Origin of the sequence: Pseudonocardia sp. D17 (assembly GCF_036984265.1) — a bacterium.
In the GTDB taxonomy this organism is placed as follows: domain Bacteria; phylum Actinomycetota; class Actinomycetes; order Mycobacteriales; family Pseudonocardiaceae; genus Pseudonocardia; species Pseudonocardia benzenivorans.
The window spans coordinates 1-54,816 of record NZ_BPRG01000038.1 but is presented as its reverse complement, the minus strand read 5'-3'; the positions used below and the strand labels follow the sequence as shown (position 1 = coordinate 54,816).

At 73.2% G+C, this 54,816-nt stretch carries 49 protein-coding genes and 1 pseudogene; 28 read left to right on the top strand and 22 right to left on the bottom strand.

The genetic code is table 11. From position 1 onward, the window contains the following. Nucleotides 1-523: 523 nt before the first annotated feature. Together PSD17_RS07190 and PSD17_RS07185 are read left to right on the top strand one after the other, a co-directional pair. Nucleotides 524-1,066: a hypothetical protein gene (locus tag PSD17_RS07190; protein ID WP_339122205.1), complete on the top strand. Its 543-nt coding sequence runs from the start codon at nucleotides 524-526 to the stop codon at nucleotides 1,064-1,066. Nucleotides 1,067-1,173: 107 nt separating this feature from the next. After that, complete coding sequence (locus PSD17_RS07185) at nucleotides 1,174-4,002, top strand: FtsW/RodA/SpoVE family cell cycle protein (protein WP_339122204.1); 2,829 nt, start codon at nucleotides 1,174-1,176, stop codon at nucleotides 4,000-4,002. A gap of 80 nt (nucleotides 4,003-4,082) precedes the next feature. On the opposite strand, the gene PSD17_RS35320 is transcribed toward PSD17_RS07185, so the two are convergent. Then, nucleotides 4,083-4,571, bottom strand: coding sequence for a M48 family metalloprotease (locus PSD17_RS35320; protein WP_379653114.1), 489 nt, complete (start codon nucleotides 4,569-4,571; stop codon nucleotides 4,083-4,085). Here PSD17_RS35320 and PSD17_RS35315 point away from each other — a divergent pair. Then, a complete protein-coding gene (locus tag PSD17_RS35315) occupies nucleotides 4,555-5,010 on the top strand; it encodes a hypothetical protein (RefSeq protein ID WP_379653113.1) in 456 nt (151 codons plus the stop codon). The genes PSD17_RS35320 and PSD17_RS35315 overlap by 17 nt on opposite strands. Before the next feature lie 211 nt (nucleotides 5,011-5,221). Here PSD17_RS35315 and PSD17_RS07175 read toward each other — a convergent pair whose 3' ends face one another. After that, the gene (locus tag PSD17_RS07175; RefSeq protein WP_013676920.1) at nucleotides 5,222-5,752 is read right to left on the bottom strand and encodes a BlaI/MecI/CopY family transcriptional regulator; all 531 of its coding nucleotides are present in this window, start codon (nucleotides 5,750-5,752) and stop codon (nucleotides 5,222-5,224) included. Between the two features lie 80 nt (nucleotides 5,753-5,832). Between PSD17_RS07175 and PSD17_RS07170 the strand changes: the two genes are divergently transcribed. The 3 genes from PSD17_RS07170 to PSD17_RS07160 are packed head-to-tail and all read left to right on the top strand — an operon-like array spanning nucleotide 5,833 to nucleotide 9,496. Beyond that, nucleotides 5,833-6,708 carry a phosphatase PAP2 family protein gene (locus tag PSD17_RS07170; protein WP_339122202.1) on the top strand — a complete coding sequence of 292 codons (876 nt, stop codon included), beginning with the start codon at nucleotides 5,833-5,835 and terminating at the stop codon, nucleotides 6,706-6,708. Between the two features lie 10 nt (nucleotides 6,709-6,718). Next, nucleotides 6,719-8,194, top strand: coding sequence for a bifunctional DedA family/phosphatase PAP2 family protein (locus PSD17_RS07165; protein WP_339122201.1), 1,476 nt, complete (start codon nucleotides 6,719-6,721; stop codon nucleotides 8,192-8,194). A gap of 15 nt (nucleotides 8,195-8,209) precedes the next feature. Continuing rightward, nucleotides 8,210-9,496, top strand: a complete 1,287-nt coding sequence (locus PSD17_RS07160; protein ID WP_339122200.1) for an MGDG synthase family glycosyltransferase — start codon at nucleotides 8,210-8,212, stop codon at nucleotides 9,494-9,496. 90 nt (nucleotides 9,497-9,586) lie between these two features. On the opposite strand, the pseudogene PSD17_RS07155 reads toward PSD17_RS07160, so the two are convergent. After that, nucleotides 9,587-9,991: pseudogene (locus PSD17_RS07155) on the bottom strand (polysaccharide deacetylase family protein); the annotation flags it as partial. A 124-nt stretch (nucleotides 9,992-10,115) separates the two neighbouring features. On the opposite strand from PSD17_RS07155, the gene PSD17_RS07150 reads away from it, so the two are divergent. Then, nucleotides 10,116-10,970: a DMT family transporter gene (locus PSD17_RS07150; protein ID WP_339122199.1), complete on the top strand. Its 855-nt coding sequence runs from the start codon at nucleotides 10,116-10,118 to the stop codon at nucleotides 10,968-10,970. A gap of 36 nt (nucleotides 10,971-11,006) precedes the next feature. Here the strand turns inward: PSD17_RS07150 and PSD17_RS07145 are convergent, their stop codons facing one another. Together PSD17_RS07145 and PSD17_RS07140 are read right to left on the bottom strand one after the other, a co-directional pair. Further along, nucleotides 11,007-12,653, bottom strand: coding sequence for a N,N-dimethylformamidase beta subunit family domain-containing protein (locus PSD17_RS07145; protein ID WP_339122198.1), 1,647 nt, complete (start codon nucleotides 12,651-12,653; stop codon nucleotides 11,007-11,009). 47 nt (nucleotides 12,654-12,700) lie between these two features. Next, a complete protein-coding gene (locus PSD17_RS07140; protein ID WP_339122197.1) occupies nucleotides 12,701-13,699 on the bottom strand; it encodes a rod shape-determining protein in 999 nt (332 codons plus the stop codon). Between the two features lie 561 nt (nucleotides 13,700-14,260). Between PSD17_RS07140 and PSD17_RS07135 the strand changes: the two genes are divergently transcribed. Further along, on the top strand, nucleotides 14,261-14,920 hold the full coding sequence (locus tag PSD17_RS07135; RefSeq protein ID WP_339122196.1) for a hypothetical protein: 660 nt from the start codon (nucleotides 14,261-14,263) through the stop codon (nucleotides 14,918-14,920). A 124-nt stretch (nucleotides 14,921-15,044) separates the two neighbouring features. Here the strand turns inward: PSD17_RS07135 and PSD17_RS07130 are convergent, their stop codons facing one another. Next, on the bottom strand, nucleotides 15,045-15,305 hold the full coding sequence (locus PSD17_RS07130) for an acyl carrier protein (RefSeq protein WP_199796729.1): 261 nt from the start codon (nucleotides 15,303-15,305) through the stop codon (nucleotides 15,045-15,047). Between the two features lie 348 nt (nucleotides 15,306-15,653). Here PSD17_RS07130 and PSD17_RS07125 point away from each other — a divergent pair, with 348 nt between their 5' ends. The 4 genes from PSD17_RS07125 (at nucleotide 15,654) to PSD17_RS07110 (ending at nucleotide 20,971) form a co-directional block, all read left to right on the top strand. After that, nucleotides 15,654-16,595: an alpha/beta fold hydrolase gene (locus PSD17_RS07125; protein ID WP_199796728.1), complete on the top strand. Its 942-nt coding sequence runs from the start codon at nucleotides 15,654-15,656 to the stop codon at nucleotides 16,593-16,595. A 118-nt stretch (nucleotides 16,596-16,713) separates the two neighbouring features. Continuing rightward, nucleotides 16,714-18,060 (top strand): WS/DGAT domain-containing protein, encoded by a 1,347-nt coding sequence (locus PSD17_RS07120; RefSeq protein WP_158703498.1) that lies wholly within the window; start codon nucleotides 16,714-16,716, stop codon nucleotides 18,058-18,060. Further along, on the top strand, nucleotides 18,057-19,571 hold the full coding sequence (locus tag PSD17_RS07115) for a long-chain-fatty-acid--CoA ligase (protein WP_339122195.1): 1,515 nt from the start codon (nucleotides 18,057-18,059) through the stop codon (nucleotides 19,569-19,571). Before PSD17_RS07120 ends, PSD17_RS07115 begins: the two co-directional genes overlap by 4 nt. Nucleotides 19,572-19,582: 11 nt before the next feature. Next, nucleotides 19,583-20,971, top strand: coding sequence for a wax ester/triacylglycerol synthase family O-acyltransferase (locus PSD17_RS07110; RefSeq protein ID WP_339122194.1), 1,389 nt, complete (start codon nucleotides 19,583-19,585; stop codon nucleotides 20,969-20,971). 16 nt (nucleotides 20,972-20,987) lie between these two features. Here PSD17_RS07110 and PSD17_RS07105 read toward each other — a convergent pair whose 3' ends face one another. After that, the gene (locus PSD17_RS07105) at nucleotides 20,988-22,718 is read right to left on the bottom strand and encodes a SulP family inorganic anion transporter (protein ID WP_339122193.1); all 1,731 of its coding nucleotides are present in this window, start codon (nucleotides 22,716-22,718) and stop codon (nucleotides 20,988-20,990) included. A gap of 164 nt (nucleotides 22,719-22,882) precedes the next feature. Here PSD17_RS07105 and PSD17_RS07100 point away from each other — a divergent pair, with 164 nt between their 5' ends. From PSD17_RS07100 to PSD17_RS07090, 3 genes are all read left to right on the top strand, one after another. Further along, nucleotides 22,883-23,083, top strand: coding sequence for a hypothetical protein (locus tag PSD17_RS07100; RefSeq protein ID WP_339122192.1), 201 nt, complete (start codon nucleotides 22,883-22,885; stop codon nucleotides 23,081-23,083). Between the two features lie 116 nt (nucleotides 23,084-23,199). Next, nucleotides 23,200-25,593, top strand: a complete 2,394-nt coding sequence (gene ppsA, locus PSD17_RS07095; protein WP_339122191.1) for a phosphoenolpyruvate synthase — start codon at nucleotides 23,200-23,202, stop codon at nucleotides 25,591-25,593. A 158-nt stretch (nucleotides 25,594-25,751) separates the two neighbouring features. Further along, a complete protein-coding gene (locus PSD17_RS07090) occupies nucleotides 25,752-26,240 on the top strand; it encodes a DUF7144 family membrane protein (protein ID WP_339122190.1) in 489 nt (162 codons plus the stop codon). A gap of 38 nt (nucleotides 26,241-26,278) precedes the next feature. Here the strand turns inward: PSD17_RS07090 and PSD17_RS07085 are convergent, their stop codons facing one another. From PSD17_RS07085 to PSD17_RS07045, 9 genes are all read right to left on the bottom strand, one after another. After that, nucleotides 26,279-27,589, bottom strand: coding sequence for a dihydrolipoamide acetyltransferase family protein (locus PSD17_RS07085; protein WP_339122189.1), 1,311 nt, complete (start codon nucleotides 27,587-27,589; stop codon nucleotides 26,279-26,281). Between the two features lie 2 nt (nucleotides 27,590-27,591). Continuing rightward, nucleotides 27,592-28,584 carry an alpha-ketoacid dehydrogenase subunit beta gene (locus PSD17_RS07080; RefSeq protein WP_339122188.1) on the bottom strand — a complete coding sequence of 331 codons (993 nt, stop codon included), beginning with the start codon at nucleotides 28,582-28,584 and terminating at the stop codon, nucleotides 27,592-27,594. Next, complete coding sequence (gene pdhA / locus PSD17_RS07075; protein WP_339122187.1) at nucleotides 28,581-29,552, bottom strand: pyruvate dehydrogenase (acetyl-transferring) E1 component subunit alpha; 972 nt, start codon at nucleotides 29,550-29,552, stop codon at nucleotides 28,581-28,583. Before pdhA ends, PSD17_RS07080 begins: the two co-directional genes overlap by 4 nt. Continuing rightward, nucleotides 29,549-31,336, bottom strand: a complete 1,788-nt coding sequence (acsA, locus tag PSD17_RS07070; RefSeq protein ID WP_339122186.1) for an acetate--CoA ligase — start codon at nucleotides 31,334-31,336, stop codon at nucleotides 29,549-29,551. Before acsA ends, pdhA begins: the two co-directional genes overlap by 4 nt. A gap of 104 nt (nucleotides 31,337-31,440) precedes the next feature. Then, nucleotides 31,441-32,211, bottom strand: coding sequence for a DUF2267 domain-containing protein (locus PSD17_RS07065; RefSeq protein WP_339122185.1), 771 nt, complete (start codon nucleotides 32,209-32,211; stop codon nucleotides 31,441-31,443). A gap of 97 nt (nucleotides 32,212-32,308) precedes the next feature. Continuing rightward, complete coding sequence (locus PSD17_RS07060; RefSeq protein WP_199796727.1) at nucleotides 32,309-32,626, bottom strand: hypothetical protein; 318 nt, start codon at nucleotides 32,624-32,626, stop codon at nucleotides 32,309-32,311. Nucleotides 32,627-32,685: 59 nt separating this feature from the next. Next, complete coding sequence (locus PSD17_RS07055; RefSeq protein WP_132975708.1) at nucleotides 32,686-33,048, bottom strand: hypothetical protein; 363 nt, start codon at nucleotides 33,046-33,048, stop codon at nucleotides 32,686-32,688. Between the two features lie 117 nt (nucleotides 33,049-33,165). Then, nucleotides 33,166-33,519: a proteasome activator gene (locus PSD17_RS07050; protein WP_103381603.1), complete on the bottom strand. Its 354-nt coding sequence runs from the start codon at nucleotides 33,517-33,519 to the stop codon at nucleotides 33,166-33,168. A gap of 789 nt (nucleotides 33,520-34,308) precedes the next feature. Further along, complete coding sequence (locus PSD17_RS07045) at nucleotides 34,309-36,753, bottom strand: heavy metal translocating P-type ATPase (protein WP_445260996.1); 2,445 nt, start codon at nucleotides 36,751-36,753, stop codon at nucleotides 34,309-34,311. A gap of 332 nt (nucleotides 36,754-37,085) precedes the next feature. Between PSD17_RS07045 and PSD17_RS07040 the strand changes: the two genes are divergently transcribed. The 6 genes from PSD17_RS07040 to PSD17_RS07015 all read left to right on the top strand — a co-directional run bounded on the left by PSD17_RS07040 (nucleotide 37,086) and on the right by PSD17_RS07015 (nucleotide 45,059). Continuing rightward, nucleotides 37,086-37,628, top strand: coding sequence for a GAF domain-containing protein (locus PSD17_RS07040; RefSeq protein WP_339122183.1), 543 nt, complete (start codon nucleotides 37,086-37,088; stop codon nucleotides 37,626-37,628). A 105-nt stretch (nucleotides 37,629-37,733) separates the two neighbouring features. Then, the gene (locus PSD17_RS07035; RefSeq protein WP_339122182.1) at nucleotides 37,734-38,675 is read left to right on the top strand and encodes a universal stress protein; all 942 of its coding nucleotides are present in this window, start codon (nucleotides 37,734-37,736) and stop codon (nucleotides 38,673-38,675) included. A gap of 172 nt (nucleotides 38,676-38,847) precedes the next feature. Beyond that, nucleotides 38,848-40,356 (top strand): universal stress protein, encoded by a 1,509-nt coding sequence (locus PSD17_RS07030; protein WP_339122181.1) that lies wholly within the window; start codon nucleotides 38,848-38,850, stop codon nucleotides 40,354-40,356. Nucleotides 40,357-40,560: 204 nt separating this feature from the next. After that, nucleotides 40,561-41,463: a universal stress protein gene (locus PSD17_RS07025; RefSeq protein ID WP_339122180.1), complete on the top strand. Its 903-nt coding sequence runs from the start codon at nucleotides 40,561-40,563 to the stop codon at nucleotides 41,461-41,463. Continuing rightward, nucleotides 41,460-44,054: a glycoside hydrolase family 65 protein gene (locus PSD17_RS07020; RefSeq protein WP_339122179.1), complete on the top strand. Its 2,595-nt coding sequence runs from the start codon at nucleotides 41,460-41,462 to the stop codon at nucleotides 44,052-44,054. Before PSD17_RS07025 ends, PSD17_RS07020 begins: the two co-directional genes overlap by 4 nt. A 132-nt stretch (nucleotides 44,055-44,186) precedes the next feature. Further along, entirely contained in the window at nucleotides 44,187-45,059 is an 873-nt protein-coding gene (locus PSD17_RS07015; RefSeq protein WP_339122178.1) for a universal stress protein, read from the top strand. 58 nt (nucleotides 45,060-45,117) lie between these two features. Here the strand turns inward: PSD17_RS07015 and PSD17_RS07010 are convergent, their stop codons facing one another. Next, nucleotides 45,118-45,564, bottom strand: a complete 447-nt coding sequence (locus PSD17_RS07010) for a universal stress protein (RefSeq protein ID WP_103384272.1) — start codon at nucleotides 45,562-45,564, stop codon at nucleotides 45,118-45,120. Between the two features lie 322 nt (nucleotides 45,565-45,886). Here PSD17_RS07010 and PSD17_RS07005 point away from each other — a divergent pair, with 322 nt between their 5' ends. From PSD17_RS07005 to PSD17_RS06990, 4 genes are all read left to right on the top strand, one after another. Further along, the gene (locus tag PSD17_RS07005; RefSeq protein WP_339122177.1) at nucleotides 45,887-47,080 is read left to right on the top strand and encodes a lysylphosphatidylglycerol synthase transmembrane domain-containing protein; all 1,194 of its coding nucleotides are present in this window, start codon (nucleotides 45,887-45,889) and stop codon (nucleotides 47,078-47,080) included. Further along, nucleotides 47,077-47,808 carry a CPBP family intramembrane glutamic endopeptidase gene (locus PSD17_RS07000; protein ID WP_339122176.1) on the top strand — a complete coding sequence of 244 codons (732 nt, stop codon included), beginning with the start codon at nucleotides 47,077-47,079 and terminating at the stop codon, nucleotides 47,806-47,808. Before PSD17_RS07005 ends, PSD17_RS07000 begins: the two co-directional genes overlap by 4 nt. 140 nt (nucleotides 47,809-47,948) lie before the next feature. Then, entirely contained in the window at nucleotides 47,949-48,722 is a 774-nt protein-coding gene (locus PSD17_RS06995; protein WP_339122175.1) for a hypothetical protein, read from the top strand. 42 nt (nucleotides 48,723-48,764) lie between these two features. Continuing rightward, a complete protein-coding gene (locus tag PSD17_RS06990; protein WP_103384275.1) occupies nucleotides 48,765-49,067 on the top strand; it encodes a 2TM domain-containing protein in 303 nt (100 codons plus the stop codon). A 50-nt stretch (nucleotides 49,068-49,117) separates the two neighbouring features. Here the strand turns inward: PSD17_RS06990 and PSD17_RS06985 are convergent, their stop codons facing one another. From PSD17_RS06985 to PSD17_RS06970, 4 genes are all read right to left on the bottom strand, one after another. Beyond that, entirely contained in the window at nucleotides 49,118-49,519 is a 402-nt protein-coding gene (locus PSD17_RS06985) for a nitroreductase/quinone reductase family protein (protein WP_103384276.1), read from the bottom strand. Beyond that, a complete protein-coding gene (locus PSD17_RS06980) occupies nucleotides 49,516-49,677 on the bottom strand; it encodes a hypothetical protein (RefSeq protein ID WP_339122174.1) in 162 nt (53 codons plus the stop codon). Before PSD17_RS06980 ends, PSD17_RS06985 begins: the two co-directional genes overlap by 4 nt. Before the next feature lie 101 nt (nucleotides 49,678-49,778). Next, nucleotides 49,779-50,570 (bottom strand): universal stress protein, encoded by a 792-nt coding sequence (locus PSD17_RS06975; protein WP_339122173.1) that lies wholly within the window; start codon nucleotides 50,568-50,570, stop codon nucleotides 49,779-49,781. Nucleotides 50,571-51,052: 482 nt separating this feature from the next. Next, nucleotides 51,053-51,670 (bottom strand): universal stress protein, encoded by a 618-nt coding sequence (locus PSD17_RS06970; protein ID WP_103384279.1) that lies wholly within the window; start codon nucleotides 51,668-51,670, stop codon nucleotides 51,053-51,055. Nucleotides 51,671-51,983: 313 nt separating this feature from the next. On the opposite strand from PSD17_RS06970, the gene PSD17_RS06965 reads away from it, so the two are divergent. Together PSD17_RS06965 and PSD17_RS06960 are read left to right on the top strand one after the other, a co-directional pair. Beyond that, complete coding sequence (locus PSD17_RS06965; protein WP_103384280.1) at nucleotides 51,984-52,418, top strand: STAS domain-containing protein; 435 nt, start codon at nucleotides 51,984-51,986, stop codon at nucleotides 52,416-52,418. Nucleotides 52,419-52,425: 7 nt separating this feature from the next. Continuing rightward, nucleotides 52,426-53,079: a heme-binding protein gene (locus PSD17_RS06960; RefSeq protein ID WP_103384281.1), complete on the top strand. Its 654-nt coding sequence runs from the start codon at nucleotides 52,426-52,428 to the stop codon at nucleotides 53,077-53,079. Nucleotides 53,080-53,086: 7 nt separating this feature from the next. Here PSD17_RS06960 and PSD17_RS06955 read toward each other — a convergent pair whose 3' ends face one another. Then, nucleotides 53,087-54,040, bottom strand: a complete 954-nt coding sequence (locus PSD17_RS06955; RefSeq protein ID WP_103384282.1) for an SPFH domain-containing protein — start codon at nucleotides 54,038-54,040, stop codon at nucleotides 53,087-53,089. Between the two features lie 284 nt (nucleotides 54,041-54,324). Here PSD17_RS06955 and PSD17_RS06950 point away from each other — a divergent pair, with 284 nt between their 5' ends. Beyond that, nucleotides 54,325-54,579 carry an SHOCT domain-containing protein gene (locus PSD17_RS06950; protein ID WP_339122172.1) on the top strand — a complete coding sequence of 85 codons (255 nt, stop codon included), beginning with the start codon at nucleotides 54,325-54,327 and terminating at the stop codon, nucleotides 54,577-54,579. Nucleotides 54,580-54,816: the final 237 nt, after the last annotated feature.

Below are 54,816 nucleotides of genomic sequence, written 5' to 3'. Positions count from 1 at the left end.
GGGGGGGGGGGACCACGGGGGTCGGGGCCGGTCGCGCGGCCGGGCCGTACGCCGCGACGCGAGCGCACACCTTCGGCTGCCGGGGCACCGCGCGGGGCGAGATGTCCGGAGGTTCGGTGATGAAGACGACCGGTAGGCCACGATTGCACGAGATCGGCATGTCGCCGGGCACGCAGACGCGGCTGAAGCACGTCCTGCACGAGCACGGCCTGCGCAACGGAAACACACTGTCCCTGCACCATGACCGAGGTTCGGAGCACGGACCGCGGGACTTCGCCGCCAACCCGGCTACCTCCGATCCGCCGTACGTCCTGCGCCTGGCGGTCGAGTGGGGTGTCACCGGGATCGTGATGCGGGTCGGTCTCGCGCAGAAGTCGTGGGAGGACGCGGGGGCAGGACCGGTCCCTGCGATTCGTCGAGCGGCTCCGCGCGATCCTCGCCACGTACTCCGACGGCACGACCTGATGCGTCCGACGCCGAAGCCGGCCCGGCCCGGTTGTGGGGCGTCGCTCCCCACAGCGACATGACCAGGGCGCGACCCAGGCGTCGGTGGGGGCCGTGGCTCGCGTGGCCGTTGGTGGTGGCCGCGCTCGTGGCGCTCGAGTTCCTGCTGCTCGGCGACCGGATCACGGCGGACGTCGCGCTCGTGCTGGCCGCGCCCGGGGATCCGGCACGGGTGGAGGCTCCCGTCGCCGCGCCGCTGCCGAGCCTTCCCGAGGTCCCGGTGCCGGCCGTCGGCGGGCCGGTGCGCGCGGTCGATCTGCGCAGTCTTCCGGGGTGCACGAGTGGTGGGCGGTGTCTGGTCCGGGTCCAGGTCCTCGTCGACGCCGGGAGCACGGGGACGGTGTCGTGGGTCGTGCAGGCGCACGATCTCTGCACCGGACAGGTGCAGACGGTCGGCACGGGCACCGCGGCTCTGCCCACGGGTGCGGACCGCATCGACGCCGTGATCGCGGTGTCGGTGCCCGCAGCCGCCGCGACGGCGTTGACGGCGTCGACGACAGCGCCCGCGCCTGCGGCGGGGCCCCCGCTGCGGGTGTCAGCCGCCGAGCGTTGTGGTTCCTGATCGAGCACTCGGGGGGTGTGGCCTTGCAGGGGTTGCGGGGGAGCCGTACGCGGTCGTGGGGCAACCGGCGGGTGTCGGCGTGGGCGTCCGAGCGACGGCGGCGCCGGGTGCCGCGGTGGCGGCTGCCGGGGGAACCGACGTTCGACGTGCTGGCGATCCTCGCCGCCGGTGTGCTGGTCGTCATCGGCCTCGCGAACCTGGCGGCCGTCGGGGGCGTCGGGACCGCCGTGAGGCAGGGTGGCATCGCCGCGGCCGGGTTCGCGCTCCTGCTCGCGTCCCGCCGGGTGCGCGTCCGCGTGCTCGGGGTGCTCGCGGTGCTCAGCTACACCGTCGCCGTGGTGATGCTCGCCGCTGTCCCGCTGCTCGGGAACCGGACGAAGGGCGCGACCCGGTGGCTCGACGCGGGCGCGTTCACCTTCCAGCCGTCGGAGCTGGCGAAGCTGGGCCTGCTCCTGCTGGTCGCGGCCCTGCTGGCCTCCGCCCGGCCCGCCTGGCAACGGTTCGCAGGGTCTCTCGTCGTGGCGGCGGTCCCGATCGTGCTGACGGTCCTGCAGCCGGATCTGAGCACGACCGCACTGCTCGTGGTCGTCGTCGTCGCGCTCATGGTGATCGGGCGGGTGCCCGCCCGGTTCCTCCTGCCGGTCGCGGCCGCTGCCGCAGTGGCGGCCCCGCTCGCCGTCGGGCTGTTGCGGCCGTACCAGGTCCAGCGTCTCGGCAGCTTCCTGGCCGGCTCGTCCCAGGCGGCCGGGGGCGCCGGCTGGGCCGCGTCGCAGGCCCGCATCGCGGTGGCCTCCGGCGGGTGGTTCGGGCGTGCGGGTCATCCCCTCACCGATGTTCTCGAGCGCTACCTGCCCGAGCGTTCCTCGGACCTCGCGCCGGCGAGCCTGGTCGAGCAGTTCGGGTGGGTTGCGGGCCTCGCGGTCCTCGTCGCGGCGCTCGTCCTGGTCTGGCGGCTCGCGACGGCGGCGCGCGGAGCCCGCACGAGCCACGGTGCGCTCGTCGCGGGCGGGCTCGCGGTCCTGATCGGTGCCGAGGTCGTGGTGTCCGTCGGGGGCAACCTCGGCCTGCTGCCGCTCGCCGGTGTTCCGTTTCCCCTGGTCAGCAACGGCGGAACGGCGATGGTGGTGCATCTCGCCGCCATCGGCACCGTCCTGGGGGTGCGCCGGGACGGGGCGCGGCGCGCGTTGTGGGCCGCGCCCGGGCGGCTGCGCCCCCGACTCGTGCAGAGCTCCGCGCTGGTGCTCACCGGGGTCCTCGTGACCTTCGCCGTTGCGGGTGGGCAGGTCCAGGCGCAGCAGCGGCCGTCACTGGTGGCCGCGGGCCAGGAGCAGATGGTGCGCTGCCTGCGGGTCGCCGCGCCCCGCGGCGAGATCACGGCTCGCGACGGCACGGTCCTGGCGCAGGATTCCGCGGCGACCGATACGGGCTCCGCAGCCGTCGGTGTGGTCCCCGCGCTCGTGACGCCCGCGGAGCTCGAACTGGTCGCCGACGTCACGGGCCGTCCGCTCGACCAGCTGCGCGCGGCGGTCGCCGCGGCACCGGGGACGACGCTCGACCTCGAGGTCGGCACGGCTCCCGCCGGTCGAGCAGGGGTGCTGCGCGGGTCGCCGGACGTGATCGTGACGGACGAGGCGCGCCGCAGCTACCCGACGGGAGAACTCCTCGCGCCGGTGCTCGGCTTCGTCGGCGTCGCCACGGCCGAGCAGACGGCCCGGGATCCGTCTCTGGCACCAGGGACGGTGGTGGGCCGTCTCGGTCTGGAGGCGACCTACGACGCCGTGCTGCGGGGTGTCGACGGCCGGCGTTGCTGGTACGTGACCCCGGCCGGCGTGCCGGTGGCCCCGGGCCCGCAACTGCCTGCGGTCCCCGGCGCCGACCTGCGAACCGCCCTGGATATGCCGCTGCAGCGGCGGCTCACCGACTCGCTGCAGGTGTCGCTCGCGGGCCAGCCGGACCCCCGCGCCGTCGGGGCGGCCGTGGCGATGGATCCGCGGGACGGCCAGGTCCTCGCCATGGCGAGCCTCCCGTCGTACGACGACAACATCTACGGCCCGCCGGTGGACGCGTCCGCGCTCGCCGCCCTCGACGCACGCCCCGGCAGCCCCGGCCTGAACCACGTCACCCAGGTCGCCGTGCCACCGGGCTCCACGTTCAAACTCGTGGTGGGCGCGGCCGACATGGTGACGGGCACCATCCCACCCATGCAGGTCGTCCCGACCGGGGCGAGCTACACCCTGGGCGGCCACACCTTCGCCAACTGGCGTCCGATGGGCCCGATGAACCTGCCACAGGCCATCGGCTGGTCGAACGACGTGTACTTCTACCAGCTGGCGGCCCGGATGGGTCCGGGTCCGATCATCGACACCGCCCGCGCCCTGGGCGTCGGCGAGCCGACCGGGATCGACCTCCCCGGCGAGGCGGCGGGCTACCTCGGCAGTCCGGACACCGGGGAGCCGTGGTACGGCGGTACCACCGTCATCCTCGGTATCGGCCAGGGCCCGTTGCAGGTCACGCCCCTGCAGAACGCCCGCTGGACGGCGGCGGTCAGCACCGGTCTGCTGGTCACGCCGCACCTCGGACTGACCGTCGTCACCCCGGGCGGTGCGACGACGGCGGTGCCGGTGTCGCCGGCACGGCCGCTACCGTTCGCCGCCACGCTCGGGCCGGTGCGCGACGGCATGCGTGCCGCCGTGCGGTCCGGCACCGCCGGATGGCTCGCCCCGCTGCCGGTGGACTCGGGGGCCAAGACCGGCACGGCCCAGGACGGAAGCCTGCGGGCCGGCAGCTACGACAACTGGACGACCGTGGCCGCGCCGCTGGACGCCCCGACGGTGGTGGTGACGAGCCTGGTCCAGGGTCCGGGGCAGGGTGCCAACAGTGCGGGCCGGATCGTGGTGGACGGTCTGAGCGGGTACCTGGCGGCGCCGCCACCCTGACGCGAACCGCGTCGCCGGCAGCTGCCGGGCCTGCGGTGGCGGGCCAGATACAGCTGCGCGCGGCGCGGCCCGTCGGAGCGTCAGCGCGGGCCGAGCATCGCGAGTTCGAACAGGCGCTCGACGTCCTGTCCGGCATCGATGGCGCAGCCGAGCACGACGGCCGCGGCGACGGCCAGGAGGACCACCGCGGACCGGCGGAACCGGGGCGGGGGGTCGAGCAGCGCGGCCACGCGTGCACTGACGGCGGAGGTCCCGTAGCCGAGTGCGAGACCGCGGCTGAGCCCGATCTCGGTCGGTGACTGCCGGAGGACTGCGAGCCCCGCCTTCGCCAAGGCTCGCGCGGCGAGGCGGCGCTCGCCGACGACCTCGGCGGCGTGCTCGTCGGCGGCGCGTTCGAGGAGGTAGTCGACGGTCGCCGGGAGGCGTGACAACAGCGGGTTGACCGCCGCGGAGAACTGAGCGGTGAGCAGCCACCAGTGGTCGTGGCCGAGCAGGTGAGCGCGTTCGTGGGCGAACAGGGCGCGCCGCTCGTCGGGGTCCAAGGCCCTCAGCATGCCGCTGGTGACCACGACGTGGCCCGCACCGACGCTGCCGCCCCCGCGGGACCGCCGCTGGACGAGGCGCCGGCGTCCGGGGTCGGTGGTCCGTGGACCGGTGGGCCGTGGCCGACTCGACGACGTGAGCAGGCGTCGGAAGAAGACCGGGACGGTGAACGCCGGCAGTGCGAATGCCGGCAGTGCGAACGCCGGCAGTGCGAACGCCGGCAGTGCGAATGCCGGCAGTGCGAAGGCCTCGACGGCGTCGTCGGGCAGGACGATCAGGTCGCCGCGAGCGGCCGGAGCGAGACTCCGAGCGAGTGCGCAGCTGCGCAGCAACGCACGCGTGCGGCGCACCGTGGTGATCGCGACGAGTACGGTCAGTGACAGCAGGATTGCGATCGCGGCAAAGGCCACGGCCGGGTCGACGGGATCGACGCTGTGCAACACGCTGACCGACCACTCCCCGTAGCGGGCGACGGTCGGGATCTGCCCCAGGAGGGTCCAGCCCAGCAGGCCGAGGGCCCAGACCCAGCAGCTCGCGCTGACCAGTCCGGCGCAGACCAGCAGGCGCGCACCCGCGCGGGGCGTCCACAGCCGTGACAGCGGCCGGATCGCGACGCCGAACAGCAGCGCAGCGAGGACCGGCACGTACACGTCGAGTCGCATGAGGCGCTCCTGGATCAGGGCGAGGAGCTCCGGCGCCGCCGGGGGCGCGCGGTCTCAGGGGCCGGGTCGTGCGAGACCGATGAGGGCTGTGCCGAGCCGCCGGACTCACGCGGTGTCGACTCGGTCCGGCGCAGCAACTCCCCGAGTACGGCCTCGTCCTCGCCGCCGAGCTCGGCGACGAACCGGCGCAGTACTGCGGTCCGGTCGCTTCCGCGGTCGAGCAGGCCTCGCATCTGTCGTGCGGTCAGACCGTTCTGGTCGAGCACCGGACGGTAGGCGTGCGCACGACCGGCACGCTCACGCTCGACGGCCCCCTTCGCATGCAGCCGGGTGAGGATCGTCTGCACGGTGTTGTAGGCGAGCCCCGGACCCAGTGCGTCCTGCACCTGGGCCGGCACCAGCGCGGTGTCGGCGGCCCAGAGCACCGCCAGCACCTCGTTCTCCAGCTCGCCGGCCGGCCGGCGCGGCCCCGCCACCCGAGCGGACCGGGCGCGCCCCTCGGTGTCGTCGTCGATGACGTCTCCGTCCGGTTCGCGTCGTCCCACAGAACTACAGTAACGTAGGAGATGGCTCCTACAGTCACGTAGGAGAAGCTGTGGGATTGGGGGGTCTCGGTGGTGCGGGAATGACGTGGACGGACGCACTGTCCGCCACCGAGGTGGGACAGGCCGCGGGGGCTGCCGTCGGGGCGGCAGTCGTTCCCCTCCCGGTGCCTCAGGTACCCGCCGGCGCGTTCGGGTTGCCGGGCTCGGTGAACATCGAGTGGTTCGAGGAGATCAACCGCTGGGCGGCACACACCGGATGGGCGGCGCCGGCGGTGTCCGGGGTCGCCTCCTACGGCGTCGCCGTGTTCGTCGCGTTGCTCCTGGCGAACCTGTGGCTGGCGAGGCGCACCGCCCGGATCGACGGACTGGTGGCGGCCCTCTGGGCTCCGCTCGGTGTGCTGCTGGCGGTCGGGGTCAACCAGTTGCTCGTCGCGGCCGCACACGAGCCGCGCCCGTACACCGTGCTGTCGCAGCTCACCGTGCTCACGGCACGCTCGACGGACTACTCCTTCCCGTCCGACCACGCGGTCATGGCCGGAGCCACCGCCACGGGCATCTGGCTGCGGGCGGACCGCACGGTCGGTGCGCGGTGGCTGCGCTGGGTGAGCGTCGTGGCGGCGTTGAGCATGGCGTTCGCGCGCGTGTTCGTCGGGGCGCACTGGCCCGGGGACGTCGCCGCAGGGCTGGTCGTCGGAGCCGCCGTCAGCGTGCTCGGCTACCTTTGCGTGCGCCGCCTGCTGTTCGCCATGGTGTCGCTGGCCGCCGGCACGCCCGCCCGGCGCCTGCTCGGGGTGGTCCCGCCGGTCTCGCACCCCTCGGCGGCAGGAGCCGGGCCCGCACCTGACGGCGCGCCCGGACCGGTGCCGGATCAGAACCGCAGCTCCGCCGAACCCGAGGCGCGGCGCGGGGATGTCGGGGGGTCGCCCTGGACTTCTCACCACGGCCCCGGCTCGTGACGGTCCGATCATGAGCGATCCGATGCTGCCCGGCGTGTTCGGCGATCTCGCCCCGTTCCTGGACTCCTACGGCTACCTCGCGGTGGCGGCGCTGCTGTTCGTGGAGGACTTCGGCGTCCCCGCCCCGGGCGAGACGATCCTGATCGCGGCGGCCGTGTACGCCGGTGCCGGCCGGCTCAACCTGGCCGCGGTCGTCGCGGTCGGCGTGGTCGCGGCAACGGCCGGCGACAACGTCGGCTTCGCGATCGGGCACTTCGGGGGCCGCGCCCTGGTGCTCAGGTTCGGACGCCACGTCGGCATCACCGATGCGCGCCTCGACCGCGCCGAGCGGTTCTTCAGCCGCCACGGCGGAAAGGTCGTCGTCGCGGCCCGCTTCGTGGAAGGGCTTCGCCAGATCAACGGCGTCGTCGCGGGCCTGGCCAACATGCCGTGGCGGCGGTTCCTGGTGTTCAACCTCCTCGGAGCCGCCCTCTGGGTGGGAACCTGGGCGAGCATCGGCTACCTCGCCGGCGACCATCTCGGCACCATCTACGCGCAGTTCCACCGCTACGAGCGCTACGTGCTCGCCGCACTCGCCCTGGTGGTCGCCGTGCTCGTGACCCGCCGCATCCGCGCCACGGCTCGGACGTCGGCGCGCCGCGCGATGGTGCTCACCGCGACGTTGCTGGCCGCGTTCTTCGCCGCCCTGGCCGTCGCGGTAGGGACGCACTGGGCGCCGCTGATCGCGATCGATACGTCGATGGTGACAGCCGGGCATGCTGCGCTGCTCGCTCATCCCGGCGTGGCCGCGGCGGCGCGTGTGGTGACCGACCTCGGCAGCCCCGTCGCGGTCGATGTCGTGACCGTTGTCGTCTGTGTGGTGCTCGCCGTCCGCGGCCGGTGGGTCCCCGTGGTGGCCCTCGCCGTTGCCAGGCTCGGTGAGCTGGGTAGCGAGACCCTCGTCAAGCACCTGCTGGCGCGTGCCCGGCCCAGCCTCGAGCCCGCCCTGACCACCGCGAGCGGGTTCAGCTTCCCGTCCGGCCACGCCGGTGGCACAGCAGCGGTCTACGGCGCGATCGCCCTCCTCGCCCTCGGTCGGCCGCACTCTCCCCCGAGGGGAGCCCGAGGACGCGGCTCGCCCGGGAAGCGGATCGGAACGTGGGCCGTGGTGATCGCGGTCGTCGCGACGACCGCGGTGGCGTCGTCACGAGTACTCCTGGGCGTGCACTACCCGAGCGACGTCGTCGCGGGCGTCATCCTCGGGCTCGCCTGGGCCCTCCTGGCCTGCGCGGTCGCAGCGCCACTGACCGCTGCGCTCACGGAAGGTGGCCGCAGGCTCCGCAGAGCTCGAGCCGGCACGAACGACAGCGGTCCCACACTCTCGCGGTCCTCGTTCGTGGTCGGGCCCTGGTGGGCCGATGAGACGGAACATCGGCAGCGGGTGCGCGGGGCGATCAGGTCGGACCAGCGTGCGGCGGCGCATCCGTGCCCCGCTGCGGTCGGGTGACGGGGATCGAACGCGATGTCGGTGGTGCGGTCGCAGGTCCCGTCCGGAGACGACGCGCGTCGCGGTGACACCGGTCGTGAACGGGTGCTCGTCATCTCCGCGAGTGTGGGCGCCGGGCATGACGGCGCCGCGGCGGAGCTGACCGCTCGGCTGCAGCGTGCCGGGGTGGGCGTCGACCGGCGCGACTTCCTCGACGCACTTCCCCGGTGGGTCGGGTTCGTGTTGCGGCAGGGCTACCCGATCAGCGTCGGTAGGGCGCCCGGGTTCTTCGAGTGGTTGTTCAGGCGGCTGGAGCGTCCCGGATGGGTGCAGGCAGTGGCACTGGCCGTGTGCGGCTGGGCCGGGTTCCGGGTTCGGCGCTGGACGGCCCACGGCTACGGCGTCGTCGTCTCCACGTACCCGATGGCCAGCCAGACCCTGGGCCGGCTCAAGGCGGCCGGCCGACTCGACGCGGCTGTGGTCACCTTTCTGACCGACCCGGCGGTGCACCGACTGTGGGTGCATCCGGCGGTGGACCATCACCTCACGGTGACCGAGGCGACGGCTAACCTCGGCCTGCGGCTCTACGGCACCCCCATGCGCCACGTCGGCGCCCTGGTGGGACGGGCGTTCTCCGGCCCCTGTCCTTCGGTGCGCCGACGTCAGGTCCGAGCCGAGCTCGGGCTGTCCGCCGACGGGCCGGTCGCTCTGGTCTCGGCCGGGTCACTGGGCATCGGTGACGTGCCGGAGATCGTCAGGGCACTGCGCAGCCCCGGCAGCGACGTCGAGGTCGTCGTGTTGTGCGGACGGAACGCCCGACTCCGCCGATCACTGCGCGGCCGGCCGGGCGTCGTGGCGCTGGGCTGGCGGACGGACGTCGCCGAGATCATGGGCTCGGCCGACGTACTGGTTCACAACGCCGGCGGCCTCGCGGTGACCGAGGCGCTCACGATGGGGTTGCCCACGGTGACGTTCCGCCCGATCCCCGGCCACGGCCGGGCCAACGCCGGGGTGCTCGAGGCCGCCGGTCTTGCGGCGTGGCCACGCGACGGCGCGAGCCTGCTCGCCGAGGTCCGGACCCGGATCGGCCGGTCCGGGGATCGACGCGCCGTCCACGCCGGCTTCGACGCCGCCGCCGTGATCATCGATCTGCTGGCACTACGTGTCCGGGCGGAAGTGCCGACCGAGTGTGCCGAGCCGGCAGCCCAGCGCCTCGACCTCGGATGCGATCAGGTCCAGGGCGCCGACCGTGCCGCGCCACGTCCCGCTCGCTTCGGCGGTGACGTCGGAGTCGTGAAGCAGGATCGTGCCGCCGGGTCGTAACTGGCGAGCGACCGTGTCGGCCACCCGGCGCGCACTGATGCCGCTCGTCCAGTCCCTACCCCACGCGGTCCAGAGCACCGGTGTCAGGCCGACGTCATGAGCGCCCGACAGCGAACTCGTCGTCAGCACGCCGTACGGGGGACGGAACCAGCGCGGCGGCTCGCCGCCCACCGCGCCGATGATCTCCACGGCCGAGCGGATGTCGCGCCGCACCGCGGCCGGCGAACGGAACAGGTGGTTGCGATGGAGGTCGCCGTGGACGGCGAGCTCATGACCCGCGTCGCGCACCGCCGCGGCGACCTCGGGAAAACGTCGTACCTGCGCCGACAGGAAGAAGAACGTCGCCGTCACATCGAGCCGCGCCAGAGCCTCCAACACCGCGGGGGTCCCCTTCGGATGCGGCCCGTCGTCGAAGGTCAACGCGACGTGCCCGCGGTCGCCGCGGCCCGCCAGTCGCGGGAAACCGACCGTGCGGAGCAGCCGTGACCTCGTCATCGCGGGCGACGCCCAGGCGGCGGTCGCGGCCAGCGGCGCCGCGGCCAGCCCGATGGCTGCGGTTCGATGTGACACACGGCAAGCCTGCCGCACCCGGCACGAGCTCATCCATGCGGAGGACCTGATGGTGGCGTCCGCGCTCATCGCGCTGCTCGCCGCCGCCGCTTTCGGCGTCGGAGCGGTACTGCAGCACCACGGCGCGAACCTCGTGGCGCGCCGGTTCCCGTTGCACCCTGCGCTGGTCCGGGACCTGCTCCGGCAGCCGTGGTGGCTGCTGGGCGCCGTCGTCGACCTGGTCGGCGTCGGCCTGCATCTGCTCGCCCTGTCGGTCGGTCCGCTCACGGTGGTCCAACCCGTGCTGGTCCTGAGCCTCGTCGTGGGCCTGCTGCTGCAGCCGCTGTTCGGTCGGCCCGTTCGTCGTGGTCAACTTGTGTCGGCCTCGGTCACCGTCGTCGGCCTGGCCGCGTTCCTCGTGACGTTGCCGCGCGATCCGACGTCACCGACGGGCACGCACTGGGCGTCCGGGGTGGTCGCAACGCTCGTGCTCGTCGCCCTCGCGTACGGCCTGACGCGGTGGCCACCGGCCCGCGCGGCGGGCCTCGGCACGATCGCGGGCGCGGTTCTCTCGCTGTCGGCCGCGCTGGCCAAGGCGTGGCTGCCCCTGCTCGCCGCGGGCGCTCTCGGGGTACTGGGGAGAACGTGGCAGCTGTGGGCGGGCTGCGCGCTGGGTCTGGCGGGTGTGTTGATCACCCAGGTCGCCTTCCAGGCCGGCGCGCTCGGGCCCTCCCTCGCCGCCTTGACCGTCTCCCAGCCCGCGGTCGGGGTCCTGCTCGGCGCTCTCGTCCTCGACGAGGCGGTGCTCTCCGGACCGACCGGGGTGGTCCAGGCGGTGGGCCTCGCCGGAGCCCTGACGGGGGTCGCCCTGCTCGTCATGCAGACGAGCAGCGAGGCAGGCCCGTCGGACGGCCCCGGACCGTGACCGACGCCAGGGGGTGATCGGCCGGGTCCGGCAGTGTCACCGGATCGACGACGCTGCGCTAGTGCTCGGCCGGGCCGTCCGGGGAAGCCGCGGGTCGGGAGCGCGGGCCGCGCCGTCGATGCCCAGGCGGGCCAGGTTGTCGTGGGCGGGGTGCGCGAGGCCCGCGGGGCCGGCCGCGAACTGCTGCAGCAACCGAGTGCTGATCGCGGCGAGCACCTGCGCGACGCGGCCGCCCTCCCCACCGCCCTTGCAGTCGGGGTCCATCCCGCACACCCAGTCCTGCGTGCCGGTGGAGAACACGCCCGCGCCGCTCGCGGTGGTGTAGTACGTGGCGTCGGAGAACTCGCTGCGACGGGTGGTGCCGCACGTGACGGGGGAGTGGAACAGCACCTCCAACGGCCGCGGCGTGGGGACCGACAGGTTCACCCTGGCGTACTCGACACCGACGACGCCCGGCAGCCGTTCCCCGTCCCGGACGATGCCGTCGAGCAGCCAGTTCCCGGGCTCGGCCACGACCAGATCGGCCCGCCCCGGGAAGCAGCTGTAGTAGCCGCCCACGAGCACGCTCTCCGGGCGCGGGTCGGGAGGCTGGCGCCAGTCCTGGGTGGACTCGGCCGGATCCGTGTGGCTGACCGGGTCCTCACCGGCCGACTTGTAGTTGATCTCGAGCCTGTCGGCACCCAGTGTCGTCGGCGCCAACCGGATGTGCCGATACACCTCGTTGCCGCCGAGGAAGGCCAGGTTCACCCCGCGGTCGCGGGCCTGCGTCGCAGCCGTCCGCATCGCCGTCGACCAGTACTCGTCGTGCCCCGGCGTCACCACTGCCCGGGCGCCGTCGAGCAGGTGCGGGTCGGCGTGCAGGTCGATGTCGGTGGCGTAGCCGAGCGGCGCACCCGACCGTTCCGCGACCCGCACGAAGGCCAGCTCGAACTGCAGGAACTGCCCGGCGCCGGACATCCCGGACTCGTACGGGCGGTCGAACGTGACCGCCCGCGAGCGGCTCTCGCGCCGACCGTCGGGACCCTTGTAGAGGTTGTAGCCGCCCCACCGGTTGTAGGCCTGCCAGGTGGTCACGGCGTTGACCAGGACCACCCGCCCCTGGTTCGACGGGGTGCGCACGGTGAGCGGGACGTACTGCTGGGCGCCGCTGTCCCCGTCGAGCCGCAGCAGGTAGTCGCCGGGCGGCCAGCCGTCGGTGCCCACCGTCAACGAGGGGTTCCATGGTGCGACGACGGTGTCGGTCGACGGCTGCACCACCGCGGGCGCCTGCACACCGCCGGCCACGCGGGACGAGGTCCAGACCGCCAGCGCGTCGGAGGCCGCGTAGTCGCCGATCCGGAACGCCGTGACCTGGTAGCTCGACGCAGTGGTCGAGACGAACAGCCGCACCCGCTCGCCGGGCGTGACGCTCGTCCTGTCGGCGAAGCCCTCGATCGCGTGCTCCGGACCCGGGTGCGCCAGCTGCCAGCCGGGCGTGCCCGCGACCGGACCGACCGCCGGTGGCGCCGACGTGCCGGGGCCGGGAACCGCGCGCGTGCCACCACCGCCTGCCGGCGAGCAACCGGCCACGACTGCCACCAGCCCGAGGACGACCGCGAGGCGAATCAGCCTGCGCAGCGGCGACGGACCGTACGCGACCGTCGCGTCAGCCGGCCACTCCCGCGGTCGACTCCCGTCAGCCACCGCCGGACCCTACCGCCGAGCAGCCGACCTCAGGGCACGCCATCACCTCAGCGACGGCCGAAGACGGACCGGACGTCGGGAAGCAGCAGCGACCGCGCCGCACCCTCGGCGATGCAGGTGACGGGATTCTCGGCCTGTTTGACCGGGAGGCCGAGACCGGACTCGAGCGCCGCCTTGAGCCCGCGGGCGGGTGACGCGCCGCCGACGAGCAGGACGCCGTCGGCGGCGATGTCGTCGACCGCCTGTGCAGGCAGGTCGTCCAGGCAGCCGGAGAGCACCCCCGCGATCGCCGCGACATGCGGGGCGATCAGGTCCTGGAGCTCGGCGGCCGCTATCTGCACCGACCGGGGGCGAGCGTGTTCGATGTCGCGTCCGGTGACGGCGAGCTGCGCGTCGGCCTGGGCGAGGCTCACGCGTCGGGTCAGCGCCTCGGCCATGGCGGGACTCGTCAGCAGCCGATGTTCGACCCGCAGATGGCGGCGGACGACGGCACTCAGCGCCTCACCCGCCTGGTGCGTGGATCGCACGGCGAGTACCTCTCCGCAGCACACGGCCATGATCTCCGCGGTGCCGGCACCCACGTCGGCCACAATGTGAGCCCGCCGGTCGAGCGGGTCCAGCCCGCAGCCGACGGCGGCCGCGACCGGCGCGGCGAGTGCCACCACCCGGGTGATTCCTGCTTCCTCGGCCGCTTCGACGAGAGCACGCCGTTCCAGGGCGCTCGCCGCACCGGGTACGACGACGGCGACCGAGAGGCGGGTGCGCTGCCAGGGGCGGGGAAGGACGCGGCGCACCACGGCGCGGATGTAGCGGCGTGCGGTGTCCAGATCGGTCACCACACCGGCGCGCACAGGTCGGACCGCGCCTGCCGCGGACGGCAGTCGCTCCATCAGGTCGGCCGCGTCGCGACCGATGCCGGTTCCCCCACCGTGGGGCATCTCGAGCATCACCGACGGCTCGTCGAGCAGGAGGCCGCTGCCCGTGTCACAGACGACGGTGCTGCCGCTGCCGACGTCGAGACCCCACTGTGCCGCACTCCATCCCACGTCCGCACCCCCACATCCCCGGTCCGCGCCGGATCTCCGCGTCCTCTCCACGTTCAGAAGCGCGCCCGGGGCCGGGCCGGGACGGCGTTCCCCCTGAACGCCGTCCCGGCGGGGGCCACCCGTCCGCTCCCCAGGGCCGGGTGGTGGCCGGTGCAGCTCGTCATCGTTCTGCTCGATGGTGCGTCGTCCGCAGGCCTGGAGAGGAGGGTCTTACGGCCCGGGTCGTATGGACCGGTCGCCAGGAGTGCGGCTGCACCTGCGGGCTTCGCGTCCGAGAAATCCGCATGACGCCGCCTGCCCGATCTGCGCACCGATCGGATCGCGACAGACGGCAGCACCGCGACGGTGGGCGTGAGGTCGGCGTGGCCATCCGGACGGGCTACCGAGCTCGCGTATTCCCCCGGTCGGGTACCCGGATGCCTACCCAACCGCGTTGTTCGTCCGCTACGGCGTGATGCGACGCACGTTGTCGCTTCGGGTCGGCGTCCTGATGGCCGCGTTGACTTCGTTCAGTGGCGGCGGAACTCTGACGAGTCACAGAGATGTCGCGTGAGGGGTGCGATGGGGAGCGAAGCCGAGGGCGTGGTGCAGCGAGTTCAGGACGCACAGGACCGAGCGGTCGAGCTCGGCAGCCGGCTGAGCGACCTCGCGCACCAGTTCGGGCACACTTGCGAAGAACTGGCTCGCCAGAACGACCTCCTCGCCGAGAACCGGCGGCCGCCGATTCAGTTCGACCATCGGATGGCTGCAAAATCCTGGCGCGTCCTCGCTGACACGGCGACGAACCTCGCGGAGGCGGGTGCGGACGCCCGGCCGTGGTGCGACCGCCCCCCGAGGTGTCCACACTGTACCGAGCCGGTCGCGCCCCAGATGCTGCTCGAGGTGGCTCTCGGAGTCGCAGCGACGGCGCGCTGCGGTCGCTGCGGGAGCGAAGCGCACATGGCGCTGATGCCTGTCCCGCCGCGTGGCGGCAGGAAGGCTTCTGATCCCGTCGGCGATGCCATCGCCGCTGAGGATCTGCGTATCGCCACAGCTCTCAACGACGAGGTGGTCCAGAAGCTCTTCGCGGTCGGGCTTCGACTGGGCGCTGCACTGGACTCGACGAACGGGGTCGTCCGCCGGCGGCTCGAGGAGGCGATCGGCGAGATGGACGCGAGCATCGCGCTGGTACGTGCGATCGCGTTCGGCCTGGAGCGCGATCGCGCGGACCGCGAACCGTAAGGGCCGCCCCTTGCGTCGGCGCTGCTCGACCGCAGATATCAGTCATCGAGGGCGGTCGATGCGATCCATCGAGTCCAGTGCGGACCTGCTGCATGTCGGTCCTGCTCCCCGGACAGGCGGCGGCTCAGTTCTCGGTCAGCAGGCTGATCCACCCGTTCAAATCCGTCAGCCGCTCGTAGTCGTCTTCCTCGATCCGGCGACCGCTCCGCTCCGAAACCCCGGCGACGAGACTGCGGAAGTCCAACGAGTCCAGCCCGAGCGTCTCCCGCAGGTCGTCGTCGGGTGACAGCGCATCGAGCTGGGGCCCGGGGGCGATACTTCCGAGCACATCGATCACCATCCTGCGGGCGACGTCCGGGCTCAGGTCCTGGCCGGTCTCGCGCATCGTTGTGCCTCCTCAGCATCCGTGCTCCTGTCGCGGCCACGGCGCGGATGAAATGCGGCGGCTGCCCGGCCCGAGCGCTCGGCTGCGGTTGGGTCGTCGGGCCCCGAGAACCACCTCCACAGCGACGGTATTCAGCCGCGCGGACGCGCTCATGGGCCGAAGGTCCGTCGAACCGCGGGAAGGACGGCACGTGAGCTCGTTGGCGACGACCGGGACACCGCCCGTGGCCAACCCCGGACGAGCGGGCGAGGACGGGCGGGTCGGGCGCATCCGCGAAGGTCCGTCGGGCTGTCCGGTGGGGCCGTCCGGCCCCTGACCGACGGTTCGCCGCTTCCTACCGTCGAACGTGTGAGCGACGCCTCGAACGACGGACCGACGACACCGTCTCCCGGCCGCAGCCTGACCGTGGACCTCGGCGGGCCCGTGCACTACGTCGACTACGGGGGAAGGGATGGTGCCGCGCTCGTCCTGGTGCACGGACTCGGGGGGTCACACCTCAACTGGGACCTGGTAGCGCCGACCCTCGCCCTGAGCCATCGCGTGGTCGCGGTCGACCTGCCCGGGTTCGGGCTGTCCGCGCCGGGCGGGCGCCTCGCCACCGTCGCCGCCAACGTCCGGCTGCTCGAGAGGTTCGTCGACGCCGTCGTCGGCGGACCGGTGGTGGTGATCGGCAACTCGATGGGCGGAATGATCGGCATCCTGATGACCGAGCGGTCGCCGCAGTGGGTGGCCGCGCTGGCGCTCGTGGACCCCGCGCTGCCGTCGCGCCGCCGCCTTCCCGCTCCGGTCGACGCGGTCTTCGCCGTCTCACTGCTGCCGGGGGTGGGGGAGTTCCTGACCGCCGCCCGGCGCCGGCGGATCGGGCCTCGATCCATGGTGTACGGAATGCTCCGACTGTGCGGCGTCGATCCGCGGCAGGTGCCGACCGACCTGATCGACCGTTCGGTGGCCATGATCACCCGCCGGCAGGACGTCGCCGGTGTCGACCGGGCCTTCCTCACCGCTGCGCGGTCCCTCGCGTGGGTGCTGATCCGGGCGGGCGAGTACCGCGCGGCGATGGCGACGATCGAGGTGCCGGTGCTGCTCCTGCACGGAGACAGGGACGCGCTCGTACCGGTCGGCGCCGCCCGGGCCGCAGCAGGTGACAACCCGGGCTGGACGTACGTCGAGCTCGCGGGTGTCGGTCATGTACCGCAGCTGCAGGTGCCCGACCGCTTCGTCGACGAGGTGCTGACGTGGCTCGCCGAGTTCGTCACCGCGGAGGACGTCACGCGGGACGCGGGGCGCTGACGTCGGGCTGGGCCGGCGGCCACCTGGTCGACGCCGTCGTCGAGGCAGGACCATGGCGTCGCCGCACGGTGTCCTTCGACCCTGGGAGGGCCGCGTCGGTCCGACGACCGTGGGGACGATGACACCGACACGAATCCCGATGACGGCCGACGACGCGGTCTGGCTGCGGCTCGACCGCCCGGAGAACGTCATGTCGGTGGTCTCCGTGCTGTGGACCGCAGCCCCGGTGGACCGTGCCGATCTCCGAGCCGTCCTGGTCGAGCGGATGCTTGAGCGGCACCCGGTGTTCCGGTGCAGGCCCGTGCTGAGGGCGTGGCCGTTGCGGTCGGAGTGGGAGCAGGACCCGCACTTCGACCTGGCGCACCATCTCGACTGCAGTGGCCCGTCGTGCACCGAGGCGGGCCTGCAGGCGCTGGTCGGCGGCCTGCGGTCGGAGGGCTTCGACCGGCGCCACCCACCATGGCGCGTCCGGATGGTCCCGTACGGCGACGGCAGTGCCGTCGTACTGCAGGTCCACCACTCGGTCGCCGACGGAATCCGGTTGACCCAGCTGATGGTGGACCTGCTCGATCCGGCCGAGCCGGACGAGGACCTCACCCCGGCCGGGACCCACCTAGCCGACACCACGTGGAGCGTTCACGATCTGCTCGACCCACGACGGGCATTGCAGGCGTCGGTCGACCTGACACGTACGGCTCTCCGGACCGCGTCGTGTGTCGCGACGCTGCTGTCGTGGACCAACCCGCACACGGCCTGGACGGGACGCGCGGGTACGGCGAAGTACGCCGCTTGGGGCGCGCCGATCCCGCTCGCGGCACTCGCAGAACTCGCCCGACGCCACGACGCGACCGTCAACGAGGTACTGCTCGCGATCCTGGGTGGTGCCGTCGGTCGGGTGCTCGACCGGCGAGGTGGCAGCCCCGACGATCTCGCCTGGATGGTCCCGGTCAACCTCGACCCGTTCGATCCTGCGCTGCCGACCCGGCTGGGGAACCGGTTCTCGCTCGTCCTCGCGGTGCTCCCGCTGCACGGGGACCTGGCGGAACGGGTCGGCGTCGTCCACGAGCGGGTCAGCCGGATCCGGGCTTCGTGGGAAGCGCGGCTGACCGCGGGCACTCAACGCGTCGTCGGGACGGCGCCGGCTCTCATCGGTGATCCGATCGCCCGCTTCTTCGCCGACAAGGCGATCGGTGTGCTGACGAACGTTCCCGGCCCTCCTTGCCCGATGGACCTGCGCGGTACCCGTGTGCTGGGCAGCGTCGGCTGGGCACCGTGCAGCGGCGACCAGGCGGTGACGGCCTGCGTGTTCAGCTACGCAAGGCAGGTGTTCGTCGGCTTCGGCACCGACGGTCGGCTGGTCGGTGACGCCGACGTACTGGTGCATGCGTTCACCGCGGAGGCGGCGAGAGCGGCCGGAATGCCCGCGTCGGGGTCCACGCCCGACGTCGAGAGGAGCGGGAGATGACTCTGAACCTGGCGATGATGCTGCGCGAGTCCGCGCAGGCCCACCCGCACAGGACGGCGATCGTGCTCGACGACGAGCGGCTGAGTTACGCCGATCTCGACGCCGCGACGGACAGGTTTGCCGCCGGGTTGGTGCGGCACGGAGTCCGCCCGGGTGATGTCGTCGCGATCCAGCTGCCGAACGTGCCGCAGTTCGCGATCGCCCACTTCGGCATCCTCAAGGCCGGCGCCGTCGTCGTGCCGGTGAACGTGCTGCTCAAGGCGCGCGAAGTCGCCTACGTCCTCGGCGACTCCGCAGCCCGCACGTTGATCACGTGGGGTCCGGTCGCGGCGGAGGCCGCCAAGGGAGCTGCGGACGCGGGCGTGAGCGACGTGGTGGTGCTCGGCGACACCGGCGACGGGGCGGGCGTCGGTTCGGCGTTGCCGTTCGGGGCCTTCCTCGTCCACGACGACGGCCCCGTGCTCGAGCAGCGCGAGCCCGGCGACGTCGCCGTGATCATGTACACCGCGGGCACCACGGGCGCGCCCAAAGGCGCGGAGCTGACGCACTTCCAGCTGTTCATGAACGCCGACACACCCGGGCGGCTGTTCGGTATCCGCGACGACGACGTCGTCCTCGTCGCACTCCCGCTCTTCCACGTCTACGCGTTGTCGAGCCAGCTGCACGTGTGTGTCCGCTTCGCTGCGACGATGACGTTGCTCCCGCGCTTCGACGCCGGACGGGCGCTGGAGGTGGTGGAGCGCGACGGCGTAACGGTGTTCGAGGGCGTTCCGGCGATGTACATCGCGCTTCTCGCCCATCCGGACCGGGACGCCCGCGACACGTCGTCGCTGCGGGTGGGGATCTCGGGCGGCGCCCCCATCCCGGCAGAGGTCCTCGACGAGTTCGAGCACGAGTTCGGGGTCGTCGTCCTGGAGGGCTACGGGCTGACCGAGACGGCGTCCACCACCACCTTCAACGTCAGCGCCGAGGAAAGGCGGGTCTACAGCGTGGGCAAGCCGGTCTACGGCGTGGAGGTCCGCATCTGCGACGACGCGGGCCGGAGGCTGCCTCCCGGACACGCGCACGTGGGGGAGATCCTCGTGCGCGGCGTCAACGTGATGCGCGGGTACCGCGGCCGACCGCACGCGACGGCAGAGGCGTTCGCCGGCGGCTGGTTCCACACCGGGGATCTCGGCTTCGTCGACCCGGACGGCTTCCTGTTCGTCGTCGACCGCAAGAGCGACCTGATCATCCGCGGTGGCTACAACGTCTACCCGCGCGAGGTCGAGGACGTGCTCCACACCCATCCGGCCGTCCGGGAGGCCGCCGTGGTCGGGATCGCGGACCCGCGCCTCGGCCAGGAGGCCAAGGCGGTCGTCTCGCTCCGCGAAGGGATGAGCGCCACCGAGGACGAGATCATCGAGTTCGTCCGGGAGCGGATGGCGACCTACAAGTACCCGCGCTCGGTCGAGTTCCGCGACTCCCTGCCCAAGGGGGTCGGGGACAAGATTCTCAAGCGTGCGCTGTGAGCCTCGACCGGATGACGCCCCTGGACGCGGCGTTCCTACAGGCCGAGGACGCCGAGCCGACGGCGTCACTGGCCATCTCGTCGACCGCGGTGTTCGCCGGACCGGCACCCTCGTTCGCGGAGTTCCGGGACCATCTCGCCGGCCGGCTCCCGCGCATTCCGAGGTACAGGCAGCGGGTCGTCCCGGTGCCGTTGGATCTCGGGCCGCCGGTGTGGGCCGACGACCCGGACTTCGAGCTGGATCGGCACCTGGTGCGGGTCGCCCTTCCCGCTCCGGGAGGCGACGCCGAGCTGGCGGCATTGGTCGGCCGGGTGATGGGCACCCGGCTCGACCGTGACCGCCCCCTGTGGCGGTACTGGTTCGTCGAGGGGCTCGCCGACCGGCGGTGGGCGCTTCTCTCGACGGTGCACCACAGCATGGTCGACGGGGTGTCCGGCACCGATCTCTACCGCGTGGTCCTCGATCGGGAGCCGACCCGGGCGTCGACGGCTCCGGACGACTGGCAACCTGCACCGTGGCCCTCGGCCCCTGCGCTCACGGTCGCAGCGCTGCGCGACCTCGCGATGCTGCCGGTCACCGGAGCGCAGGCGGCCGCCGGAGCCCTGCGTGATCCGCGCCGGCTGGTGGCGGCGGGCCGGGGAATGCTCGCGCTGCTGGCGAGCCTGCCACCCGCGCCGCGGACGTCGTTGTCGGGGCCGTTGTCCAGGCCACGGCACGTGACCTGGTTGCGCTGCCGGATCGCCGACGTCCGCACGGTGCGCCGGGCGTTCGGGGGCACGTTCAACGACGTCGTCCTCGCGGCCGTCACCGGAGGGCTGCGGGAGCTGCTCCTCATGCGCGGAGAGCGAGTGCCGCCGGGTGGCGTGCGCAGCCTGGTACCGGTGTCGGTCCGCGCACCCGGACAGGAGGACGTGCGCGACAACAGGGTCTCGCTGCTGCTGGCGGACCTGCCCGTCCATGTGGTCGACCCGGTCGCCAGGTTCCTCGCCGTGCGCGACGAACTCGGTCGATGCAAGGCCGTCGGTGAGGCCGAGGCCGGGGCCGCCGTGGTCGGGATCGCCGGGCACGAGCCGTTCCCGCTCGTCGCGGCCGTGGTCCGCAGCGGCTGGCGGATCCCGCAGCGCACGATCATCACAGTGACCACGAACGTCCCCGGGCCGCGGCACACGCTCTACGGCCTGGGCCGCGAGCTCCTGGAGATCATCCCCTACGTCCCGATCGCCAGCACGCTCCGGATCGGGATCGCGATCATGAGTTACCGCGACGTCGTCACGGTCGGTCTCACCGGCGACGACACCGTGGCCGATCTCGATCTGCTCGCCTCCGGTATCGAGGGCGATCTGAAGCGCCTCGTCGCGCTCGCGGAGGCAGATCGGCAGGAGCCGGGCGGGCTCCGTTGACATCGACACCGTGGCCTCACGTTGCTGCTCCTCCTGCGCTCGGCGGATCGGTCTCGGCGTGGAACGCGGCGACCGCGGTCGGGATCGTCGGATAGAGCCGAGCCGCGTCGACGGCCTTCAGCACCGCGCCGGCTTCGAGGTCGGCCACGAGCTCCCGTTTCGCCCGGGCCGCCGCGAGCACGATCCCGTCCTCGGCGAGCTCGCGGGCGACCGCGATCAGCGCGTCGGCCGCGGTGACGTCGAGCTCGGTGACCGCCTCCAGGTCGAGCACGACCCAGCGGACCGGGGCGGTCTCGGCTGCCTCGGCGACGGCCCGGTGCACGCTGCGACGGAAGTCCTCGGCGTTGGCGAAGAACAGCGGTGCGTCGTAGCGGTGGACGACGAGGCCCGGCACCGGCTGTGTCCCGGGCAGGTCGGACAGGTCGTGCATGCCGGCGACGCCGGGGGCGAAACCGAGCGCAGCCACGTGCGGCCGAGCAATGCGCCGGACCAGGTCCAGCACCGACAACCCGACAGCGACGAGCACCCCGTAGAGGACCCCGAGGCCGAGGACCGCGGCGACCGTGGCCAGGCTGAGCAACAGCTCCGACCGTCGGAACGCGGCGATCCTGCGGAACTCGGCCACGTAGACGAGCTGAACCGCGGCATAGACCACCAGCGCGCCGAGCGCGGCCCGTGGCAGAGCCTGCAGGACGTCGCCACCGACCAGCAGCACGGCGACGACGACGACCAGTGCGACGAGCGAGTGCAGCTGGGTGCGGGCTCCGGTCGCCTTGGCCAGCGCCGTTCGGCTGCCGCTGCTGCTCACCGGGAAGCCGGCGAGCATGCCGGACGCCATGTTCGTGCCGGCGAGGGCCAGCAGCTCCTGGTCGGGGTCCGGGGCGTCGTGCGAGCGGCCCGCGAACGCGCGACCGGTGAGGACGACGTCGGTGAACGCGACGACCGAGACCCCGAGGGCCGGCCCGATGAGCGAGGTGTAGTCCGCGAGGCCGAGCCGGGGTGGTCCGGGAACGGGCAGACCGGCCGGGACGGGACCGACCGTCGCGATCCCGGTCGCGGTCGGACCCAGGAGGGCGATCGCCGCGGCGGCAAGGAGAACCGCGATGAGCGGGATCGGGAGGCGTGGAGCCACTCGGGCGCCGACGAACAGCAGCGTGAGCGTCGCGAGGGACAGGAGGAGCGTGGGGAGGTGAGCGCCGCCGAGGCCCGTGACGACGCTCCGGATTTCGCCGAGCGGCCCGTCACCCTCGACCTGGACGCCCGTCAGCGGGCTGAGCTGGCCGACGATCATGATCACCGCGATGCCCGCCATGTACCCGACGAGCACCGGTCGGGAGAGCAGGTCGGCGAGGAACCCGAGTCGGGCCAGCCTGCCGAGCGCGCAGACGGCGGCGACGACCAGTGCCAGGCCGGCGGCCATCGCTGCGTACCGGGCGGGCTCACCGGCCGCCAGCGGGCCGATGGCGACGGCGGTGAGGATCGCGGTCGTCGACTCCGGGCCCACAGACAGCAGTCGCGAGGTGCCGAGGAACGGGTACAGGACGAGTGCACCGACGGCTGCCCACAGGCCGGTGACAGGCGGTAACCCGGCCAGTACCGCGTAGGCCATGACCTGGGGTACCAGGTACGCGGCCACCGTCAGTCCACCGACCAGGTCGCCACGCAGCACGTCGGCGTCCTTGCGGCGTAGGGCCTGCAGCCCGGGTCGCAGCCCCGCGGCGGGGGTGCGGCCGGCCGGCTCCGCCATGGCCTCTCCTCCGGGTCCCGGTGCCGATCCTGGCGGCACATCCGCGTCGCGAGCAGGGTCGGTGGACCTGTGGCCGGGTCCTCGGGACCCGGTCTGGCCGGGCCGGACGCCCCTTCTCGGCACGGCGGGTCGGCGGCTACACCGTGAGGTGACAGGAGGATGCGATGCGTCGGCAGGATCAGAAGTACGAGTCGGGGCTGGTGGAGCGGATGTGGCTGGGTGAGTGCACACGGTGCGGAGCACGGGTCCATGTGCACCGTCGCGAGCAGGCGAAGGCGTGGGAGGTCGCGCACGCCCAGTGCGGCTGCGGGCGCACGCTGGTGCCCGACGAGTCCGGCCGCGGTTGGGTGCCGAGCCACTGGTGACGGCGCCGAACCGGTCCGCTCGCCGCAGGGTGCCTCGTCGAGCTCGGGACATTCGGTCCGGATGGCCGGGTCGGACAGCCGCAGCGGCGCAGCCGGTGTGGCGCGATGGTGGCGACATGGCAGCAGAACCTGTTCAGCAGTCGCCACGCGCGTCCGGCCTCGTCGCAGAGGACGGCTGCCTCCGACCGCTCGCGCTCGTCCGCGCCGGGGACGCGGCCCAGGTGGGGGGCAAGGCCGCACAGCTCGGAGAGCTGCTCGGCGCCGGCTTCCCGGTGCCGGACGGTTTCGTGGTCCCGGCGACCGCCTACCTGGCCGCGATGGATGCCGGCGGGGTCCGCGCCGAGATCGCCGCGCTGCACGAGGAGGCTCTGCGACACGCGGGGGCCGAGGACGGGAACGAGGAGCGGTGTGCACGGATGGCATATCTCGTCCGCGAGGCGGGTCCCGGAACGGTCCTGGCAGGACGGGTGGCGCGGGCGTACGCGGCGTTGGCCGGGGACGCTCCAGGCCCCGTGACGGTCGCTGTGCGGTCGTCCGCGATCGGCGAGGACGGCGACCGGATCTCGTTCGCCGGCGTCCACGAGTCCTTCACCAACGTCCGGGGAGACGCCGAGCTCGCCGCCGCCGTCGTCGAGTGCTGGGCCTCCGCCGTGGCACCCCGAGCGGTCGCCTACCGCACCGAGCGCGGGGTCTCCGGCGAGCCCGCGATCGCCGTCGTCGTCCAGACCATGGTGAACGCGCAGCGGTCCGGGGTCGCCTTCACCGCGGACCCGACGACCGGACGCCGCGACCGGGTGGTCGTGGAGGCCGCCCTCGGGCAGGGCGAGACGGTCGTCAGCGGGGCCGTCGAACCCGACACCTACGTCTTCTCCGCCCCCGACCTGCACCTGGTCTCACTGCGGGTGGGCCACCAGACCCACGAGGTCGTCCGCGGCCCCGAGGGCCACGACATCTCACTGAGCCTGGACTCCGAGCACGCCGCGGCACGAGTGCTCGACGACGCCGAGGCCGAGGCCGTCGCCAGGTTGGCGCTGCAGGTGCAGGAGCACTACGGCCGTCCGCAGGACGTCGAATGGGCGATGGTCGCGCGGCAGACATGGCTGGTGCAGACCCGGCCGATCACGACGCTCCCCGACCACGACGCGACGACGGCGCCCGGCAGCGCACCGACGACGGCAGCCGCGGCGGGCCCGGCCACGGGCGTCGTGCTGGCCTCGGGACTGCCCGCTGCTCCGGGCCGCGCGAGCGGACCGGTCCGGCTGCTCGACGACCCGCGCGACGGGAGACTCCTCCGGGAGGGGGACGTGCTGGTCGCGCCGAGAACCGACCCGGACTGGCTCCCGACGCTGCGGCACGCCGCTGCCGTCGTGACCGACCAGGGCGGCGTGACGTGCCACGCGGCGGTCGTCGCCCGTGAGCTGGGGATTCCCTGCGTCGTCGGCACCCGGTCGGCGACGACCGATCTCTCCGCCGGCGAGCCGGTGACGGTGGACGGCACGCTCGGGGAGGTCCGCCGGGGTGCCGAGAACGCGATCGTGGGTGCATCCCCGTCGCGAGGCGAGGTGGTCGGGGCCCCGGCGTCACGGCTCACGACAGGGACGCAGCTGCACGTCAATCTCGCGCTTCCCGACGCGGCGGAGCGTGTCGCGGCGCTCGACGTCGACGGTGTCGGGCTGCTGCGCGCCGAGGTGGCGCTGACCGCGGCGTTGAACGGGCGCCATCCGCGCGCGATGCTCGCCGCGGGGGAGGTCGACGGCTTCGTCTCCGCGATGGCGGCCGCCGTCGGCCGGATCGGGGCGGCGTTCGCGCCACGGCCGGTCCTCTACAGGACGACCGACCTGCGCAGCAACGAGTTCCGCGGTCTCGCCGGTGGCGAGGAGTTCGAGCAGGTGGAACGCAACCCGATGATCGGCTTCCGCGGCGCGTTCCGGTACCTGCGCGAGCCCGAGGTGTTCGCCGTGGAGCTGCGCATGCTCGCCGCGGTTCGTGAGCGGACGCCGAACGTGCACCTGATGATCCCGTTCGTCCGCACCCGGTGGGAGCTGGCCGCGGTGCTCGAGCTCGTGGACGCGAGCCCGCTCGGCCGCCAGCGGGGCCTGCAGCGCTGGTTGACCGCCGAGGTGCCGTCGGTCGCGCACTGGCTGCCCGAGTACGTCGGGCTCGGCATCGACGGTGTGTCGATCGGCAGCAACGACCTGACGCAGTTGATGCTCGGGGTCGACCGCGACGCCGAACGGCTCGCCGAGCTCTACGACGAGTCCGACCCGGCGGTACTCGACGCGATCTCGACGATCATCGAGCGCGCCACCCGGCTCGGCGTCCCCACGTCGCTGTGCGGCCAGGCCCCCAGCCGGATCCCGGGCTTCGCGGAGTTCCTGGTGCGCGCGGGGATCACGGCCGTGTCGGTGAACCCCGACGCGGTCGAGCGGACGCGAGCCGCGATCGACGGCGCCGAACGCCGCCTGCTCCTCGAGGCGGCACGCCGACCGACGCCCGCCCGGACCGGCTGAGCCCTGGGCGCACACCGGGCAGGCGGAGCGACGACCAACGGCCCGGGGAGCAGTGACCTCCGCCCCTGACGCGACGGGACGGCGGCGCTGATCGTGGGCGTCCCGATGACACCGACCGGGCCGGCCCCGGTGTCCGGGCCGACGAAGGAGAGCACATCATGAGCGAGACGACGAGCCGCCCGCAAGCGCAGTCGGGCGAGCGCTCACAAGGCCAGGGGGCCGACCGGTCGTTCCGGGTCCCCGTCACGACCGAGGGAGGAACCGGCGCCGCCTCGGGGCCGGTCGTCTTCGCGGGCGTGACCCTGTTCCTCGTGGGAGCGTTCCAGATCATCGAGGGTCTGATGGCGCTGCTGCGGAGCAGCTACTACGCGGTCACGAGCGACCAGCTCGTGGTGAACCTCGGCTACCCCGTCTGGGGCTGGGTCCATCTGGCCCTCGGCGTGCTGCTGGCCGTGGTCGGTGCCGGGGTGCTCGCGGGCAACACCGCGGCGCGGATCGCCGGGATCGTCCTCGCCGCGCTGAGCGCGGTCGTCAACCTCGCGTTCATCGCTGCCTATCCGCTGTGGGCGACGATCGTCATCGCCGTCGACGTCGTGATCATCTATGCGCTGGCCACCGCCGGCCGCCCGGCCCGCGGGGCACCCTGACCGGCCGCGCCCGGCGACGCGACCGGACCGACGGCAGGTCAGCTCTGCCCGGTGAGGAGGAGTCCGGGCTGTCCCAGCAGCCGGCCGATCTCGCGCAGCAGCCGCGATCCCGTCGCGCCGTCGCTCGCCCGATGGTCGGCGGCGAGCGAGATGTCGACGACGGATCGCGCGACCACGCCGCCGTCGACGACCCAGGGCCGGGAGCGCACGGCTCCGATCCCGACGAGGGCGACCTGGGGTGGATGGATCACGCCCACGACCGTGTCGACACCGAGCTCACCGAGGTTGGTGACGGTCGCCGTCGCGCCGCTGACCTCCGACGACCGCAGGTGCCCGGTGCGGGCGCGGCCCGCGGCGTCGGCCAGGGCCCGCATGAGCGCGTCCAGGTCGAGGGACTCGGCGTCGCGGAGGACCGGTACCACGAGGCCGCCACCGCGCAGCGATACCGCGACCCCGAGGTGAACCGCGCTGCACGGTCGGAAGGCGTCGTCGACCCAGTGTCCGTTCAGCTCCGGGACGGCACTCAGGCCGAGCGCGACGGCGCGCAGCAGCACCGCGGCGGGCAGCACTCGGTCCGGAACGGGGACCGCACGGTTGTGGGCCCGGAGGGCGTCGAGGGCCGGGGTCAGATCGACCTGTGTGCCGAGGTAGTAGTGCGGGATCTCGCGCTTGGACCGGGCCATGAGCATCGCGGTGGCACGGCGCGGGTCGGCGTCGGCGGTCGCGTGACGAGCCGGCGCGGCGCCGGTCCGGGGCAGGTCGCGGGCGCGGACGAGGCCCTCGGGTCCCGAGCCGCGCACCGTCGCGAGGTCGATACCGCGTTCCGCGGCGAGCCGCCGCGCGTACGGGGTCACCCGGAGCCGGGCGGAGGCGACCGGTGGCGCGGCGGAGTGCAGCACACGATCCAGGTCGGACTGGGTGATCTGGCCGCCGGGGCCGGTCGCGGTCACCGTCCGCAGGTCGACCCCGGCGTCTGCCGCATGCATGCGTACCAACGGCGACCTCACGCGTGGCGACCGTGCACGATCCCGCGGTTCGGGCGCCCCGACGGCCGGCCCCGCCGGGGCGGCGGGCGGTGGTCCGGCCGGAACCGGCGTCGCCGGTGGCGCCGCGGCGTCGGAGACAATGACCGCCAGGGGCGTCCCGACGGGCACCTTCTGGCCGACGTCGACGAGGATGCGGCCGAGCACGCCGGATTCGAAGCATTCGACGTCGATGACGGCCTTCTCGGTGTCGACCACGGCGATCACGTCGCCGCGATGGACCACGTCCCCCGGGGCGACCAGCCATTCCACGACCGTGCCCTCGGTCATGTCGGCGCCGAGTGCCGGCATCGTGAACTCGGCCACGATCAGCCCACCGCCCGCCGGACGGCCTCGACGACCCGGGCGACCGACGGTAGCGCCGCCTCCTCCAGATGCCGCGGGTAGGGGATGGGGACCTCGGCCGCCCCGACCCGCTCGACCGGCGCGTCGAGCTGGTCGAGGGCCTGCTCCGCGACCCTGGCGACGACCTCGGCACCCGGCCCACCGCTGCGCCAGGCGTTGTCCACCACGACGAGCCGGTGGGTGCGCGACACCGAGTCGACGACCGCCGCCGAGTCGAGGGGACGCAGCGTCCGCAGATCCACGACCTCGGCCGACACACCCTCTGCCGCCAGCGCCGCAGCGGCGTCGAGGGCAGGCGCGAGCGTGCCGCCGTAGGCCACGACCGTCACGTCCGCCCCGCGCCGCCGCACGGCGGCGCGGTCCAGATCGACCGGACCGGCGGCGGCAGGGAGCTCACCGCTGACCCCGTAGAGCGCGATCTGCTCGAAGATGAGTACCGGGTCCGGGTCGGCGAGCGCGGTGGCCAGCATGCCGCGGGCGTCGGCCGGTGTGGCTGGAGCGACCACCCGTAGACCCGGGACGTGCGCGAACCAACCCTCGAGCGTGTGGGAATGCTGTGCACCGAGCTGGCGGCCGGGACCCGTCGGGATCCGCAGGACGAGCGGGATGCTGAACTGGCCACCGGACATGTGGCGCAACGTCGCCGCGTTGTTGACGATCTGGTCCAGCGCGAGCATCGCGAAGTTGACGGTCATGATCTCGACGATCGGCAACGTCCCGCCGAGGGCGGCCCCGATGCCCGCCCCGACGAACGCCGACTCCGACAGCGGGGTGTCACGCACGCGTTCCTCGCCGAACTCCTCCAGCAGCCCCTGGCTGACGGCGAAGCAGCCGCCGTAGCGGCCGACGTCCTCGCCCATGAGGAAGACGCGGTCGTCCGCGGCCAGGGCGTCACGCAGTCCCTCGCGGAACGCCTCCCGGAAGGTGACGGTCCGGGTGCCGGTGGCGGTGGTCACTCGGTCGCCTCCGTCCCGGTGGTCACGAACCGGGTGAGGTCGTCGACGGGCTCGAGCGGTGCGGCGTCGGCCGCTGCGACGGCGTCGTCGATCTCTCGGCCCACGGCCTCCTCGAGCTCCTTGCGGCCGGCGCCGTCGAGCAGGCCGTCGGCGACAAGGCTGCGGGCGGCCAGCTCGAGCGGGTCCCGGGCGCGCCACGCCTCGACCTCGGCGGGGTCGCGGTAGCGGTCGGCGTCGTACATCGAGTGGGCCCGGAAGCGGTAGGTGCGCAGCTCGACGAAGCACGGGCCGCTACCCGCGCGGGCGGTGTCCACGGCCAGGTCCGTCGCCTCCTGGACGGCGACCGCGTCCATGCCGTCGGCCGCCCACGACCGCACGCCGTACGACCCGGCGCGCAGCGCGAGGTCGGTCTCGGCGTGACTGCGGGCCAGGGCGGTTCCCATCGCGTAGCGGTTGTTCTCGCAGAGGAACACGAGCGGCAGGCGCCACAGCGCGGCGAGATTGATCGACTCGTGGAACTCGCCCTCGGCGACGGCGCCGTCGCCGAACAGGCAGGCGGTGACGCGAGCCCGTTCCTGCAGCCGGTCGGCGAGAGCGAGGCCCACGGCCACCGGGATGCCGCCGGCGACTATCGCGTTGCCACCGTAGAACCGCCGGCTCGCGTCGAACAGGTGCATCGATCCGCCGCGCCCCCGGCTGCAGCCGGTCTCCCGGCCGAACATCTCGGCGAACAACGACGGCATCGGGATGCCGCGCGCCAGCGCATGTCCGTGCTCGCGGTAGGTGGAGACGACCGCATCCTGGGGCCCGAGCGCCGCGAGTGTGCCCGCCGCGACCGCCTCCTCACCGACGCACAGGTGCAGGAACCCGCGAATGGTGCCGGCGCTGTACAGCTCGACGCACCGCTCCTCGAACCGGCGGATACGCAGCATCGTCGCGAACAGAGCCCGGCGGTCGACCTCGTTCATCGCACACCCACCTCGACCTCCGCGCTGTTCTCCAGCGTCGACAGGTCGCCTTCGGGCAGGCCGAGCTCGCGAGCCCGCAGGAGGCGACGCATGACCTTGCCGCTGCGGGTGTGCGGCAGTGCGGGAGCGAAGGCGATCGACCGCGGAGCGACGGCTCCGAGCTCGCGGCGGGCGAACGTGAGCAGTTCGCGGCGGAGGTCCTCGCTCGGTCGCCTGCCCGCGCGGAGGGTGACGAACGCCTTCACCACCTCGCCCGCCGTCGGGTCCGGGACGCCGATCACGCCGACCTCGGCGACGGCGGGATGGCGCATCAACGTGCTCTCTACCTCGAACGGCCCGACGAGGTGTCCGGCGGACTTGATGACGTCGTCGGCGCGTCCGACGAACCAGTACCAGCCGTCCTCGTCGCGATGGACGACGTCGCCGGTGAGGTACCAGCCGTCCGCGAAGCAGGCCGCGTACCGTTCGGGCTCGCCGAGGTAGCCCCGGAACATCGAGGGCCACCCGGCCCGCAGGGCGAGCTCGCCCTGTGCGTCGCCGTCGAGCACCGTGACCCGGCCGTCGGGACCGATGAGGGCGCGCCCGTCGGGACCCTGCGCGAGCACCCCCGCACGGATGCCCGGCACCGGACGGCCCATCGCACCCGGCCGGATCTCCGAACCGACGAAGTTGGCGATCATGATCGCGCCGGTCTCGGTCTGCCACCAGGTGTCGTGGACCGGACGTCCGAGCGTCGCGTCCGCCCACACGACGACCTCACCGTTGAGCGGCTCGCCGACGCTGGCGATCACACGCAGCGCGGACAGGTCCTGCCGCGCGGCCTCCTGCGGGCCGGCGGCCATGAACATCCGCAGTGCGGTCGGCGCGGTGTACCAGACCGTCACGCCCTGCTCGGCGAGCACCCGGTACCAGCGCCGGACGTCGAAGTCCCTGGCGTCGGCGACGACCGTGGCGCCGACCACGAGGGGAGCGATCACGCCGTATGAGATGCCCGTCACCCAGCCCGGGTCGGCCGTGCACCAGTAGACGTCGTCGGGTCGGAGGTCGAGGACGGCCCGGGCCGTGGCGAGATGGGCGACGACGGCCTCGTGGACGTGCAACGCCCCCTTGGGGGTGCCGGTCGTGCCGCTGGTGAAGTGGAGCAGTGCGGGGTGCCTGGGGTCGGTCGGGACGATCGCGTGGTCGGGGTCCGCGGAGGCGAGGAGGCCGTCGAACGAGCGCTCGCCGGCCGGGTCCGGGCCGACGACCAGGACGTGTCGCAGACCCGGCAGCGAGCTCCGGATCGGGGCGACGGTCCGGCGGAACAGCGCAGCCGTCGTCACCAGCACGGAGGCGGCACCCAGTTCCATCCGGCGGCGCACCGGCTCCGGTCCGAACCCGCCGAACAGCGGTGCGAGCACCGCCCCCGCCTTGAGCGTCCCGAGAGCGGTGACGTAGAGCTCCGGGCTCGGTCCGAGCAGGGTGAACACCCGCCCGCCCGTGCCGACTCCGAGGGAGTGGAGGACGTCGGCGAACCGGTTGCTGCGCTCCGCGAGCTCCGCGTAGGTGAGCTCCTGCGTGGAGCCGTGCCGGTCGAGCACACGGATCGCGGTGCGGCTGCGGCGCGCGGGGTGAGCGGCGTGCCGGTCGACCGCCTCGAAGGCGATGTTGAGACCGCCGGAGGGGAGACCGGTGAGGTCGTGGCGGGCGTTGTCCCAGCTGAACTCGCGGCAGGCGTGGGCGTAGTCGCCCATGAGCGCGGCGCGTCGTTCGTGGTCCGGCTTGCCGATCGTGGGATAGCCCATCGTTCCAGGCTGGCGTGGACCCCGCCGCGCCGTCAGGGCCCTGCGTCCCGCGGCTGCGGGACCTCCGCCCCGACGGCACCCGGTCCCTCGGGTTCGGTCCCGGGTCAGGTGCCGGGTTGTCCCGCCGTCCCGTCGCGCGCGGGACCCGACGACGAGCTGTCCTCCAGGCTCGTGAGGATTCGCCGCGCGTGGTGCGCCGCGTCGGCGACCGTGCGTGGGACGGCGGTGCCCGGCTCGGTGGTCGGCGCCGTCAGTACGCGATAGGCCTGGGGCACCTGGGCGTCCGCCGTACCGAGCGAGGCGTTCTCGAGTGCCTGCACCAGGGCGGAGAGCGCGTCGACGACCCCGGCGAGGGTGTGCTCGAGGGCGGCGACCCGTTCCGTCGACCCGGTCGAGCTCGACGGGGGCGACGAGGTGGCCGCAGGCACGGGCAGGGTCGTCGGTCCGGATCGCGCCGGTGCGACCGAGGTGCGGTGGCCGGGAGCCACCAGCCCGCGCACGGATGTCGGCAGCTGCGTGAGGAGGTGCTCGGTCTGTCCGGGTGCCCACCGACGGTCGAGCGCCGCGGTGACCAGCGGGATGACACGCCTCGCCTCGTCGGGGGCGACCCCCGCGTCGTCGGCGACCATCGTCACGAGCTGTTCCGGGCCGAACTTCACCGGTACGACGGCGGGTCGCCACCCGTCGTACCAGATGCCGCGCAGCAGGATCGGGAGCTGGCCACCGATGTGAGCCGTCCCGTCGACCTCGAGCCGGTCGCGCACCGCGTGCAGCCAGGCACGCAGCACGCGGAAGGCATAGGCCCTGTCCCCGGTCCCGACGGACTCGGCGACGGTGTCGATCCAACCGAGCGCGGTCCGCTCGGCTCGTGCCACGGCATCGATCCCCGTGCCGTGTCGTGAACGGGTGTCGGCGGACATCGTCACACTCCCTTGCGGTACGTCCGGGCTCCGTCGACGGGTCGACGGGAGTTCAGCGAGCAGCTCGCCGGCGGCGGGCGCGTCCTCCTCCGAACAGGATCGTCGGCAGCGGGATCACGCACGCACCGATGACGAAGCCGAGGTCGTAGAGGTGGCCCGAGTTGGGTACGGCGTACACGGCGACGTGGTCGTCGAAGAGCGAGACCAGGAAGGTGATCGGCAGGATCATCCCCTGCCAGACCCCGAGCCAGAAGCCGGGTGCGCCGGCGATCGCCGGGGCGGCTGTGTTCGTGGCCGCGCAACCGGCGAGAACCAGGGCGGCGGCGACGATGACGGCGACCAGCGCGGCGGTCCGTCGCCACGAGCGCACTGCCGGTCGTCTCACCGCCCGGGCCCCATCCGGAGCGCGGCCCCGGCGGGACGTCGTCCTCATCGCCCGGCGCGATGGTCGCCGACGGACCCGGAACCGCCGGCGCGCACTCGGTGTCCCGGCAAGCCGTGGCCGGCCTCCCGACCCGAGCGCGAGAGGTGTTCGAGCCGGTGCCCGAGTCGTTTCAGGAGCAGGTCGACGGCCTCGCGCGGGCGTGCGGCGTCGACGCGCACGACGACCGTGGTCCCGTCGAGGTCGACGACGGCGCGGGCGACGACCGGTCGTTCGACGGCAGGGTCGTGGTGGCGGAGGACGCGCATCCTCGCCCGTGCCGTCGGCCGGCCCCGCCGCGCGAGCAGATCACGGAGTTCGTTGCGGGCGTAGTCGGCGAGATCGGGCGCGATGCCGCTGCCGAGTTGCACGATCGGTTCGCCGTCCGGCTCAGTGGTCCGTCGGTTCGCAGGGTGCGGTTCGGTCATGACAACCGAGCCTCGCCGTGATGCCGGGGGCCGACCATGGGTCTTTGGGACCCGTCGCCACTACCAGTGGTCCCGCCTGCCGGTGCGCCGGTCACCGGGCTGCCTCGTCGACGACGCGACATCGCCGGCACGGCGTCGCCCGATCAGCGCGCCGACAGGGCCGTACGGTCCGGCACACCGGGAGGCGTCGAGCTCGGCGCGCATCTGCGGTGGCACGGTCGCCTCGATCTCGGCGAGCAAGGACGCGTGCGCCTCGACGAGGCGGGAGCGGCCCGCGTCGTCGAGAGGCTGCGCGTGAAGCTCCTCGAGCAGCTGCCTGACCATGCCCCCCACTCGCAGGAGCTTGGCCGGGTCGCCGATCAGCTCGTCGAGTGTGGACCCGGTGTCGTCGTGGTCGAAGTCGTCGCGTGTCACGGCGCCCGACGCCAGGGTCGCACCGATATCCGCGGCATGGTCTCTGGTCCCGGAACGCGCCGCCAACCGTCCCGGCGCCCCCGGGCAGCGATGCGGAGGGCGGCGCGCGGGGGGTGGGTGAAGATCGCACTGGCAGTCCCCTCTCAGCTGCGTGGCCAGGTATCCGCACGGCAAGGAGCGTCGAGCACGTCGAACGGGTCCTCGCACCGGTAACGCGCGGCCACGCGCTGCTCGTGGGCTGCGACACTCCGCGACCGCGCCGCGTGCGCCAGGAGCTCGGCCGACCGGCTCGGGCAGGTCGCCGCCCGGGCCTCGAACGCCCGGACTTGTGCTTCTCGCACCGCGCACGGACAGCGCCGTCCGCACAGTGCGCCGACCGGTGGCAGCCGGAGCGGACCGCAGCGCGACCCGAACGGCCGGGCGCTGTCCGTGTGACCTCCGCGCTCGGGCGACGTCCAAACGGCCCACAGGAGGCGCCCAGCCGCACGACCGGAGAAATGACCGGCCTTTTCGCACCATGCTCGGTCGGAACCCCGGTGCACAACGCCTCACCGCGTCGAGGGCCTTCGGCCCTCCCCGAGCTCGTCCGGTGCGACGACGCTCGACATACGCGGTGACAGCCGCGGCGCCTGCCGGGATCGGGCAGTGCCCGTACTCGTCGGGGGACGGGCACCGTCGGGTCCCGGCCGGCTCTGGAGTTCGCAACCGAGGACCCCAGGCAAGCGCACCCATGACCGGCCTGCGCCCGGGCGCGGCCGACGAGTCCGGGACCCGCCGCCGACGTCCGCCTCAGGACGGAGGCCGGCGATCACGCCGTCCCGCGCGCGTGGCGTCGTCGGTCGGGCGGGGTACGTCCGACGTCGGCTTTGCGAGGGCGAAGTACTCTTCCTCCTCCTGCGCGAAGTGCAGTCGGAGGAGTGCGTGCAGGCCGTACACCGTCGCCAGCAGGTCGTCGACCTGGCCGTGCTCCAGTTCGCCGGCGGCCGCCGCGAGGTCGAGGTGGGTGCTCAGGCGGCGGGCGAGGCGGTCGATCTCGACATGCGCTCTGGTCATCGGCGCGGTGGCGTCCGTGCCGCCCAGGGGAGCGGTCAGCGCGGGGTAGAGCTGGGCCTCCTCGGCGTGCTCGTGCGGGAGCAGCCGGCTGGTGAGCACCTGGTCCGCCTCGCGGAGGGCGTCGAGCGCGACGGGCGTGGCGCCCTGGTCGGCCAGCAGATCGGCGGCGTCGCGCAGCGCCGGCAACGCATCGGCCAGGTCGCGGTGCTCGGCCTCGAAACGGTGCACGAGCGCCTCCGCGTCGGCCGGCAGGGTGACCGTGTCGGGACGTCCCGGTCGTAGCGCACGCAGGGCGTTGAGGATGACGGCGACGTCGATCCCCTCCTGGAGCAGGGCACCGGCCGCCGGCGGCAGGAGGCCGACGGCCGCGACGGCCATCGCGAGCAGTGACAGCCCCATGCCGACGAGTGCACTCTGGACGGCCAGCCGGCGAGAGCGGCGCGCGATACCCATCACGTCGGCGAGCCGGTCGAGGCGGTCCACGGTGAGCACGACGTCGGCCGCCTCGGACGCGGCCGTCGCCCCGCGAGAGCCCATCGCCACACCGACGGTCGCCGCAGCGAGGGCCGGGGCGTCGTTGACCCCGTCGCCGACCATGACGGTGACGGCCTCCTCGCGCTCCGCGCGAACCGCCGCCACCTTGTCGGCCGGTGACTGTTCGGCGCGGACGTCGTCGAGGCCCAGCATGGCGCCGACCTCGCGCGCCGGCGTCGCACGGTCGCCGGTGAGCAGCACCAGCCGCCGCAGCCCGGCCGTGCGCAACCGGCGCAGCGTCCGCGTCGCGTCGCGGCGCAACGGGTCCCGCAGCAGGATCGCGCCGACGACGTCGTCGCCCTCGTCGTCGGCCTCGTCGTCGGTGCTGTCCTGGTGACCACCGCGACCGACCCACACGACCGTCGCACCGTCGAGCAGGGCCCGTGCGGCCACGCTGCGCGTCCAGGACGCCGAGGGCGGCGCCGACCGCCTGCCGACCCGCACGAGGGAGCCCTCGACGACGGCGGAGACCCCGCGGCCGGGCTCCTCGACGACGGCGCTCGGCACGGAGAGCGTCATGCCGTTGGTACGCGCGTGCGCCACTATCGCGGCTGCCAGCACGTGCGGTGACACCTGGTCGGCCGACGCCGCGAGCCGGACCACCTCGCTCGGGGTCCATCCGGGCGAGGCGGCGACGTCGATCACCCGTGGCCGGCCCTGGGTGAGTGTGCCGGTCTTGTCCAGCACGAGCGTCCGTGCCCGGCCGAGGCTCTCCAGCGCCGCGCCGCTGCGGACGACCACCCCGCACTTCGTCGCGCGGGACAGACCGGACACGATCGCCACCGGGGCGGCCAGCAGCAGCGGGCACGGAGTGGCGACGACGAGCACCGCGACGGCGCGCACCGCGGACCCGCCGACGATCCAGGCCGCGGCGGCGACGGCCAGTGCGAGCGGGACGAACCACGCCGCGTAGCGGTCCGCGAGCCTGACGATCGGGGCGCTCTCCGCACCCGCCTCCTGCGCGAGGCGGACGAGCCCCGCGTACGTACTGTCGGCCGCGATGCGGTCGGCGTGGACCTCGAACGCGCCTCCCGCGTTGACGACACCGCTGCGAACCGACTCGCCCACTGCGCGGTCGACCAGAACCGACTCGCCCGTCAGGACGGACTCGTCGAGCAGGGCCGCCGAAGTACGGATCCGTCCGTCGACCGGAACCACCTCACCGGGGCCGACGACGAGCAGGTCACCGACCTCGACGTCGTCCAGCGCCACCACGTCGGCGACGTCGCCGACGCGGCGCCGCGCGGTCCGCGGGACGTGCTCGGAGAGCGCGCGAAGATCGCGCGAGGCTCGCCGCTCCGCGGCGGACTCCAGCGCCCGTCCCGTGGCCACCATGACCGCGATGAGGGCGCCGGCGAGGTACTCGCCGACCAGGAGGGTGCCCACCAGCGACAGCACCGCGAGCAGGTCGACACCGACCCGCCCGCGGCGCAGCGCCGCCGCGACCCACACCAGCGACGGGACCAGCGCGGCGACCGTCCCGGCCGCCCAGGTCAGCTCCGCGGCCCGTCCGGCGCCGGCCCAGGTCGCCACCAGCCCGCCGAGCAGTGCCAGCACCGTCGCGGGCAGCAGCGACCAGGCGAGCCACGTCGTGGGCACCGCCGTGACCGTCCGTCGTCGCCCCTCTCCCGGCGCCACCGGGCTCATGACGTCTCCCGACGAACCGGGTTCCCGGTGCTCACGGGTACCTCGGTGGCTCGTCGTCGAGGGCGCCGCGACCAGGCCGGTCTCCCAACTCTGCGTGCACCGTTCCTCCCCGCCGCCTACCGGACGCCACAGGCTTTCGGGCCGGCCCGGCTGGGCGCGCGAGGCTTCCGGCTCCGTCGCCGAGGACCTCCGGCCCGATCGTGACGTGCCCCGCTCCGGTGGTGCCCGCTCGATCGGTGCCCGCTCGATCGCTAACGGCCGTGCACTCCGGAACGAGCCATGGGCGGGGACGAGCGGACGGGGGGAGTGGACGTGCCGGCACCGAGGACGACGTGGACGGCCTAGCCGCGTCCCGGGCCTGGTTGCGCAACCGCGTCGACCAGGACATCGAACGCGCCCTGCGCGAATTGCTCACATCGATGACGGAGTCGGCCGCGACGGCCTCCGGGAACGCCGTCACCGTCCGAGAGCTCTCGGACGACGGGTTGTGGCTGCGGGCGTTGGCCGCGCACCATGTCGACCTGACGATGAGCCGGGCGATGGCCGCGATCATGGACGAGACCGCGCAGCGTGCCGACATCGGACTGTGGCGACCGGTCGTCGAGGACGGCCGTCCCGTGCGCTACCGGCTCGACGGCCGGCGCCGCCCGGTCGAGGCGTCGGACGGACAGGCCCGGTTCCTCGACCGGTTCCCGGTCACGGCGGTCGTCGCGGTGCCGCTGCTCACCGGGGGCCGCGTGGTGGGCGGCGCATCGCTGGTCCGGTTCACCGTCGACCGCGACTTCTCCGACGGGGAGGAAGCTCTGCTCGTCGAGTTCGCCGACCGCGTCGGCATGGTTCTCGGGTGGCTCAAGGAGCTCGCTGGACCTGCCTGAACGACGCGCAGGCCTTTCGACCCGAGGGAGGGGGCCGGAGCGCAGCGGCGTCCCGTGCGACGAGCGACCACCCTGGGCGGGGCTCGTCGACCACCTGGAGGGGCCATGGCGGCAAGGGGTGCGGACTCGGTCGTCGCGGGTCTCGACGGCTCGGACGAGGCGATGGAGGCGGTGCGCTGGGCGGCCGCGGAGGCACGTGACCGCAGAGTGGCGTTGCGTCTCGTCGCCGCCGTCGAGCCACCGCGCTCGGACCTCGTGCTGCCGCCCAGAGGGGTGGAGTTCGAGCTGCTGCTGGGCCGGACGCGACCCCGGCTGGACGCGGCCGAGGCGGCGGCCCACGAGGTGGCGGCGGACCTCGAGCTCGACCGGGAGGTGGTCAGCGGTTCCCCCGCCGCCGTGCTGGCGGCCGCGTCGCGGACGGCGTGTGTGGTCGTGGTGGGCCATCGCGGGCGTGGCGGCTTCAGCGGACTGCTGCTCGGGTCCGTGGGCCTGACGCTGCCCACGAAGGCGGCGTGCCCGACGGTGATCGTGCGTGGTCGGGCCGACCGGCGGGCGGCGGTGGTGGTCGGCGTGGACGGCACGCCGCGTGGTGGCGCCGCAGTCGGGTTCGCCTTCGAGGAGGCCTCGCTGCGGGGTGCCCCGGTCGTCGCAGTGCGGGCGTGGAGCGAACCCGGCCTCGAGCCGCTGCTGGAGCCGCTGGCGGTGGAGCGGGCCGTCATGGAGGAGACGGAGCGGCGGGTACTGGACCGGGTGCTGCGGCCCTGGCAGCGGCGGTACCCGGAGGTCGAGGTCCGGCCCCTCCCGGTGCGGGCCAACGCGGCTCGGGCGCTGGTCGAGTGTGCGGCTGACGCCGCGCTCGTCGTGGTGGGGTCCCGAGGACCCGGCCTGGTCCGGGGAATGCGGTTCGGGTCGGTCGGTCAGGCGCTGATCCACCACTCGCCGTGCCCGGTCGCCGTCGTCCACCCGCCGATCGACGAGGAGCCGGACCCGCCCCCGGACGACAACGACCGCGCGACGCACATGTCGGATGTGGCCGGCGTGCGGTGATGTGTCCGGCTCGGGGAGGTGCTGGCGTCGATCAGTACCCGGTTGCCGCAGCACCTCGGGGGCGGCCCGTTGGTCTCGTGCACCCTGCCCACGACAACCTCCCGGGTACCCCGTGCACACGCCGGGGCTAAGGAGTTTCCGGGTGATCCGGAGAGCCGGGCGGGGCGGTGGGGTGGGCGCCGTCGCCCGTGCGTCGTACCGCTCGGCGATCCCACCGACGCCGGGTCGCTGCAGTCTCCCGCTCGATGCGCGCCTGTTCCCTGCTCGCGGCGTCGGCCCTGCGCTCGACCGCTGCGTCGGCGCGGGCACGGCGCTCGCGTTCGCGCTGCTCCGCGGTGCCTTCGCGTTCGTCGGCCAGCCGCTCCCGCTCGTCGGCGGTGAGCTCTCGAACGTCTGCCAGCCGCTCGCGTTCGTCGGCGAGCCGCTCGCGCTCGTCCGCCAGGTGCTCGCGCCGATCCGCGGCCGCCGCCCGCTCGACAAGGTGCGTGAACTGCTCCCCACGAGCATCGGTGAGTTGCTCGCGCCGCAGCGCGAGCCTCTCACGCTCGGCGGCGACGGCCTCGCGTTCCTCGGCGATGTGTTCCCGCTCGAGGGCGACCCGCTCCCGTTCCCGGGCCACCTCGACGAGCTCGCGCACCTCGTCCTCCGCCAGGAACGGCCCACCGTGCCGGGCCGGGTCTTCCGCTTGCATCATCGTCGTCGCGCCTCCTCTCCACCCTCCACGATCAACCGCGGCGAAGGTCGGGAGCAGGGCCATAGGTCACGGCGCGGCAGCGGTGCCGCCGTCGCGGCGAGGACGGACTGCCGGCGCGGGGCGCCACAGCATCGCGTTCACCGGTGGGCGTCGTTCTACCGGCCGGCTGACGCCATCGGGACGCGCGGCCCCCACCTGTTGTCCGCCGCGGCGGCCGTACGGCGGTCGTCTGGCGAGATCCAGGGCGATCCGGCGCGGACTCCGCCTCACGGCGTCAGGTCCGCTCGCCGTCCGCTCTTCTGCGCAGAAACGCTGGTTGCGCAGTTCGCTCACGGATATGACCGTTGCATCAGGGGCGCGCCGACCCGACGACGCGGGACGACACGCACAGCGATGACAGCAGGGGAGCCGAGCATGGCCGACCAGGACAACCCCTCGCTCCGGATACGCGTCGACGGCGTGGACCACGGCCGCGCCACGACCAGCCTGGTCCTCGGACACAGCCGCGACCCGGTCGCCGACGACGCGCTGCGCGTGGCCGCGGACCTGGCCCGCCGCCTTCACGCGCACCTGCACGTCGTGCACGGGGTCGACCTGTCCGACTATCCCGTCGACCCGGACCGGCCCGACTGGGAGGAAGAGGCTCGCCGCGCGCTGGCTGCCCAACGACGCCGGGTCGCCGCTGTGCTGGCCGGCTCCCCGGGCAGTTGGACCTACCACGCCGGCCACGGCGACGCCGCAGGGCTGCTGATCGACGTGGCCGAGGAAACCGACGCACTGATGATCATCGTGGGCTCGCACGGCGAAGGCGTCGGCGCGACCTTCGAACGACTGCTCGGCGGCTCGGTCTCGCGCGCGGTCCTACGCCGCCAGCACCGCCCGGTGCTCATCGTCCCCGGCTCCGGCACCCATCCGGAACCCGAGCACGGCGGCCCTGGGAACGACGGTCCCGGGAACGACGACCCCGGGAGCGACAGCATGGTCTGAGGTCATCTCCTTCCGACACCGACCCGGCTGCGGATCGTGGCGCCGGACGACACCGAGGTCGGAGCGGTAGGGCGCCACATTCCGTCGCGCCCGGTCCGGCCACACGACGACCTGGGGACCTTCGACCCGGCTCGGGCCCGCCGACGGCCCCTGCCGGGTTCAGAACCGCTCCGCGAGGCTGGAACGCACGGATCACGCGTCGCCATGGAGGCCGTCGAGATGTCCAGCCAGCACCGTTCCCGGCCCGTCGTCGTCGGTGTCGACGAGTCCGCGTCGTCGCGGGTCGCACTGCACTGGGCGGCCGAGCTCGCTGCGGCGACCGGGACGCCGCTCGTGCTGCTGCACGCCCGGATCCACGGCTCCGCGGACGTGGCCTCCGCGCCTCTCCCGCCCTACATGCGCGAGCTCGTCGCCGACGCGGAACGCTGCGGCGTCGCCCACGCATCTGTGGAGATCGTGAGTGGCAACACCGTGGACCTGCTCCACGACCGTGCGCGGCACGCCTGTCTGCTCGTCGTGGGCAGCTACGGCGACGGCGCCTGGTCCGGGACGCTCGTGGGACACATCGCGTTGGGTCTCGCAGGCCGGGTGGGATGTCCGGTCGCCGTCGTCCGGGGCGCCCGGCCGGGCATGCCTCCCGCACGGGGCGGTCCGATCGTCGCTGCAGTGGACGACCTCAGGACCGGGCCGGGCGTCCTCGACACCGCATTGCTGCTCGCCAGGGCGTCGGCGGCACCGGTGCTCGTCGCCCATTGTGCCGCCGATCGGAGCCCGTCGGGAACGATCTCGCCCGACGACGACGCCGCGGCACACCGTCTCGTCGACTGGGGGATGCGCTGGATCACCGACCAGGCCCCGGACGTCGCCGTGGCCGGCGAGGTGATCCAGGACGGGGTCGGACGTGGCTTGGGCGACCTCGCCGTGTCCGCGAGGGCGATCGTGGTCGGTCATCATCCACAGCCGGCGACGGCGCGGTCCACGATGCGCCGGCTCATCGAGTTCGCACCCTGTCCGATCGTCGCCGTCCCGGCGCGACTGGACCCCTACGTGCCGGCCGGTCCGGAGCCCGGTCCCGCGGACGTCGCGACGGCCCAGCCCTCGCGGTGAGTCCGACGTCCGGCGTGGGGCTGTCGGGTCGCGGACCTGCGTCCGAGTCATCACGGCGGCCCGTCGACGCGTGGACGGTCGTCTTCGAGGGATTCGACCCGGGCGACGAAGGGCGACGCGAGGCCTTGTGCACGTTGGGCAACGGCTACCTGGCGACCCGCGGAGCGGCCCCGGAGAGCTCGGCCGACGGCGTGCACTATCCGGGCACCTACTCCGCGGGGGTCTACAACCGGCTCGACGACGAGCTCGCGGGCCGGACCGTCACCACCGAGAGCATGGTGAACCTGCCCAACTGGCTGCCGACGCGCATCGCTGTGAACGACGACCGAGCCGGAGAGTGGCTCGATCCGCTCGGCCGGGCCGGACGGCCGGCCGAGCACCGGGTCGCCCTGGACCTGCGCCGAGGACTGCTCACCAGGCTGGTCCGCTTCGCCGACGCAGAGGGGCGACGGTTCACGCTCCGGCAGCGACGCTTCGTCCACATGGGACGGCGGCACGTCGCCGGGCTGCAGACCGTCGTCATCGCGGAGAACTGGTCCGGGCGGCTGCGGGTGCGATCAGAGGTGGATGCGACCGTGACCAACGCCGGCGTCGCGCGGTACCGGCAGATGGCCGGCCGGCATCTGCAGGTGGACGAGCAGCGCGAGGTCGACGCCGAGACGGTGCTGCTCACCGCACGGACGACCCGGTCCGGGATCCTCGTCGCCACGGCGGCGCGGACACGCGTCGTCGGCCGCCACGACCGGACGCTGGTCGACGACCGCGGACGGATCGGGCACGACGTCGTCGTGGATCTCGTCGAAGGAGCGCCCGTGACGATCGAGAAGATCATCACGATGGTGACATCGCGCGACGTCGCCATCGCGCACCCGGCGGGGGCGGCCGTGGACCTCATCCGGGACGCGGGCGGCTTCGACGAGCTGCTCGCCTCGCACGAGCTGGCCTGGGCCCAGCTGTGGCGTCGCTTCGACGTGGAACCGGCCCCACGCGGCAGCGTCACGATCGACGACACCCTGCGGACCCTGCGCCTGGGCCTGTTCCATCTGCTGCAGACGGTGTCGCCGCACGACCTCGATCTCGACGCCGGCATCCCTGCGCGCGGCCTGCACGGCGAGGCCTACCGTGGACACGTCTTCTGGGACGAGCTGTTCGTCTTCCCGGTCCTGACGCTGCGGATGCCCGTCCTCGCCCGCGCGCTCCTGCACTACCGCGTCCGCAGGCTCGACAGCGCGCGCCGGTCCGCGAGGGCCGCCGGCTTCCGCGGCGCGATGTTCCCGTGGCAGTCGGGCAGCGACGGCCGCGAGGAGGCACAGACGGTGCATCTGAACCCGCTGTCGGGCAGGTGGCTCCCCGACCACAGCCACCTGCAGCGACACGTCGGTCTCGCGGTGGCCTACGACATCTGGACCTACTACCAGTCGACGGCCGATCTGGAGTTCCTGGCCGAGCACGGCGCCGAGACCATGCTGGAGATCGCCAGGTTCTTCGCCGACCTCACCAGCTACGACCCCCTGCTGGACCGGTTCCGCATCCGTGGCGTGGTGGGGCCCGACGAGTACTCCACGCGCTACCCCGGCGCCGACGAGCCGGGCGTCGACGACAACGCCTACACGAACGTGATGGCCGTGTGGCTCTTCCGCCGCGCGCACGAGGTGCTGGAGACGCTACCGAGCACTCGGCGCCTCGAGCTCGTCGAGCGGCTCGGGCTCACGCCAGCCGAGCTCCTGCACTGGTCGACGCTGACCCGGCGGATGTACGTGCCGTTCCTGCCCTCCGGGATCATCGAGCAGTTCCACGACCAGCACCGCCTCGACGAGCTGGACTGGGCGGAGTACCGCCGTCGGTACGACGACCTGCAGCGGCTGGACCGGATCCTCGAGGCGGAGGGTCGCTCGGTCGACGAGGTCCAGGTCTCCAAGCAGGCCGACGTGCTGATGCTGTTCTACCTGATGTCCGCCGACGAGTTGCGGGAGCTGCTGGGCGGGCTCGGCTACCCGTTGCCACCCGCCGTCATCCCGCTCACCATCGACCACTACCTCGCTCGCACCGTGCACGGGTCGACGCTCAGCGCGCTGGTCCACGCGTGGGTGCTGGCCAGGGCGAACCGGGAGGCGGCCCTGGACCACTTCGAGCGGGCGCTGCGCAGCGACGTCGCCGACGTCCAGGGGGGTACGACCGCGGAGGGTGTCCACCTCGCCGCGATGGCCGGTTCCGTCGACCTGCTGCAGCGCTGCTTCGCCGGCCTCGAGACCCGCCACGACGCGCTCTGGTTCAACCCGCACTGGCCCGAGCGATTCGGTGCGTTGGAGTTCGCCGTGCAGTACCGGGGACTGTCCGTGCAGGTCCGGGTCAGCGGCCGGGAGGTGCGCGTGTCCGCCCCGGCAGGCCCTGGCACAGCCATCCGGGTGGCGTGCGGCGGGGACTTCCGGACCCTCGGACCCGGTGACTCGGTCGTGTTCCTGGCCGGCACGACGCCGCGGTCGGCGTCGGTCCCCGAGAGCCCGGGACTGGCGGTCAGCGGCAGGCGCACGGACGGGCACCCGGGGGCGGACACGTCGTCCGACCCGGGAACCGGAGTCCTTCGACCCTGAACGAGGCGCCCCGATCCGACGAGCGTGGCCGGAAACCGGGGATGGTCGGCGAACTCGTCGCGACCGCCGTCACGGCCTGGAGTGGTCGGGGTGACTCGAGCAGGGACCTTCGATGTCGAACAGGAGGAGACCATGAGCCGAGAGCACAGTGGGGCCGTCGTCGTCGGTGTCGATGGCTCGCGGTCCGCGACGGACGCGGTGGCGTGGGCCGCAGCCGAGGCCGCGTCGACCGGGGCACCGCTTCGGCTCGTCGCCGCACTGGGGCCGCCGCCGGCTCGTCCCGTGGAGGAGGGGGAACCGCGCGAGGTGGCGGCACGCCACGTCGTCGTCTCGGCGCGGGCCGCGCTGGACATGGCCGCCGAGCAGGCCACCCGGGTACACCCGGGGCTCGACGTCGACACGCAGACCCGCGACGGGTTCGCGGTCCCGGTGCTGCTCGACGAGTCGCGGCACGCGTCCCTGCTGGTGACCGGTAACCGGGGGCTGGGCGGCGTCCCCGGACTGTTGCTGGGATCGGTCTCGATGAGCGTCGCGGCGAAGGCGGACTGCGCCGTCGTGGTCGTGCGCGGCGTCCCCGGCCACAGTGGTGACGACCGACCGGTCGTCGTCGGCGTCGACGGGTCCGCGCGCAGCGATCCCGCGCTGGAGCTGGCGTTCGCGAAGGCCGCGGAGCGCGGTGCGCCGCTGCTCGCCGTCCACACGTGGTCGGACCAGCTGCTGGTCGAGCTCGGACCGATCGTGGATTTCGACGCGATCAACGCGGATGAGCGGCGTCTGCTGTCCGAGCGGCTGGCGGGATGGCGTGAAAAGTACCCGGACGTCGAGGTCCGCACCCTGGTGCGGCGCGCCAGGCCCGCCGAGGCGCTGCTCGAGCTGTCGGCGACGGCACAGCTGCTCGTCGTGGGATCACGCGGGCGGGGCCGGGTGTCGGGGCTGCTGCTCGGTTCGGTCGGCCACGCCCTGCTGCACCTCGCCGAATGCCCGGTGCTCATCGCCCGGTCCTGACCGCGCGGCATCGGACCGCCCGCGGGACCGGTGCCGATGCGGCGTCAGGGCAACTCGGTCAGGGAGGCGGCGGGGTGTCACCGTGGACGACCAGCACCGCACCCGCTGCGTACTCCGCGCACGCCGCGCTCACCGAGCCGAGCAGCAGAGCGCTGAACCCGCCGTGTCCCCGGCTGCCGACCACGAGCATGCGCGCGCCTGAACTGATCTCGAGCAATGTGCGCGCAGCCCCGCCCTCGACGACCCGCTCGTGGACGGGTGTGTCCGGGTGCTCGCCGAGCGTGTCGACGACGGCCTCGTGCAGCACCTGCGCGGCGTCCGCGGCCGGGTCCCAGTCGTCCGGCCAGTTCGGGGCGCCCGCACCCACGGTCGGGAACGTCCATGCCGTGACGGCCTCGATCTCGGCGTCGAACGCCCGGCTGAGGAACCGTGCCCAGCGCAGGGCCTGCCGCGACGGTTCCGACCCGTCGACGCCCACCACGATCCGGCTCCGGTCTGCGGTCATGCTGGTTCCTCTTCTCCGACGGGGCAGCAGCCCTGGTGGGAATGCCCCGGCCTGAAGGACGCGATCGCTCTGCCGAGGACCGGTCCGCTGCCCGCTCACGATGTCGAGGGCCAGCTCGCGTCGCATCGGGCCGTACGACGCCCACAACGGGGGTCGTGGGGCCCCATGTCACCGGCCGAGACCGGCGTCGCGTTCCGGTCGTGGCGTCCGCAATGGAAGGCCAGGACCTTCGGACCTCGACCGGTGGGCGGTTCGCACCTCCTCGGTGCCGTCCTCCGAGGGCAGTCTCGAGACGACGAGGCGGACCGGCAGAGGAGACGCGATGAGCGCGGCGTCGCACGCGTGGCGGGGCCCCGTCGTCATCGCCGCCTTCGTGGTTGTCGTCGCCATCGAGCTGATCGTGGCCGGGCCGGCCCTGCTCCGCTCTCTCAGCGTGCTGTCGGTCGCACGCACCGGATGGCTCGCGGCGGCGGTGGCACTCACGGCGGCGTCCTTCGTCGCGTTGGCGGCGGGCAAGCGGTCCATGCTGGCGGGAGCGGGGAGGCGGCTGGGTACCGCCGACGTGCTGGCCGGGGTCCTGGTGACGAACGCCGTGCACAGCAGCACGCCGGCCGGGGTCGCGGCCTCGTCGACCTACGCCTACCGGTGGGCGCGCGAGCGCGGCGTCGACGCCACGGCCGCGGTCTGGCAGCTGGTCGCGAGCGGGGTGCTGGCCACCGTCACGCTCGCGGGCCTGGGTGCCGCGGGTGCCCTCCTCGTCGGGGCGGCCGTGACCATCGGGTCGGTGACGACGGGCGCTGCACTGCTCGTCCTGGTGGTGCTCGGCTCGTGGTGGTTGGCGACACATCCGGATGCTGCCGTCGCGGTGCCGGTGCGGATGTTGCGTCGTCATCCCGGAACGCGCACGTCCCGGGTCGAGCGCAGGCTGCACGGCGTCGCGGCCGACCTCACCAGGATCCGCCCGCACGCCTCGACCTGGATGGCAGCAATCGCCTGCGCCCTGCTGAACTGGCTCTTCGATCTCGGCTGCCTGGCGGCGTGCCTGGCGGCCGGCGGGGTCGCTCTGCCGTCGGCGGGTGGGCTCGCACTGGCGTACACGGCGGGCATGGCGGCCTCGGGTCTGTCGTTGCTGCCGTTCGGAATCGGCACCGTGGACGTCGCGCTGGTGGGTGGACTCGTCGCAGCCGGCGTCGGGCCTCGTGCCGCGATCTCCGGGGTAGTGCTGTACCGGGTGGTCGCCGTCGGCGCGCCGGTCCTGTCCGGCTGGGCGCTAGGTCTGCGCTCGGTCCGGCGGCGCCACCCTGGTCCGACGGCGCGGTCCGGAAATCGAGGCGGTTCGGATGCCGCGCGCCGGGCCACGTCGTCTTCGGCCCTGGTCGAGCCCGCCGACGGGGCGGACCCTCGTGAGGACGCGAAGGAGGAAGCGACACCTGTCACCGTCACGAGGAAAGGGGACCCGCCGCGGAAACCGGTGCGCGAGTGCTCGCCGACGCCGACCGCGCGGTGCGACCGATGACCGAGCCGGTCGCAGCTGCGGACGCGGTGGTCCGCGCGGTGCCGCGGCTGTGCCGGGCGGTGCTCCGGCGGCCGTCACGGCGGCCGCGGCGGCACGACGGCGACGTCGCGCGCCTGGCCGTGCTGGCGGTTCCCGTCGCGGTGCCGGTGACGATGGCAGGGGTCTTCGCGCTGTTCGGCCGTCTGCTGTCGCCGCGCGCGGCCCACCTGGCGGGATTCGCGGTGTACTGGGCTGGGTGGTGCGGAGCCTTTCCGGTGTGGGTGCTCGGGCTGCGCGGATGCCGGGACGTGCTGGGCGCGGGACGTCGACCCCGTCCGGCCGAGCTCGCTGTCCTGGCGCTTCCGGTCGTCGGTGCCGTCGCCACCGAGCTGGTGCCGAACCGCCGCCTGGTCGGCCTGCGGGTCGCTCTGGTCGCGGCCGGGACCGCGGCGGTCAACGCCCTGGGTGAGGAGCTGTTGTGGCGGGGTCTGTTCCTGGACCGGTTCCCGGGCGACCAGATGCGGGCCGGGATCTGGCCGTTGGCCGGGTTCACCGTCTGGCACCTGGCCCCCCAGCTCGTGCGGCCCTCCGACCGAGGCCGGGGTGGCTTCCTGGCGGGCGCCGCGACGGTGGGCACCGTGATGACGGTGGTGGCGTGGCGCGCCGGTGGGGTGCGGGCCGTGCTGCTGCCGCACGTGCTGGTCGATGCGTGCGGGGTGCGGGTAGCTCGGTTCTGGACAGGTCGCTGAGGGACTCGCGCAGACGGGGACTCCGTCTGGTCGTACCCGGCGCTGCTGACCGCCCTGCTCGGACTCCGAGGACGACGGGCCCGCAGGTAGCGGGTCGCCGGACCCTACGGAACCGGTCCGCTCGAGCGCATCGTCCCGGTATGACCGACACCGACCGCGAGACACGGGGCGCGAGCACCGGAGGACCGACGGCGCTGCTCGACGCGATCACGAACCTCGCGCGCTTCCACTCCGAGCACGAGCGCTTCTACTCCTCGGCCCCGCTGGAGACCGCGTTGCGCCTGCAGCGCCACGCCCGGACCCTGCATGCTCTCGCCGACCGCTGGGCGTCCGTCGAACCCGTGACCGACGTCGTGGCCAGCCCCTACCAGGGGCCCGATGATCTCAACAGCGAGGCGGCCATCGCGCTCGACGGCGCGTTGTTCATGGAGGGTGAGGGCCGGCCCGTCGAGATCGAGGCGATGATCGCCGAGCTGCGCGCGGCCGGTGCGGGATTCGCCGCGGGAGGGGACTGGCTGGCTACGGCGATGGAGAGCAGCTGGCATGCCGCCGGGAGTCTGTTGGAGTTCGACGTGCTCGCCGACGTGTTCGGGGAACGGCACCGCATCATCGCCAACGACTGGCTCGCCGCTCGGATGCAGACCCTCATCGGGCGACTGCTGGAACGTGCCGCGGAGATGCTGGACTGCATCGACTTCACCCCGGCGGCGCTGCGCGTGGATCTCGCGGGCGATCGCGTCGTCCCGCGTCGCCTGCGATCGACGACCGAGCTGCTCGCCCGGGCGGCCGACCTGTGTGGCGAGTCCGCCCGGTTGGTGCACGACAACGAACGGCGCTGGCGCGTCTTCCGCGAATGCGCCGCAGACCTGCTCGAGACCGTTCGCGGTCAGGTCCCGACCACGCCGGCCGGTTGATCGTCCGAGGTGTCACGCCTCGGCGGCAGAAGGGAATCCGTCATGAGTACCGACGACCGTTCGACCGACGAACCCAGGACATCCGAGGATTCGGCGGACCTGCGTGAGCTGGCACGTCGGCGCGTCGAGCAGAAGCGCGGCTTCTGGTTGCACCTCGCCATCTACATCGCGATCAACGGCCTGCTGATCGCGATCTGGTCGTGGACGGGGGCACCGTTCTTCTGGCCGGTGATCCCACTGGTGTTGTGGGGGGTCGGGGTGCTCGCCAACGCGTGGTCGGCGTTCGTGGAGCGTCCGGTGACGGACGAGCGGATCCAGCGTGAGATCAACCGGATGCGCCGGTAGGGCAGGGGCCGGCGCGGCCGGGCCGTGGCTCGTCGCCCCGGCCGGCGGGATCACGACTCCCCGACGCGCAGGAGCCGGAACTCGCGGCGACGAAGCAGCCGCAGCAGGACGCCCGGCACTCCGCGGAACGCCGCGAGACCGTCGTCGGTGCTGCACGGTTCGACGCCGTCGACGGTGTAGGACCGGCCACGATGGACGACGGTGCACCCTCCGGCCGCGGCGATGTTGCGGTACCAGTCGACGGCTGGCCCGTAGGTGAGCTCCGCGACGAAACCATCGGACGTCCGCGCCAGCAGCAGTGGCGTCTCGTACGACCGGCCACTTCGCCGCCCGACATGGCGGACGAGGCTCCAGGGCCCGTGGCCCGACCTGGCGAGGGATGTGGTCAGGCGGTTGAGCGTGTGGCTGATCAGCCACAGCCACACCCGGGTGCCGCGCTGCGTGGCCGTCACGCCGGTGTCCCCCGGCGGAGCCGGGCGTCGACCGCGACGACCGCCGGGGCCGGGCCGGCGGACCGCAGCCGGGTCTGGCGCCGGTCGTACGACACACCGGCCGCCGGTGACGCGGGGCGCACGTTCTGCCGGTCTGCTCGCGCTCGGTCGTAAGGCATGCGGTCATGGTGACCGTCGCCGGGCATCAGGACACGGGACCACCGGTCCGATCAACCGGGACCAACGGGAACCGCAGCCGAGCGAGGCGACCCCGAAACGGTCACGAACCCGATCGGGCGCGCTCCGAGGCAGACGCGTCGAGCGGCGTGGCCGGTTCCGGCACGACGATGACCGGGCATCTGACAGCGGCCACCAGGTCGCCCACCGGGATACTCGCGACGGTCCCCGACGCCGTGCCCCGCGAGGAGCGCCCGAGGACAAGCAGCTCCGCATCCGTGCTGAGGGCGATGAGCAACGGTGCCGCGTCGTCCCGAACGGTCAGCAACCTGAACCGTCCGCCCGTCTCCTCGGTACGCCACCGGTCGACCGACCGCTGGAGCTCGCGGCGGGCCCGCTCCAGGCCGCGGTCCCATCTCATCAGGGTGTCGGGCAGGATTCGGCCGAGGTCGGAGTCGGGACCGGCCCACGCCCGAACCGCGACGAGCTCCGCGCCGCGTGCGACCGCCTCGCGGACGGCGACGTCGAGGACGCATGGCGCGGTCCAGGGCGCCACCCCGACGATGACGCGGCCGACGGGAGGAACCGTCGGGGGCACGGTGGCGACCGGGCAGACCGCGTCACCGACGACGCGCGAGCCCGACACCGCGGCGACGACCATCAACTCCGCCGAGGCGCCGACCCGTGACAGGTCGGCGCCGAGCGGGTCGGCCACCCGGCGCGACGTCACCGCGGCGCCGGGGAAGGAGGCGCGCAGCAGGCGCGTCACTCGGGCCCGGGCGATGTCGTCGCCGGTCCCCACCACCTGCAGCGCTGCGTGCAGGCGCTCCGCCTCTGCTGCCGCCCATCTGGCCGTGACCAGGTCATCGGCGGCGAGCACGACCCGGGCGCTCACGGCCGCGGCATTCGGCGACCGGACCGTCGAGAAGACAGCTCCCGCGGGGTGGGTGATCGGCGGGGACGGAACCGGCTGCGGCCCGTGCCGTCGTGCCGGACCGCGCGAACGCGCCGCCGGCCGTTGCGAGCCGCCGGGGCCGGCGGCGGTGTCCCCGTCCTGGTGGTCACCCTTGCAGCGTCGGCTCCGGCACCACCCGTTCGACAGGGGCCGCCGGTCCGTACATTCGCGCCGAACGGCCGTGTCCGCCGAACCGATCGGCCCCGGTCGGCTGTACGTCCCGGTCACGGACTGTGGGCACGCTCGCGGGGTCTTGGGAGGTACGACCCCGCTCACCTCCCGGCCGACGTCGCCCTCGACCCGGACGTCGCGCGGAGCACGAGCTGGACGAGATGGGCCCGGTCACAGGTCGTGCGGACGTCCTCGTGTTCACCGACGGGTGACCAGGAGTTCCTCGAGCTCGTCGTTACCCCCGGCGCAGCTCAACGACCTGCTCGTGGAACGACGAGTACCGGACAGGGCGCATGGAACAGCGCAGCGCGGGCGGTGGGCCCGAGCTCGGCAGCACTGCCGGGACGAGGCCCGCCGACGACGAGCAGATCGGCCTCGAGGGTCTCGTCGAGTACCTCGTGCGGCCAAGCCCGCACCAGCTGCCCCGTCGCCGTGATCCCGGAACGTGCCACAGCAGCGCCGACCAGCTGCCTGCCTCGATCTACGGCCTCGGCGAGCCCGACACTGCGCTCGCCGAAGGCGCGCGGCACGGCGTGCAACACCCTCAGCCGCGCATGACACAGGTCTGCGACCGAAGCCGCGGTGTCCACGACAGGCCGATCCCACGCGTCGTCCTGCACCGCTGCCACGACCAGCTGTGGCGTCTCGGCGCCGCCTGCACACGACGTGGCGCGAAGGATCAGCACCAGGCCCTCGAGCGCGCGGCCGGCGGCGGACACCGCGGCGGCGGTGCCGTTGGCGGCGGTCGTGTGCAGCACTGTGCCGAGATGCCTTGTCCAGGACCGAACCCAGCTCGGCACGGTGTCGGGCTCGCGTGCGATGACCACGACCGGGTGGGAAGGGTTGCCGGACGAGTCGGGTGTGCTCATGGCGCCTCTCCCCGATGGTCGTACGGGTGGTCCTCCCGTCCTCGGCAGCGTTGGACAGGTCGCGGGTGTCGCGGCAGAGGCGGACGACTCTGGCCCCCGAGACGATCGTCCTCGGCATACGCCGCCACGCCCGAGGGCGCGCAGCCGTCAGCTCACGTGAGAGTTACGCGGCGGTCGGTCGGCCGTAGCCGCTCGGGCCGTTGGGCCCCTGTCCGCTCCCGGCCCTCGGCGTCGAGGGTGGGAGCCGACAGCTGCGCAGCGACGGGAGTCCGGTGTGAGAGCCCGACTATGGTGCGAGGTCCCTGCTCCGCAGGTGTATCTCATCGGAGTGGACGGCTGGCTGGACGCCGTCGCAGGGGTGCGCCTGGTGCGCCTCCTCGACGGACGCCTGTCGATCAACGCCCCCGGGACGCCCCCCGTCCAGCGGGTGGTGATCGACCTCAGGGGTCTCGACGGGATGGACGGCGCAGGGGCCCGTGCCCTGGAGCGCGCCCGCCGCACCGCCGAACACCACGGAGCGGCCGTGCAGCTCGTCGCCGACCACGCGCTGCGGGGCCACGAGCCGATCGGCGACCGGCCCCAGCTCGCCTGGCTCGCTCGCTTCCCCACCGTTGACGAGGCACTCCGCGCCGACCCGGCCACACCACAGCTCCTGACCCACATGACCAGGCCCGAAGAGACCGTGTACTCCCGAACGACCAGGTTGACACGGTTCCGTTCCAGGAGAGCCCGAGCCAACTCACGCTGAGGAAGCCATGCAGATCACCAAGATCGCCGCGCAGCTGGTCGAGTCGGTGTTGTCTTTCGCGGGCATCCGGATCGGCACGGAGGAACCGCACTTCCTCCGTCGGCCGTTGACGGCGACGATCGAGATTCGCCAGTACGGACCGCGAGTCGCGGCGGAGACCACGGTCGCGGACGACGAGGAACGCGCTCGTAATCTCGGATTCCGCCGTCTCGCGCGCTACATCTTCGGTGGCAATCATCGCAGCGAAGGAATCGCGATGTCGGCCCCTGTGGCGCAGCAGCAGGCCCGTGGCGACGAGATCGCCATGACCGCACCGGTCGCGCAGTCGCGGAAAGACGATGGTGGGTGGACGATCCGGTTCTTCATGCCGTCCAAGTGGACCATGGAGACACTGCCCATACCTGACGACGACGATGTCAGGCTCGTGACGGTTCCAGGGGAGACCGTCGCCGTGTTGCGCTTCAGCGGAGACCGCAGCCGAAGAGCCGTCGCAGCCCGAACCGACGAACTTGTGAAGGCTCTGAGCGACCAGGGCATCGAAATCGTCGGAGAACCGGCTGCGTGGTTCTACGACCCCCCGTGGACGCTGCCGTTTCGGCGTCGCAACGAAATTGCCGTCCCGATAGCGGATACGCGGACCGAGCATCGAGGAACGACGTGACCACACGTCACACGGCGGGGCCGGAGTTCGTGATGTCGTCCGGGCCTCGGACGGTGTAACCGGCGTCGACCAGATCGTCCGTGCGCCCGAGAGGATCCGGAACGCCGCCGTCGGGCGAGCGCCACCATCGATGGCCGGCGTCGTGCGGCGACGGGATCGACTGGATCGCAGGTTCCGGCGCCTGTACGGGTTCCTGCGCGCCGCCACCGCGGTTCTCGAAGAAGCGCAGCAGCTCGACCGGGAACGGCATGACCAGCGTGCTGTTCTTCTCCGCCGCCACGTCGGACACCGTCTGCAGGAGTCGCAGCTGCAACGCACCCGGAGTCGCGGACATCCGGCCGGCCGCCGCTGCCAGCTGCTCGGAGGCCTGGCGTTCGCCGTCGGCGGCGATCACCCGGGCGCGCCGTTCGCGCTCGGCCTCGGCCTGGCGCGACATCGACCGGGTCATCTGCTCGGGTAGGGAGATGTCCTTGAGCTCGACGAGCTCGATCCGCACGCCCCAGGGTTGCTCTGTCGGCGCGTCGATCACGGTCTTGAGCTCGGCGCTGATCCGCTCCCGGTCGGAGAGGAGGGTGTCGAGGTCGGCGCGCCCGATCACGGTCCGCAGAGACGTCTGGGCCACCTGCGACACCGCGTGCTTGTAGTCCTCGACGTTCACGATGGCCTTGACCGGGTCGACGACCCGGAAGTACACCGCGGCATCAACCTTCACCGTCACGTTGTCGCGGGTGATCGCCCCTTGGGCGGGCACCGCCAGGACGACGACCCGGGTACTCACCTTCATCATCCGGTCTGCGATCGGCACGAGTACCCGCAGACCCGGCTCGCGGACCCTCTCGACGACGCGACCGAAGCGGAAGACGACGCCGCGCTCGTACTGCTGTACGAGCCGGAGGGTGAGCAGTCCGACGAAAACGACCGCGACGGCCGCCCCGATGAGCCACACAAGTGTCGTTGTCATACCGCGACGGTCCCGTCGGCAGCGCCGGGCCGGAAGATGTCGAGCGACCTCCTCCAGAACACCATCGGGCCCGGGCCGGGTCCCGGGCCTTCCGGCCCCCGCCGGGGAGGAGGGAGCCTCTGCCGGGTCGTTGCCGGGCGCTGGACCCTCGAGCGCATGTGCAACTCTCAGCAGCCGGTCCCGGTCACCGGTCGCCTCGACCCCGGACCCTTGCCCACCGAGCGCGCCGCGGGCATCGTCGGCGCGGCGTCCATCGCCAGGCGGGGAACCGCGGAGGCAGCCCGATGATGTGGGGTGGTTGGGACGTGTCGCCGACGGTCTGGATCGTCGAGTTCGTGCTGCTCCTGCTCGCTGCCGGGGGTGGCGCCGCTGCTGCGGTGCTGGTCGTAGCCCGTCGGCCCGGGACGTGGACGAGCGGCCCGGACGGCGACCGTCCGCGCAGCATCCTCGACGAGCGGCTGGCCGCCGGCGAGATCGACCTCGACGAGTACCAGCGGCTGCGCACCGCTCTGCAGGACGGGCAACGACACGCCCCCTGAGTGGCCCTGCCCTGCAACCCTCGGGACGAAAGCCCCCGTTCGTTGGGCCGGTTCGCCGCACCCACCGCCACACCGTGGTGGAACGCTCGGTCGCCGAGACCCAGGGGGTGGTCATGGCTGGTTCTGAGGCGTCGCCGCATGTCGAACGATCGGTCGTGGTGGGTATCGACGGGTCCCGCCACTGCCTCGACGCGGCCGTCTGGGCCGCGCGCGAGGCGGATCGGCGTGGCCTCCGGC

Coding starts and splice junctions, on each gene's coding strand:
- PSD17_RS07190 (WP_339122205.1), top strand. CDS start 524: ATGACCAGGGCGCGACCCAGGCGTCGGTGGGGGCCGTGGCTCGCGTGG.
- PSD17_RS35315 (WP_379653113.1), top strand. CDS start 4,555: ATGCCGCTGGTGACCACGACGTGGCCCGCACCGACGCTGCCGCCCCCG.
- PSD17_RS07170 (WP_339122202.1), top strand. CDS start 5,833: ATGACGTGGACGGACGCACTGTCCGCCACCGAGGTGGGACAGGCCGCG.
- PSD17_RS07165 (WP_339122201.1), top strand. CDS start 6,719: ATGAGCGATCCGATGCTGCCCGGCGTGTTCGGCGATCTCGCCCCGTTC.
- PSD17_RS07160 (WP_339122200.1), top strand. CDS start 8,210: ATGTCGGTGGTGCGGTCGCAGGTCCCGTCCGGAGACGACGCGCGTCGC.
- PSD17_RS07150 (WP_339122199.1), top strand. CDS start 10,116: ATGGTGGCGTCCGCGCTCATCGCGCTGCTCGCCGCCGCCGCTTTCGGC.
- PSD17_RS07135 (WP_339122196.1), top strand. CDS start 14,261: ATGGGGAGCGAAGCCGAGGGCGTGGTGCAGCGAGTTCAGGACGCACAG.
- PSD17_RS07130 (WP_199796729.1), bottom strand. CDS start 15,305: ATGCGCGAGACCGGCCAGGACCTGAGCCCGGACGTCGCCCGCAGGATG.
- PSD17_RS07120 (WP_158703498.1), top strand. CDS start 16,714: ATGACACCGACACGAATCCCGATGACGGCCGACGACGCGGTCTGGCTG.
- PSD17_RS07115 (WP_339122195.1), top strand. CDS start 18,057: ATGACTCTGAACCTGGCGATGATGCTGCGCGAGTCCGCGCAGGCCCAC.
- PSD17_RS07110 (WP_339122194.1), top strand. CDS start 19,583: ATGACGCCCCTGGACGCGGCGTTCCTACAGGCCGAGGACGCCGAGCCG.
- PSD17_RS07105 (WP_339122193.1), bottom strand. CDS start 22,718: ATGGCGGAGCCGGCCGGCCGCACCCCCGCCGCGGGGCTGCGACCCGGG.
- PSD17_RS07100 (WP_339122192.1), top strand. CDS start 22,883: ATGCGTCGGCAGGATCAGAAGTACGAGTCGGGGCTGGTGGAGCGGATG.
- ppsA (WP_339122191.1), top strand. CDS start 23,200: ATGGCAGCAGAACCTGTTCAGCAGTCGCCACGCGCGTCCGGCCTCGTC.
- PSD17_RS07090 (WP_339122190.1), top strand. CDS start 25,752: ATGAGCGAGACGACGAGCCGCCCGCAAGCGCAGTCGGGCGAGCGCTCA.
- pdhA (WP_339122187.1), bottom strand. CDS start 29,552: ATGAACGAGGTCGACCGCCGGGCTCTGTTCGCGACGATGCTGCGTATC.
- acsA (WP_339122186.1), bottom strand. CDS start 31,336: ATGGGCTATCCCACGATCGGCAAGCCGGACCACGAACGACGCGCCGCG.
- PSD17_RS07045 (WP_445260996.1), bottom strand. CDS start 36,753: ATGAGCCCGGTGGCGCCGGGAGAGGGGCGACGACGGACGGTCACGGCG.
- PSD17_RS07035 (WP_339122182.1), top strand. CDS start 37,734: ATGGCGGCAAGGGGTGCGGACTCGGTCGTCGCGGGTCTCGACGGCTCG.
- PSD17_RS07025 (WP_339122180.1), top strand. CDS start 40,561: ATGGAGGCCGTCGAGATGTCCAGCCAGCACCGTTCCCGGCCCGTCGTC.
- PSD17_RS07015 (WP_339122178.1), top strand. CDS start 44,187: ATGAGCCGAGAGCACAGTGGGGCCGTCGTCGTCGGTGTCGATGGCTCG.
- PSD17_RS07010 (WP_103384272.1), bottom strand. CDS start 45,564: ATGACCGCAGACCGGAGCCGGATCGTGGTGGGCGTCGACGGGTCGGAA.
- PSD17_RS07005 (WP_339122177.1), top strand. CDS start 45,887: ATGAGCGCGGCGTCGCACGCGTGGCGGGGCCCCGTCGTCATCGCCGCC.
- PSD17_RS07000 (WP_339122176.1), top strand. CDS start 47,077: ATGACCGAGCCGGTCGCAGCTGCGGACGCGGTGGTCCGCGCGGTGCCG.
- PSD17_RS06995 (WP_339122175.1), top strand. CDS start 47,949: ATGACCGACACCGACCGCGAGACACGGGGCGCGAGCACCGGAGGACCG.
- PSD17_RS06990 (WP_103384275.1), top strand. CDS start 48,765: ATGAGTACCGACGACCGTTCGACCGACGAACCCAGGACATCCGAGGAT.
- PSD17_RS06980 (WP_339122174.1), bottom strand. CDS start 49,677: ATGCCTTACGACCGAGCGCGAGCAGACCGGCAGAACGTGCGCCCCGCG.
- PSD17_RS06970 (WP_103384279.1), bottom strand. CDS start 51,670: ATGAGCACACCCGACTCGTCCGGCAACCCTTCCCACCCGGTCGTGGTC.
- PSD17_RS06960 (WP_103384281.1), top strand. CDS start 52,426: ATGCAGATCACCAAGATCGCCGCGCAGCTGGTCGAGTCGGTGTTGTCT.
- PSD17_RS06955 (WP_103384282.1), bottom strand. CDS start 54,040: ATGACAACGACACTTGTGTGGCTCATCGGGGCGGCCGTCGCGGTCGTT.
- PSD17_RS06950 (WP_339122172.1), top strand. CDS start 54,325: ATGATGTGGGGTGGTTGGGACGTGTCGCCGACGGTCTGGATCGTCGAG.